This window comes from Pseudomonas allii (assembly GCF_055380095.1).
This window is the reverse complement of record NZ_AP039450.1, coordinates 5297059-5353585: the sequence shown is the minus strand read 5'-3', so window position 1 is coordinate 5353585 and position 56527 is coordinate 5297059. Positions and strand designations below refer to the sequence as shown.

Sequence of the window (56527 nt, the reverse complement as noted above, 5' to 3'; positions counted from 1 at the left end):
AACGAAGGCTACAAAGCCGTCGCTGCCGGCATGAACCCTATGGACCTCAAGCGCGGCATCGACAAGGCGACCATCGCCATCGTCGCTGAGTTGAAAAACCTGTCCAAGCCATGCGCCGACACCAAGGCTATCGCTCAGGTAGGCACCATCTCCGCCAACTCCGACAGCTCCATCGGCGACATCATTGCCGAAGCCATGGAAAAAGTCGGTAAAGAAGGCGTGATCACCGTTGAAGAAGGCACTGGCCTGGAAAACGAACTGTCGGTTGTAGAAGGCATGCAGTTCGACCGTGGCTACCTGTCCCCGTACTTCGTGAACAAGCCGGAAACCATGGTTGCCGAGCTGGACAGCCCGCTGATCCTGCTGGTCGACAAAAAGATCTCGAACATCCGCGAAATGCTGCCAGTGCTGGAAGCCGTTGCCAAAGCCGGCCGCCCACTGCTGATCGTTTCCGAAGACGTTGAAGGCGAAGCCCTGGCGACGCTGGTTGTGAACAACATGCGTGGCATCGTTAAAGTCGCAGCCGTCAAGGCTCCTGGCTTCGGCGACCGTCGCAAGGCCATGCTGCAGGACATCGCCGTTCTGACCGGCGGTACCGTTATCTCCGAAGAAATCGGCCTGAGCCTGGAAAGCGCCACCCTGGAAAACCTGGGTAGCGCCAAGCGCGTGACCATCTCCAAGGAAAACACCATCATCGTTGACGGTGCTGGCGTTGAGCAGGACATCCAGGCGCGTATTACTCAGATCCGTGCCCAGGTTGCCGAAACGTCCTCGGACTACGACCGTGAAAAACTGCAAGAGCGTCTGGCCAAGCTGTCTGGCGGCGTTGCAGTGATCAAGGTTGGCGCCGGTTCCGAAGTTGAAATGAAAGAGAAGAAGGCCCGCGTTGAAGACGCCCTGCATGCAACCCGTGCAGCCGTTGAAGAAGGCGTGGTACCTGGCGGTGGCGTTGCGCTGATCCGTGCTCTGGAAGCCCTGACCAACCTGACCGGCGACAACGCTGACCAGAACGTCGGCATCGCTGTGCTGCGTCGCGCTGTTGAAGCGCCACTGCGCCAGATCGCTGCCAACTCCGGCGACGAGCCAAGCGTTGTGGTCAATGAAGTCAAGAACGGCAAAGGTAACTACGGTTACAACGCTGCGACTGGCGTCTACGGCGACATGATCGAAATGGGCATCCTGGACCCTACCAAGGTGACTCGTTCTGCGCTGCAAGCTGCAGCTTCCATCGGCGGTCTGATCCTGACTACCGAAGCTGCAATTGCCGACAAGCCTAAGCCTGAAGGCGCAGCTGGCGGCGGTATGCCAGACATGGGCGGCATGGGTGGCATGGGCGGCATGATGTAAGCCAGCCTTACCCGGCTCATAAAAAACCCCGCCTGCAGTGATGCAGGCGGGGTTTTTTTATGCTCGGTTGAGCGTTCAGCCCATGCCGCCTCGTCGCAACAACTTCTTGAAGGTCATCCCTCTGGCAAGCGCCGAGGGCACACGTGCAGCGGACCACGGTGCAGACGTGTGGCCGAGCGGGCCTTGGGCAGACAGAGTCGCGGCTTTAGTGCGTGGCCTGGGTATGGGCCGCCGCCAGCGGCTGGACATGGTCACCTCGCCCAGCAGTTTAAGGGTGTGGGCGTCGTAGCCGGGCGACTTGATCGAACCAGTGAAGTCAGGCGCTGCGCGGCTCACGGCAGCCGCTTGGCTGGCCAGCAGCGAGCAGGCGACGATACACAGCGATAGCATCAACGTGGGTAAATGCTGTTTTGAGGGACGCATGAACGGGCTCTCCAACCGGGTCCAGAGGACGGGGCCCAGGGCTCAGGGGCAACCCTGGATCAGGTGGGGAGATTACGGAGAATGCCAGCGGTCCACTGTCACAGGCTGTAACACGAAGGTTACTGCGGGCGCAGTGGCAGGATCAGGGTCAGGCGTGCCCCGCCCAACGGGCTACGCGCCACCGACAACTCACCGCGATGCCATTGGCTGGCGCGTCTGGCCAGTGCCAGCCCGAGGCCGAAGCCGCCGGGCTCATCGCCGCCCATGGCCAGTCGCACAAACGGTTCGAAAATCTTTTCGCGGTTTTCGGCGAGTATGCCGGGGCCGTCGTCGTCCACATGCAGCACCAGGTGTTGGTCATCCTGCTGGGCAGCACTGACGCTCACTTGGTCGCGGGCGTAGGTGATGGCGTTGCTCAACAGGTTGCGCACGATCAGATGCAACAAGGCGCGGTCGCCGATCAGTTGCAGGTCCGCCGGCTCGGTGTCCAGGCTCAGGCGCCGCTGATGCCCGTCGAGCAAGGCAAACTCCTGATGCAGCCAGTCACGGATAGGGATGGGCTCATGCTGCAGGTCCGTGGGCGCGCCGGCCATGCGGGCAAAGGCCAGGCTGGCGCGCACCAGGGCTTCAAGCTCTTCCACATCGGTTTGCAGGCGTTCCTGCAAGCGCGTGCGGGTGGCGGGATCGTCGCTTTTGCCCAGCAGGGTCAAGGCGAAGCGCATGCGGGCCAACGGTGTGCGCAACTCATGGGAGACGGCCTGGGAAACCTCCCGGTGGCGTTCGCTCATGGCGGTGATGTCTTGGGCATGTTGCTGCAAGGTCTGCAGCACGGGCGCCCATTCCTTGCCCATGGCCGGCAGCATCGCGTTGGGCGTGCGGGCCAGGGTGCCCAGGCAGGCATCAAGGGCTTGCAGGTCGGCGCTACGCTGGCGGCGTGCACGCAGACCGAACCACATCCACAGCACCAGCGGTAGGGCGGCCACGCACGCGGTGATCCCATACACCGGGAATTGCAGCAGGTCCTTGACCTCGGCGGTTCCCCACATCGGGCCGAATTGGATCAGCGTTTTGTCGTCGAGCGGGAAGTAGGTGATGTCTTCGTCGCTGCTCTGCGCCGGTTGCTGGTGTTGCAGCATGATCAGCGCTTCGGGCGGCAGTTCGACCTCACCCAGGGTGACGAGGCGGACCGGGTACTGGAAGCGCGCGCGCAGTACCTCCATCCGCGCTTCACGCTGGTCTGCCGGCAAGCCCTTGAGCTGCTCCGCCACCAGGTAGCCTGGCCCGGCCATCAAGCGCAAAAAGCTGTATTCGCCGACAAATACCGAGGCATTGGTGCACAGCCACAGCAAATACAGGGTCAACGCGCCCCAGCCAGTGCCTGCGAGAATCGCCATCCAGGGTCGCACTCTAGAGAACATGCCGGGCCTCTTGCGGTGTTTCGACAAACAGGTAGCCCTGGGCCGTGATGGTCTGGATCGTCACCGGGCACCCCAGGCTCATCAGTTTTTTGCGCAGGCGCGACACACGCATGTCTACCGAGCGATTGAGCCCGTCGTACTCCAGGCCGCGCAGGCTTTGCAGGAGTTTTTCCCGGGTCAGCAACACACCGCAGTGGCGGGCGAAGATCGCAAGCAACTCGAACTCGGCCACCGAGAATTGCAAGGTCATCTCGTCAAGCCAGGCCAAACGGCAGTTGAGGTCCAATCGAAACGTGCCCCACTGGTAATACGCTCGGGGCGCCTGGGGATGGCGACGCAGCAGCGAGCGGATACGCGCCAGCAACAACAGCGGGTCGACCGGCTTGACCACGTAGTCGTCCGCACCAACGTTGAACCCTGTCAGTTGCTCGGCGTTTTCGTCGAGTGCCGTCATCATCAGGATCAGGCCGAGGTACTGCTCGCGGATCTGTCGGCACAGGGTAAAGCCGTCCATGCCCGGCAGCATCACATCCAGGATCAACAGCGCCGGTTTTTCGTCAATAATGCGCTGGGCGGCACGGTCGCCACGGTGCTCAACCGCCACGCTGAAACCTTCGGCGCGCAGGAATTCCGCCGTCAGGGCGGCCAGTGGGCGGTCATCTTCGATCAGCAGCAGGGTGTCGGACATGAAAGGGCGTCGTCGCCGGAGAATGGGCGCAAGTGTTACGCCCTTGCCCCGCAGGAGGCAAGGGCCACGCGTGGCGATCAGCGGGCGCTGACGGCGGGTTCTGCGACCTTCGGCGCTTTCCAGCCCAGCAACTGCTGTTTGAAGCCATAGCTGGCGGCTTGGTAGTAGGTGATGGCGCGCAGGATCAGCGGGTCATCATTGCCCACCCGCAGCTCCTGGCTCTCACCCAGGGCCTGATCGTGGCGACGCAAGCCCTGGCGCGGACTGAGGATCGCCAGGTCTTTGCCGTCAAACAAGCCCAGGTGCTGGTAGTTGCCGACCACCACGCGGGGTGGCAGCGGGTTGTCTTGCAGCAGGTTACGACCGAAGAAGGTCGACTCGTAGCTCAGGTTGAGCAGACCGAGCAAGGTGGGCGCCAGGTCGATCTGGCTGGCCAGTTGCGCGGTTTCCCGGGCGTCGATCAGCTTGGGGGCGTAGATGAACAGCGGAATCTGGTAGTTGCTGATGGGCAGGTCTTCCTTGCCGGCGCTGCCGGCCGTGTGGTCGGCGACGAACACGAAGATCGTGTTATCGAACCACGGCTTCTGGCGTGCCGCCTCCAGGAATTCGCCGATGGCATGGTCGGTGTACTTCACCGCGCCGTCGCGGCCGTTACCGGATTTGATATCGATGCGCCCATCCGGGTAGGTGTAGGGGCGATGGTTGGAGGTGGTCATCAGTTGCAGCAGGAACGGCTGCTGTTTTGCGTAGTCGGCATCGGCCAGCTTCAGGGTTTGTTTGTAGAGGTCTTCGTCGGCCATGCCCCAGGCGTTTTTGAATGAGATTTCCGATTCGGGCACGCTGCTCTGGTCGACGACCCGATAGCCGTTGCCGCTGAAGAAGGCATTCATGTTGTCAAAGTAGCCGCGTCCGCCGTAGACGAACACACTGTCGTAGCCGATGGCGGTGAGCTGCTGGCCCAGGCTGGCGAAGCCACTTTCGCGGCCGATGCGCTTGACGATCGAACGCCCCGGTGTCGGTGGGATCGCCAGGGTGATGGCCTCCAGGCCTCTATCCGTGCGGGTGCCGGTGGCATAGAAGTTATTGAAATACAGGCTTTGCTTGCGCAGCGCATCCAGGTTGGGCGTGAGGTTGCGCTCGTCGCCGTTGCTGCCCATGTATTTGGCGCTGAAGCTTTCGATGGTCACCAGCACGATATTGGGTGTGCGCGGCGTGCCGGGGTTGTCGATGGCGCGGCGGATATCCAACGGGTCCTTGTCGATAAAGCGTGCGTTGGGCTCACTCAGTTCGGCGCGCAACTGTTTGGCGACGACATCCGCGGGCAGGCTTTTGTAGAACTGGGTGTAGTCCAGTTCGTTGTTCCGGAACGCGGCGAAAAACTGATACGGGCCATTGCTTGCCAGCTCGTTCTTGTAGGCGTTGCCGCCTTGGGCGCGCGGGCTGTCCTGACTGATCAGTTGCAGGCTGAGGCCGGCAACGACCAAAAGACCCAGGGCGTTGACCAAGCGACCCCGCATTGCCGGCAGCGGTGCATTCATCGCGGCGTTGAACGGTTTGCGCAGGGCCAGGCTCAACACAATGGCGAGCATTGCCAGCAGGCTGAGCAACTTGCCGATCGGGTAGGACTCCAGCAGGTTGTTCAACACCTCATCGGAGTACACCAGATAATCGACGGCGATAAAGTTGAAGCGCACGCCGAATTCATCCCAGAACAACCATTCGGCGACCGAGGTGAACAGCATGGCGAACAGGCTGACGGTCAGTACCGCCTGCAGGAACCAGCGGTGACCGCGACGGCGCCAGAGGGCGGGTGGACATAGCAGCAGATACAGCCCCAGTGGCAGTGCCGCGTAGGCCAGGAAGCCGAGGTCGTACAGCAGGCCCACGCCAAACACCGGCAGCAGGTTGCCACCGACTTCATCCAGGTGAGTAATGAGCAACACGCTGCGCGTGAGCAGGAACACAACCAGCCAGGCACCGGTGACCAACAGCAAATAGCGCATAGGCGCTGTTTTGAGAAACCCCATGTCCAACTTCCTTATATCGATGGGCGCGATCTTCGCCCTGACACTGTAGTCAGTTTGTGAAGCTATAGTGAAAATCTCGTTCAACTAAAATATCGGTTGAAAACCTTTATCGACGGCCCTTGCGGGTCTATCCCTGAGCCACACTTGGCCTTAAGCTGCGCGAGCCAACACGGCCGTTACCGCGTACGGAGACACTGCCCATGCGAATTCTATTGGTTGAAGACAACCGCGATATTCTGGCCAACCTGGCCGATTACCTGGGGCTCAAGGGCTACACCGTGGACTGTGCGCAGGACGGTTTGTCGGGCCTGCACCTGGCCGCCACCGAGCATTACGACCTGATCGTGCTCGACATCATGCTGCCCGGCATCGATGGCTACACCCTGTGCAAGCGCCTGCGTGAAGATGCCCGCCGCGACACGCCGGTGATCATGCTCACCGCCCGCGACCAACTGGATGACCGGCTGCAGGGTTTCAAGTCCGGCGCTGATGATTACCTGCTCAAGCCGTTTGCCCTGTCGGAATTGGCCGCCCGCATCGAAGCCGTGCTGCGCCGTGCCCAGGGCGGCGGTCGCCGTGCCCTGCAGGTCGGTGACCTGAGCTACGACCTCGATACCCTGGAGGTCACCCGCGAAGGGCGCCTGCTCAAGCTCAACCCGGTCGGCCTGAAACTGCTGGCGGTGCTGATGCAGAAGAGCCCGCACGTGCTGCGCCGCGAAATTCTCGAAGAAGCCCTGTGGGGCGACGATTGCCCCGACAGCGACAGCCTGCGCAGCCACGTTCACCAATTGCGCCAAGTGATCGATAAGCCGTTCGCCAAGCCGTTGCTGCAAACGGTGCACGGTGTGGGTTATCGCCTGGCCGAGGGTCGTGATGGAGTTTAAGCAAAGCCTTGCACAGCGGATCATCATCGCCTTTGCCTTGATGAGTGCGTTGGTGGCGGGGGCCTTCGCCATGGGCATCGTCGCGACGGTGCACCTGGTGGAAGAGAAGTTGATCTCGGCGGGCTTGGGCGGCGACTTGCAACGCCTGCTGCTGATGGACACCGTCGAGGACTGGCGGCACCGGCCGGAGCCGGACCAGCTGTTTTATTTCAGCGGCGGCCCCGGCGACTTCGAGTTGCCCAAGGACCTGCGCCACCTTGAGCCCGGTTTCCATGAAGTATTCCGCGAGGCGCTGTCGTACCACGCCATGGTCGAAGTGGTCGATGGGCGGCGCTACGTGCTGTTGCAGGATCAAAGTGATTTCGAAGAACGCGAGCGCGTGTTGTTCGCCGTGGTGCTGGTGGGCTTTGTGCTCAGCCTGGCGCTGGCGGTGTTCCTGGGTTGGGTGCTGGCCCGCAAGGTGATGGCGCCGGTGGTGCGTCTGGCCCGCCAGGTGCGTCACCGCGACCAATTGCTCGGCCTGGCCCCGCCCTTGGCGCCGGATTACGCGGCGGATGAAGTGGGCGAGTTGGCGGTGGCGTTCGACGCCACGCTGGGACGGCTACGCCAGGCGCTGTCCCGTGAACAGCTGTTCACCAGCGACGTAAGCCATGAACTGCGCACACCCTTGATGGTACTGGCCAGTTCCTGTGAGTTGTTGCTGGAAAACCCGGCTATCGATCAGCGCGGGCGCAACCAGGTCTTGCGCATTGCGCGGGCCTGCGAAGAAATGCGCGAACTGGTGCAGACCTTCCTGATGCTGGCCCGTGCCCAGCACAACGACGCGGCGATGTCGCCCCAGGTCAGCCTGACGCAGGTGGCCGATGATCTGCTCGGCATCTGGCGCGAGCCTATCGAGCACAAAGGCCTGGAGCTGATCTACCAACCCGGCAACCCGCTGGATACACGCTATAACACCACCTTCCTGCATGCCGTGATGGGCAACCTGCTGCGCAACGCCCTGCACTACACCGAGCAGGGTTTTATCCGACTCACCCTGGAGCCGAGCGGATTTATCGTGGAGGACAGCGGTGTCGGTATCCCCGAGGACAAGCGCGAGGCAATGTTCGAGCCGTTCGTACGCGGCAGCGAGAAGCGCGGTGAGGGCCTGGGGCTGGGGCTGTCACTGGTGCAGCGTATCTGCGAGAACCAGGGCTGGAGCGTCAGCCTCAGCACCATGGAGCCCAACGGCTGCCGCTTTCATGTGCAATTGAGTCAGGTCAACGCCTGACTCCACCCCCTGCCGCTATCCTGCCAGAGATCCCGGTAATTCGGCGAAGATGGCCCCATGCTATCGCTTGTGTCTGTAAAGTCTTGAAATGTATGGGATTGGACAGGACAAGTTTTTCACAACGGGTTGACCTGTTGATCACAGTACGGTGCTTAAGGTTGTAGGCATCAGTTACTGGAGATCCGTTGATGTCTGACCCGATCAAGCTCGAATTTTCTGAAAAGTACGACGACGAGCACGCCCAGGAATATTTGCTCAAGCATCAGGACAATCTGGCACGCCGGTTGTCCCACAAACGCGACGAGCAATTGGCCCGGGGTGCGCTGGCGATGGCGGGTGAGCCTGGCCTGGTGCTGGACTTGCCGTGCGGTGCGGGGCGTTTCTGGCCCTTGCTGGCAGAAAAGCCCAACCGCGTGATCATCGGTGCCGACAATTCGGCGTCCATGTTGAAGGTGGCGATGGCCGCCCAGCCCGCCGATGTGGTGAAACGGGTACGGCCCTTGCAGACATCTGCCTTTGATATTGATCTGCAAGATAACGCGGTCGACAGCATTTTCTGTATGCGCCTGTTGCACCACATTGGTGACCCGGCGCATCGCATGGCGCTATTGCGGGAGTTTCAACGCGTTACCCGTGACAGCGTGATTATTTCGTTATGGGTAGACGGCAATTTCAAGGCCTGGAAACGCAAGCGTCTTGAACAGCAACGTCGCGTAAAAGGTGAGCAGGAAGGTTACCAAAACAGGTTTGTGTTACCGGCTGCTACTGTTGAAGCAGAATTTGAGGAAGCCGGTTTTCGTGTTCAGGAATCCCTGGACTTCATACCGCTCTACGCCATGTGGCGAGTGTATGTATTGCGCAAGAGGTAACAGGATGGCAGTTGAGTGCTTAGCAGGCAGTCATGTAGCGCCCGAAGAACGCTTTGATTATTTCTGGCGCCAGCAGGGCGAGTGGGTCGAAGAGCCCAACCTTCGGCGTGGTGGTGAAAGCGGTGTGCAGCGTGTGATCAGCGCCAACGGCCGCTTGCTTTACAGTAAACGCCAGACCGGGCACATCTACCGCAGTTGGCTTCATCCGTTTGGCCGCCCGACGGTGCTGCGCGAGCGCGACGCCATCAAGGGCCTGCGTTTGCTGGACGTTCGCGTGCCGGAAATGGTGTTTTGCGAAGCACGCCGTGACCCCGAGCACCAATGGAAGGCACTGTTGGTCACCGCCGCCCTCGACGGTTTCGACGAAATCGAGAACTGGTACGCCGCCGGTGGCCGCGAACAATACGGCGAGCAGGTGCATGAGCGTGTACTCAAGGAGCTGGCCGGCACCTTGGCGCGCATGCACAAGGGCCGATGGCAGCATGGCTGCCTTTACATCAAGCATATCTTCGTGCGGGTAACGGGCGAGGGTGACTCGGCCAACGTCGAAGTGGCGCTGCTGGATTTCGAGAAATGCCGCCAGCGCCTGACCGCTTATCGGGCCGCCTCCCATGACATGCTGCAATTGCGCCGCCATTCGTCGTGGAACGATACCGACTGGAAGAAACTCAGCTACTTTTACGAGACGGCGTTTGGCAGCGCTATCAAGGGTTTAACCAGATGAAGCTAGAAATAGCACGAGGTCTGTTCCTGGTCGGGGCGCTGGGCATCGCAGCCTTGGCGCTGGCGGCGTGGGAACAGCCTCGCACACAGGTGCTCAGTGCAACGCAGGGTGGCGCGCAATGCCTATTGCCGCGCGTTGCCAAAGCGAGCACGGCGGCCAAACCTGATCATGAGTTGTTGCTGTTCATGTTTGGAATGTCTCAAGGGATGAGGCCACAGAGTTGATGAGTTTAAAACCAAAATGAATAGGCCTCGCGTTGCGAGGCCTTTTTTTTTGGTTGGCATCCGGCTCGTGTCGGGTGAAAAGCGACGCGAACTCAGATCAGATGCAGATGGTTATCCCAGAGCCCTGCCGGCAATTCCAGCGGCTTTGCGACCAACTGTTTCTGGCGACAATCGTAGAACCGGCAACGGCCCTGGCCCGACGTCACGACAAACCCATCCTCGACCGCGCCCACGCCGGCACAGTCGGGCAGCGGTCCATCCAGGCGCAGCTCGCCGCTGTCCATGTCCCAGATAAAGAAGCGATTGCCACGCGGCGCGGTCAACGCCACCAGGCGCAATTCACTGTGTACCGCCACGCTGGCGGTGTAGTGCCCCATCGCCTGCAATTGCTCGTCGGCCACCGGAAACGCCACGAACGGCTGCCCCGGACGCTTGATCGCCAGCAACTCGGAGCGTTCCTGGGACGGTCCCATGAACTGTTGCCCGGTGAGGATGGTGCCATCGCTGGCGATCCCCATATGGCGCACGCTGTTCATCTGCTGGCCGAGGGTTTCCTTGCTGATCAAGCTGCCGTCGCGCTGCATCAGCACCAGGCTCGGTTCCATGGCGTCGAGGTTCATCTCCACGCGGCTTTCGGCTTCGGTACGAATGCCGCCGTTGGCCACCACCAGGGTCTCTCCGTCGGGCATCCACGACACCTGGTGCGGGCCGATGCCGTGGGTGGAGATTTCGCCGCTGTGCACCAGCCGCTCGCCTTCGAACCGGTACACACCGAGCAAGCCACGGCCGGGGTCGGCTGTGTCGTTCTCGGTGGCGTACAGCCAGTCGCCACTCTTGTGGATGACCGCGTGGCCATAGAAGTGGCGGTTGACCTGGGAGGTGATGGTTTGCAGCAGCGCGCCATCGCGCAGGTCGATCAGGTAACTCTCGGTGCCCGGGCGACGGGCGACAAACAGCGCAATCGGCAGCGTCGGGTGGTTGATGATGTCGTGGCAGCGCTGGCCGACCTGGGTGGCAAACACCGGCTTGCCGTCCAGGCGATAGCCCACGGCGTAGTGCTTGCCGTCTGCATCATCCCGCGCCGAGAGCAGCAGCGGGCCCTTGTCTTTGCTTTTGAACAGCGTCCAGCCACCCAGTGTGAGAGCACTGAGCAGCACGCTGCCGATGGCCAAAGCCTGTCGCCTGAGCATCATCAGTCACCGTCGTTGGCGTTAAAGCCCAGTTGGATGCCCAGCGCCTTGGCCAGTTCGCCTTCGTGCAGGCGGTGGACGACGTTGAGGCTGTCGTAGATATCGTTGAGCTGCTGGCGCCCGGCGTCATCGGCCAGCAGTTCATTGAGGGTGCGCTGGTTGCTGGCAAACAGTTTCAGGGACGCGGCATAGGCAGCGTCGATCTTGTCGGCCAATGGCTTCTGCTCGGACGGCAGCAGGCCACGCAGGCCTTTGTTGTCGACGCCGACCCACACGGTCTGGGCTGCCGCGAGGCTGGCTTCGAGGCTTTGCAGGGACGACTGGCTGCGCCATGCGTCGGCTTGGAACGGCTGTGGGATGCCCTTGGTCTGGCGGCCCATCGGTGTGCCGAGTTTTTTCTTCAGGGTGTCCAGTGCGGTGACCTGCACGCGCAGCAGATCGGCAATGGCTTCGTGGGAGTCGGCGTAGCGCTGGTTGGGGAACTTGGTCATCTGCGCCAGCATGCCGTCGGTGCTGTTCCAGCTGGCCAGGATCTCTTCGGCCAGGGCCTTCTGACGGTCACCGATGGCGACCAGCAGCGGGCAGTAACGGGCCTTTTGTGCGTCGTCGGCGATGTCGGTCTTGGCGTCGTAGAGGATGTATTCGTAGGCGGACAGGCCTTGCACCACCACGCTGGACTTGGCCAGGGCGGCGCCGTCGATCTGCGGCTGGCTGGCGACCAGTTGCTCGACCTGACGGCCGACCAGGTTCTTCTTGTCCGGCCAGAACTGCACCTGCCACGAACGGTTGCCCTCGGCCAGCGGCCCGATCAGCAGCGGTTGCAACTCGGCCCAAGCCTTTTGTGCATGCAGGAAATCGGCACGCGCGGTGTCCAGGCTCTCCTTGCCCTGGCAGTAGGCCAGCGCACTGACGGCCAGCTGTCGGTCGGCTTCGACCCAGCGGCTGTAGGTCGGCAGGATCACTTGCTTGGCGATGGCCGCAGAGGTCACTGCTTGCGGGTCTTGCGGCGAGCAGGCGCCAAGGGCGAGGGCGGCCAGGCTGGTGAACAACAACTTGGGACGGAACATGTCGAGCTCCCTTCTATAAGTGGGGCGAAGCTTATAAAGAATTCAGGAACGCCAGCAACGCAGCACGCTGCTCGGCATTGAAGGACAACACATGCTGCTGCGCCGCTTGGGCTTCACCGCCATGCCACAGCACGGCTTCGAGCAGGTTGCGGGCGCGGCCGTCATGCAAGAACTGGGTATGGCCACTCACGGTTTGCGTCAGGCCGATGCCCCACAACGGCGGCGTGCGCCAGTCGCGGCCACCGGCCTTGAATTCTGTGCGGTTGTCGGCGAGGCCCGCTCCCATGTCGTGCAACAGCAGGTCGCTGTAGGGGCGGATCACCTGGTTGGCCAGTTCAGGTTCGGCGGCATTGGCGGCCGTGGTGAACGCTGGTGTGTGGCAACCCTGGCAGCCGGCTTGATAGAACAGGTTTTTACCGGCCAGCACCTGCGGCGTGTTGACGCCACGGCGCGCGGGTACCGCCAGGTTGCGGGTGTAGAACAGCACCAGGCGCAGGATGTTGTCGCTGACTTCCGGCTCGCCATCGGGGCCATTGCCGTTGGGGGCCTGTCGGCAGGCGACTTGGGCATCGGTGCAGTCATCAAAGGGTCTCAGGGACGTGGTGAGACCCATATCACCAGAGAACGCGTGAACATTTTGTTGATTGAGGTTGGGTTGCCCGGCTTTCCAGCCAAAACGCCCGAGCACGGTTTTTTGCTGGGCGTCGTCCCAGACCCAATTGGCACGGCCGACGATGGCGTCCTTGTCGGCGGTCTTCGGGTCGGTGTTGCGCAGGATATCGGCGTCGCTGATGGCCTCGAGCAGGCCCAGGCCGATCATCGGCGGGGCGATGCGCGCAGAAAAGCGCGTGTCGGGATGCATCGGGCCGTAGCCAAGCTGGGTGATCTGCAGGTCGGGCTTGCGCAACTCGACCACCGTACCGTCCTTGAAGGTGACGTTGACCGGCGTGTAGTCGACCCGCACCTTGCCTTCCGGCGGCACGCCCGGCACCGCCATGTCCTGCAATTGCCCGCCGTAGACCGGCTCGGGCACCACGCCAATCTGCTCGATGGCCTTGGCATAGGCGGGCGTATCCGGAATCGACAGGCGTACCAGCATCGACACCGCGTTGGGCGCATCGGGCAGCGGCGGGTGACCACGGCCGTCTTTTATATGGCAGTTCTGGCAGGCATTGGTGTTGAACAGCGGGCCCAGGCCATCACGCGCGGTGGTGGTGGACGGTGCAATCACCCAGGGGCTGCGAAAGAAGCTGTTGCCGACGCTGAAGTCCAGGCGCCGGGTCGGCGACAGGTTGGCCGAGGGCAGGGAAAATGCGTTCTGGTCGCGCTTGTTCACCGTCGCAGCGCCGCCCGCCCGTGATTCACCCGGCTCGGCCTTGGTAAACCTGGGCGCGTCATCGCAGGCGGCCAGGCTCAGGGCCATCAACGCTGCTGACAGGCGAAGTAACGAACGGAACATCGAGTTTCCTGGGCGACGACGAAAAATAAGGTCGCAAAGTCTAACAGGGCAGGGCGCAATGAATAAGAGCAATTATCGTTTGGTGGCAACCCGATTCATTCCCGCTAGAATGACCGCACATTTTTTCTGGAGGTGGCCCATGCAGGCTCTCGACGCTTTGCTCAACCGTGTTTCCGTGCCACGCCTGCTGGAACCGGCACCGACCCAGGAGCAGCGCGACGTGCTGTTCGCCGCCGCCATGCGTGCGCCCGATCACGGCCAACTGCGCCCTTGGCGTTTCCTCACGGTTGAAGGCACTGCCCGCGAGCAGATGGGCAGCTTGTTGGCCGAAGCGGCCCGGCTGCAAGACGCCGATGCACCGCAAGCGGTGATCGACAAGGCCCAGAACGGTCCGCTGCGCGCGCCGTTGGTGGTGGTGGTGATTGCCCGTTTGCAGGAGCACTTCAAGGTGCCTAAGTCTGAGCAACTGTTGGCTGCTGCCTGTGCGGCCCATGGCATTCTGCTGGCCGCTTACGCTCAGGGGATTGGTGCGGTGTGGCGCACCGGTGAACTGTCTTACTCGGCCCACGTCGCCAAAGGCCTGGGGCTGACGGCGGATGAGGAGGTGATTGGCTTCCTGTACCTGGGCACACCGCAGAACCCGCCGCGTACCGCGGCTAAAGAAGACCTGACGCAGTTTGTCAGTGCCTGGACCGGTCTCTAAATCCAAAGTGATCAAACTGTGGGAGGGGGCAAGCCCCCGATGTGGGGGGGCAGCTACAGAAGCGTTGACTGGCACTCTGCTATCGGGGGCAAGCCCCCTCCCACATTGGAACTGTGTTGTTTTTGAGATTGGGTTTACACCCTGAACTGATCCATCAACTTCATCTGCTGGCTGGCCAGTGCATTGAGTTGGCTGCTGATGGCCGCCGATTCGGTGGCCTGGCCGGTGAGGGTTTCGGTCACGGTACGGATCGCCGAGACGTTGCGGTTGACCTCTTCGGCCACGGCGCTCTGCTGTTCGGCGGCGCTGGCGATCTGCAGGTTCATGTCGCTGATCACGGTGACCGCATCGCTGATCTTGCCCAAGGCCTGCACCGCCTGATGGATCTGCCCGGCATTGTTCTGGGCCTGGCTCTGGCTGGAATGCATGGTCGCCACCACGCCACGGGTGCCGCTCTGGATGCGTTCGATCACCAGGCGGATTTCCTCCACCGAATCCTGGGTGCGCTTGGCCAGGTTGCGCACTTCGTCGGCCACCACCGCAAACCCTCGGCCGCTTTCACCGGCGCGTGCCGCTTCGATGGCGGCATTGAGGGCCAGCAGGTTGGTCTGCTCGGCAATGCTGCGGATCACTTCCAGCACTGAACCAATCTGCTCGCTGTTGACCGCCAGGGCTTCGACTTCGCCCACGGCCTTGCTGACTTCCTCGGCCAGGGTGGTGATGTCGCGGGTGCTCTGCTCAATGATCGACATGCCTTCCCGCGCCGACTGGTCGGCACCGCGTGCCGCGCTGGCGGCATTGGAGGCGCTGTTGGCCACGTCGTGGGCGGTGGCGCTCATTTCGTTGGACGCGGTGGCCACCTGGTCGATTTCGCGGAACTGCACCTGCATGCCTTCGCTGGTCTGGCGTGCGATCGCTGAAGACTGGTCTGCGGTGCCGCGGGCTTCGGTGATGCTTTTCTTGATCTGGGCGATGGTCGGTTGCAGCTTGTCGAGGAAGCGGTTGAACCAGTTCACCAGTTCGCCCAGTTCATCTTTCTTCGCGTAGGCCAGGCGTTGGGTGAGGTCGCCGTCACCGCTGGCAATGTCCTTGAGCATGGCGGCCACGCTGTTGATCGGCCGGGTCACGCCGGTGGCGGTCAGCCAGATCAGCAGCAAGCCAAGCAGACCGGCGGCAGCGGCCACCAGCAGTGCCTTGAGGGTGCCGGCCGCCTGGGCTTTATCGAGTACCCCTTGCAACTTGACGTTATCGGCGAGCATCACCGCTTTCGGCAGTTTGATCACTACGCCCCAGGATTTGGCGTCGGCAATCGGCTTGACCGGGTAAACGGCGCGGATGGTGTCGTCCTGTTCGCGGATCATGCGGTTGTCAGTGGCCAGCAGCTGCACGATTTCCTTGCCCTCGGCGCCGAGGGTGTCGACCAGGTTCTTGCCGACTTTGGCGGGTTCGCCGCTGTAGGCCGCGATCAGACCGGTGCTGGAGAGAATTTCCAGGTGTGCGGCGCCGTTGAACAGGTCTTTCTGTGCCGCGTCGGCGGTTGCTTGCAGGGCGGTGAGGGCGATGTCGACACCGACGACGCCGATGAGTTTGCCCTCCACGATCAGCGGCGAGGCGATGGTGGTCATCAGTACCTTTTTGCCCGCCACCGTATCTTCATACGGGTCCAGCAGGCAGGTATTGCGGGTGTCCCGTGGGCAGGTGTACCAGATGTTGTAGGGCGTACCGTTGAGGGTGAGGCTGGTCTTGTTCAGGTCTTCTTCAACCATGATGGTGTTCAAGCCTTCACCGCCGGCACGGCTCCAATAGCTGGAGAAGCGCCCTTTTTCGTTGGAGACGCGTGCCTTGTCATCGACGAATTCGCTGTCTTTGCCGTCGAGGCCGTTGGGTTCGAATGACAGCCAGAAACCCAGCACTTTGCTGTTGCGATCGAAGGTGGTTTTCAGGCTCTGGTTGATTTCTTCGCGCAGCGCGCCGGCTTCCAGGCCACGCTTGCTGGCCATGCTGCGCAAATCCTTGATCTGGTCGGCCAGCGCGGTCAGCGCCATCAGGCTGTCGCCGAAGGTTTTCTGCAACTGGCCCGCTTGCTCGGCGGCCCTGGCTTGCAGCAGTTGTTCCACGCTGGCGGTGAGCATGCGCGAGCTGGAATCGCTGACCAACAGGTCATTCTGGTTGGTGTTGTAGATATTGATGCTGACGACCAGCGCTATCACCCCCAACAGGCAAAGGCCGGACAGCAGCACGATTTTCAGGCGGATGGAGAGGGTATTGAACATAGGCTCACTCGCGAATGGAGTTGTTGGAAGGCACGCAGTGCAGGCCAAGTCCTTTCAGCGCTATGTCTGAAACATCGGCGTAACAAATTTATTCATGAGCAGCAGGCGATGAGCGGTAGGAAAACGCCTACAGCCAGCGTTACACGGGCTGTGCGAGTCGTTCGGGGCGAGACCAGATCCACAGGTTGCCCAGGCTCATCCCGGCAATGGCCAGGTAGATCGGCCAGCCGTGGTCGAGCATCACCAGCATCAGGATGGCGCACAGCAGCATGCTCACGGTGGCGCTGACCTTGGCCCGGCGCGCAATGATCTTGCCGTTGCGCCAGTTGAGCAGGATCGGCCCGAACAGCCGGTGGTTCTCCAGCCAGGCGCTGAGGCGTGGCGAGCTTTTGGTGGCGGCCCAGGCGGCGAGCAGGATGAATTCGGTGGTGGGCAAACCCGGCACCACAATCGCGATCAACCCAATGCCCAGGCTGACATAGGCCAGCAGGCCGAAGAGGAACCGGGCGATTTTCGAGGTGGAAGGGGTTTTGCGGGTCATGGTTTATTTGAAACGTCGCGAAGTGAGCGTCAACTGTGGGAGGGGGCTTGCCCCCGATGGCAGTCGTTCAGTCACTGTAGAGGGTGATTGGTACTCAGCTATCGGGGGCAAGCCCCCTCCCACAGTTGATGGCATTTCAATCTGGATGTCAGGCCAATTCAGGGGCGCTAGCGTACGCCTGTTCCAGCAATACGGTGAAGCGTACAAACGCGTCGATCGCGCCTTTTTCCACGGCGGCTTCTTCTTCGGCGCTGAATTCCAGGGCGTCGAGGGTGCGAGTGAAGCTTTTCCAGCCCTCGGCGCGACCACCGGCCGGCTCACCCAGGTGACGGGCACCGAAGGTTTCGCTCAGGCCCAGGCCCACGGCACGCTTGATCAGGAACGCAGCGCCCAGCTTGGAGCCTTCGGACACGAACAGCCAACCCAGGGCTTCGGCCTTGCTCGGGTTTTTCACCGCGCCGGCGACCGGTGCAGGTACATCGGTGTCCAGGTCGCCCAGGTCCAGTTTGGCGGCTTCGGCGCGGCAACGTGCGGCCAGGTCCGGCACGATCTTGATCAGTTCGGCATCGTTGTACAGGGCCACCAGTTCCGATTGGAACAGGTACTGCGCCACCACGAAACGGGCGAAGTTGGCTTGGGTTTCAAACGGGGCGTGGGCTTTGACCAGTGCGTCCAGCTTGGTGTGCGGCTCGTTGGTGATCTGGTTCAGGCGTTGGGAGCGCAGGCTTGCGCGTTCTGCGGTAGGGGAAGCGGTCATGAAAAAGTCCTTGAGAAGGGATGCGCCTTAGTGCCCGAAAGAGAGCTGTTATCAACTAGACGAACAAGAAGACGCGGCACAGTAAAAAATCCTCACCCCGTCGATGAAATTTCGACGAGGTGAGTAGGGCGGTGCTAGATGTCCCAGATCACGTTGATCGCAAAGTTGCGGCCGGGCTGGGTCAGGCGGTCGAGGTTGGCCGGGCCGGTCACGGCGGCTTCGCCGACGCTGTCGTAGCTGCGCACGTCGTCCCAGTTCCAGTACTTCTTGTCGGTGAGGTTGTAGAGGCCGCCGTTGATGGTCACGTCGTGGGTGACTTTGTAGAAGGCGGTCAGGTCGACCACACCGAAGCCTGGGGTCTTGAAGGGGCCGCTGGTGTCGCCGTCCGGCGCGTGGAAGGTCGTGCTGTCGACGCGATCCTGCTTTTTCACCAGGGTCCAGCTCAACAGGCCACCGTAGTTGTCCTGTTCGTAGCCCAGGCCGAAGACGCCCTTGAGCGGGTTGACGCTGTTCAGCGGCTCGCCGTTATCGTCGTTGCGGCCGTAGGCATAAGACACCGAGCCCTGGGTGTAGAGGCCTTGCGGCGCACCGAAGGCGTCCAGGTTCAGGCGGCCCTTGGCTTCGGCGCCTTTGATGGTGGCGCGCTTGATATTGATGGCCTGGAACTGTTCCAGGCTGCCGCCGACAACGGCGTTGTCTTCGTCAATAAAGTCGCGGTATTTGTTGTAGAACACGGCGATCTCGAAGGAGCCTTCGTCGAACTTGCCGCGAATGCCGGTTTCGACGCCTTTGCTGGTTTCCGGCTTGAGGTCGGGGTTCGGTTCGACGGTGTAGCCCAGGTTCAGGTTTTCAAAGCGGCCGTACAAGGCCTTGGCGGACGGCGTACGGAAACCTTCGGCGTATTGGCCGAACCAGGTGTATTGATCGGTCAGGGCATAAGTCAGGCCAAACTTGGGCGTCACACGGTGCCAGGTTTTTTCCTTGTCGCTCACCGGGTCCGCGCCTGTCGGGTTGACGGTGTTGAGGAACTCCTGGGTCAGCTTGGGTTTGAGCTGGGTGTAGTCGTAGCGTACGGCGGGCAGGAAGGTCCACTTGTCCCAGGTGATCTGGTCCTGTGCGAACAGCGAGTACGTGTTGATGGTCGGATCGGGGAAGTCGCTGGACTTCTTCACGCTGTCGCTGGCAATTGGGCTGGGTGCACCGATGGCGGTGCATCCACTGCCCACGGCCACGCAGGTCGCGCTGCCCTCGCGCGAACCGGTGACTTTTTGCTGCTTGAGGGTGGTGCCGTAGGTCACCTGGTGGTCGGTTTCACCGAGGCTGAATGCTTTGTCCAGCTGGGCGTCGAAAATCCACTGTTTTTCCTGGTAGAGCGTGTCGCGGGTGCGCAGGACACGACGGCCTGACTGATAGATCTCGGCGGTGGTCTGGTCGGTCTTGGCGATCTGGTAGTTGAGGCTGGTCTTGATGCGGTCGGCAATCGGTGACTCGAGGGCAAAGCTGTTTTCCAGGCCGAAACGTTCACGGGTAATGGTGTCGTTGCCACGACGATCACGGTAGAGGTTGAAGCCTCGGCCGCCGATGAACGGGCCGCCTACGGCGTTCTTCAGGTTGACGTCGCGATCATCCTTGTACTTCTCGTAGGTCAGGCCCAGGCGGTTGTCATCGCCATAGTTCCAGCCGAGCTTGGCCAGGATGTTGGTGGTGCGCGCGTCCTCGGGGTTGGCGCCGGTGCGGGCCAGGCCGGTGGCGTTGTTGCCGTTGTAGGACTCGGTCTCGTGGCCACTGCGCTGGCTCAGGTGCAGCAAGCCATCGAAGTCCTGTACGCGGCCGGCGACGGTGCCCGAGGTCAGCCAGCTTTCGTCGGCGGAGCTGTAGCCGGTCTTGAGGCGGGCGCCGACATCCTGGCCGGGCTTGATGATGTCGTCCGGGTCGAGGGTGAAATAACTCACGGCGCCGCCGATGGCGCTGCTGCCATACAGGGCGGAGGCCGGGCCACGCAGGATCTCCACGCGCTTGACGATCTCCGGGTCGACGTAGTTGCGGCGGGTCTTGGCGTAGGGGCCGTTGAAGAAGTTGTCGGGGACTTCCACACCGTCCACCTGGGTGAGGATGCGGTCGCCGTCGATACCGCGGATGTTGAAGCCGGCGTTACCGGAGCGGGTGCCCGCGCCGCCGACCGAGACGCCGGGCTCGTAGCGCACCATTTCGCGGATGGTGTTGACGTTCTGGCGGTCCAGTTCTTCGCGATCCTGCACGCTGACGGTGCTCGGTACGCTGTTTACATCCTGCTCGTTGCGGGTGGCGCTGATGGTCACCTGTTGCAGGTTGAGGGTGCTGCCCGCCGTGCGCTTTTCCAGGACGATGTTGCTGCTGCTCAGCTTGCGGTAGCTCAGGTTGGTCCCCACCAACAGCCGGTCCAGGGCTTTTTCCGGCGGCAACGGGCCGCGTACGCCAGGGGACGACACACCCTGGGCCAGTTCCGCCGGCAGGCCGACCTGCCAGCCTGTCACGGCGGTAAAGGCGTTGAGCGCGGAGACCAGCGATTGCTGCTCGATGCTGAAGTTGTAGTTGCCGTGGCTGCGTGGGGCAGGTTCGGCGGCGGTGGCGGTCATCATTGGCGCACCGGCCAGCAGGATGGCGGCCGTCAGCAAGGACAGGACGGGCGAAGAGGACCGGCGGTTGAAACAAGAGGACATCGAGAGCGCTCCGGGGTACGAATCTTATAGTTGCGAACTGAATCAAATAGGAATCAGTTGCATTGGCTAAGACGAGACGTACCACCGTCGGCTATCGAGTAAAAATAATTCTCATTTAGTTCAGGATCACCAGTGCCGGGTATTCCGACAGCCTGGCCGAGGTGATGTGGGCCAGGGAGCGCACCACGTCCAGCGGCTGGTCGAGGCGGTAATTGCCGGTGACGGCGACGCTGGCGAGTTGGTCGTTGGTGTTGACGATCCAGCCAGGGTAATAGCGGCGCAGTTCGGCCAGAACTTCACTCATCGGGCAGTTTTCGAAGATCAGCCGACCTTGCACCCACGCCAGGTCCTTGTTGGCGTCCAGTTTGGCGGGCGGGCCGAAACCCTTGGGTCCGATGCGGATACTTTCACCGGCCGTCAGGCGCACGCGGGCATCATCGAAGGTATTGCTCAGGTCGACATCGCCACGCTGCACCTGCACCTGTGCTTCGCCATTGAGGTAGCGCACGGCGAAGGCCGTATCGCGCACGCTGGCACGTACGGGGCCGGCGTCGATCTCCAGGGGCAGGCCATGGTTGGGCTTGATGTCGAAAAACGCCTCGCCCTGATACAGGCGGGCGATGCGCTGATGGTCCTTGATACTGCTGGAAAACGCCGAGTTGGTGTTGAGCAGCACCTTCGAACCATCGTCCAGTTGCAGGCGCTGGCGTTCACCCACCACGGTGAGGTGATCGGCTTGCAGGCGCACCGGCAGGTTGCTGAAGCTGAACAGGCCGATCAGCAACACGGCGGCGGTGGCCAAAGGTTTCCAATGGGGCTTGATCCGCCGCCAGGCGCTGGGCTTGCGCGGTGCTGCCAGGGCCACTGCGGCGCTGTGCACTGGCGCGCCACCCCAGGCAGCCTGGGCCTTGGCGAAGGCGTGGACGTGAGCGGGATCGCTGGCCAGCCAGGCTTCGAATTCGGCCTGCTGCCCGGGCTGCGGGCACTGCAAGGCGATCAGCCAGTCAAGGGCTTGGTCCATGGCCGCGTCTTGCAACACCTCATGAGCCAGCTCATGGGGGCGCAGTTTGTTCGGGTCCGTCACGGTGTTCCTCGGGTCTTCGCCACGTTCTATTCAACTTTCCTACAGCTTGGGGCGACGTTTCTGTCGGGTGAAGCTTAAGGCCGATCCAGTCGTTCGGCCACACCTACACAGATGGCCATGATCAACTTCAGTTCCTTTTGCACGGTGCTCAAGGACACTTCCAGCTGATCGGCAATCTCCTGGTAACTGCAACCGTGCAGGCGGCTGAGGATGAAGATCTGCTGCTGGCGGGCGCTCAACTGGCCCAGGCTGACGCTCAGGGCCTCCAGCATTTGCTCGGCCTGGGTGGCATCTTCGGGCGTGCTGATGGGGGCGGCGACGCTTTGCAGGACATCCAGCGGGACATCTTCCTGCAACGTACGGGCCTGGATCCTGCGCGCGCGCAGATGATCCAGCGCCAGGTTGCGCGCGGTTTGATAGACGAAGGGTTCAAGGTGATCGATCGGCCGCTCGCTGAGGGCCCGGGTGACGCGCAGGTAGGTTTCCTGCAACAGGTCCTCGGCGGTGCTGTGGTTATTCACCATCCGCTGCAAGGTGCGAAGCAGAATCACCCGTTGGGTGAGAAAGACGTGGTTGAAGCGAGATTGGCTCACAGTGCTACCAGACCGATTTGCAGTTAATGATAATGCTTATCATCAACTCAAATGGCAAGTGGCTATTTTTCTTACTGCGCGACACAAACCAATGTGGGAGGGGGCTTGGCCCCGATGGCAGTGGATCAGTCACAACATAAGTTGACTGGCCCGCCGCTATCGGGGGCAAGCCCCCTCCCACACAAGCCCCTTCACAAGGCCCGCACAACTCACATTACTCGGCGTTGCACAGTGCCAGGCAGTTATCCAGCATACGGTTGGAGAAGCCCCACTCGTTATCGTACCAGGCCAGCACTTTCAGCAATTTACCGCTGACTTTGGTGTGATTGGCATCGAAGATCGACGACAGCGGGTTGTGGTTGAAGTCACTGGAAACCAGCGGCAAGGTGTTGTAGCCGAGGATCTTCGAGTGCTGGCTGGCTTCTTTGAGCAGCGCGTTGACTTCTTGCGCCGTGGCTTCTTTCTTCAGTTGTACGGTGAGGTCCACCAGCGACACGTTGATCACCGGCACCCGTACCGCCATGCCGGTCAGCTTACCCGCCAGCTCCGGCAGCACCAGGCCTACCGCTTCGGCGGCGCCGGTCTTGCTCGGGATCATGTTCTGGGTGGCCGAACGCGCGCGGTACGGGTCGGTGTGGTAGACATCGGTCAGGTTCTGGTCATTGGTGTAGGCGTGGATGGTGGTCATCAGGCCGCTTTCGATACCCAGCTCGCGGTGCAGCACTTGAGCCACAGGCGCCAGGCAGTTGGTGGTGCACGAGGCGTTGGAGATGATCTGGTGGGATTGACGCAGAATGTCATGGTTGACGCCGTAGACCACGGTGGCGTCCGCGCCCTTGGCCGGTGCCGAGATGATCACCTTGCGCGCGCCGGCGGTAATATGGGCGGCAGCCTTGTCACGTTCGGTGAACAGGCCGGTGCATTCGAACACCACGTCGATCTTGTGCGCGGCCCAGGGCAGGTCGGCCGGGTTGCGAATGGCACTGACGGCAATCCGGTCGCCATTGACGGTCAGGCTTTCCTGATCGTGGGCGACCTCTGCTTCGAAAGTGCCATGTACGGTGTCGTATTTGAGCAGGTGGGCATTGATCGAACTGTCGCCCAGATCGTTGATGGCGACGATCTGCAAATCCTGGCGGTAGCCTTGGGTATACAGTGCGCGCAGGACATTACGGCCGATACGGCCAAAACCATTGATTGCGATACGAAGAGTCATTGGAAAGTGCCTGTCGTCGATTTGTTGTAAGAATTACAAGATTATTCGCATAAAAATAGAAAACAAGCCTTTTTAGTGGCAATATTTTGTTCAATCTACAACGAGTGACCTGAATCAACTGGTCCGATGATCCAAACGACTCCCTGCCATCCCATGCGCTGCGGGCGTTTGATCAGCATAGACACTCAGGTCGCCACATCCGTTAGCCTGGAGTTCTACACATGCATCCCCGCGTCCTTGAGGTCACCGAACGGCTTATCGCCCGCAGCCGCGCCACCCGCGAGGCTTACCTTGCGCTCATTCGCGGCGCAGCCAGCGACGGTCCGATGCGCGGCAAGCTGCAATGCGCCAACTTTGCCCACGGCGTGGCCGGTTGCGGCACTGAAGATAAAAATAGCCTGCGCATGATGAATGCCGCCAACGTGGCAATTGTTTCGTCATATAACGACATGCTCTCGGCGCACCAGCCGTACGAACATTTCCCTGAACAGATCAAGAAAGCCCTGCGCGAAGTCGGCTCGGTCGGCCAGTTCGCCGGCGGCACTCCCGCGATGTGCGACGGCGTGACCCAGGGCGAGCCCGGTATGGAGCTGAGCCTGCTCAGCCGTGAAGTCATCGCCATGTCCACGGCGGTAGCGCTGTCCCACAACATGTTCGACGCGGCCTTGATGCTGGGCATCTGCGACAAGATCGTCCCCGGCCTGATGATGGGCGCGCTGCGCTACGGTCACCTGCCGATGATCTTCGTACCGGGCGGGCCGATGCCGTCGGGCATTTCCAACAAGCAGAAGGCCGATGTGCGCCAGCGCTACGCTGAAGGCAAGGCCACCCGCGAAGAGCTGCTGGAGTCGGAGATGAAGTCCTACCACAGCCCCGGCACCTGCACCTTCTACGGCACCGCCAACACCAACCAGTTGCTGATGGAAGTCATGGGCCTGCACCTGCCGGGCGCCTCGTTCGTCAACCCGTACACGCCGCTGCGTGATGCGCTGACCCGCGAAGCCGCGCACCAGGTCACGCGCCTGACCAAGGCCAACGGCAACTTCACGCCAATCGGCGAGATCGTCGACGAGAAATCCATCGTCAACTCCATCATCGCGCTCAATGCCACCGGCGGCTCGACCAACCACACCCTGCACATGCCGGCCATCGCCATGTCGGCGGGCATCATCCTCACGTGGGACGACATGGCCGACCTTTCCGAGGTGGTGCCGACCCTGTCCCACGTGTATCCGAACGGCAAGGCCGACATCAACCACTTCCAGGCGGCGGGCGGCATGTCGTTCCTGATCCGTGAACTGCTCGAAGCCGGCCTGCTCCACGAAGACGTCAACACCGTGGCCGGCAAGGGCCTGAGCCGCTACACCCAGGAACCGTTCCTGGTCGACGGTGAGCTGATCTGGCGCGACGGCCCCATCGAGAGCCTCGACGAAAGCATCCTGCGCCCCGTGGCCCGTGCGTTCTCGCCCGAGGGCGGCTTGCGCGTGATGGAAGGCAACCTGGGGCGTGGCGTGATGAAAGTCTCGGCCGTGGCCCTCGAGCACCAGATTGTCGAAGCACCTGCCGTGGTGTTCCAAGACCAGCAGGACCTGGCCGACGCGTTCAAGGCCGGCCAGTTGGAAAAAGACTTCGTCGCGGTGATGCGCTTCCAGGGCCCGCGCTCCAATGGCATGCCCGAATTGCACAAGATGACCCCGTTCCTCGGTGTGTTGCAGGACCGTGGCTTCAAGGTCGCGCTGGTAACAGATGGGCGTATGTCGGGCGCGTCGGGTAAGATCCCCGCCGCGATTCACGTCAACCCCGAAGCCCAGAGCGGCGGGCCACTGGCGCGGGTGCGCGATGGCGATATCATTCGCGTGGATGGCGTGAAGGGCACCCTGGAGCTTAAGGTGGACGCCGAAGAATTTGCAGCGCGCGCGCCTGCCACGGGCCTGTTGGGCAATAACGTGGGGGCCGGTCGCGAGCTGTTTGCATTTATGCGCTTGGCCGCAAGCTCCGCAGAGCAGGGCGCCAGCGCCTTTACCTCTGCCTTGGAGACGCTTAAGTGAAGTTAGCGCTGGTCGGTGACATCGGGGGCACCAATGCCCGTTTTGCGTTGTGGCGGGATCAGGAACTGCATTCGATCCGCGTGCATGCCACGGCGGATCATTCCAGCCCTGAGGCCGCTATCAAGGTTTACCTCAAGGAGGAAGGCCTGGAAATCGGGGACATCGGCGCGGTGTGTCTTTCCGTCGCTGGTCCGGTGAGCGGAGATGAATTTAAATTCACCAACAACCACTGGCGCCTGAGCAAGACTGCGTTTTGCAAGACATTGCAGGTGGATGATCTGCTGTTGGTCAATGATTTCTCGGCCATGGCCCTGGGCATGACCCGCCTCAAGCCCGACGAATTCCGCGTGGTCTGCGAAGGCACGCCGGAGCCGTTGCGGCCTGCGGTTGTGATCGGTCCGGGCACTGGCCTGGGGGTCGGTACATTGCTGGACTTGGGCGGTGGCCGCTTTGCGGCGCTGCCGGGGGAAGGCGGGCATGTCGACCTGCCGCTGAGCAGCCCTCGGGAAACCCAACTGTGGCAGCATATCTACACCGAGATCGGGCATGTCAGCGCTGAAACCGCTTTGAGCGGTGGTGGGTTGCCGCGTCTGTACCGGGCGATTTGTGCAGTCGACGGCCATGCGCCGGTACTGGAAACGCCCGAAGCCATCACGGCCGCCGGCCTGGCCGGTGACACGGTGGCGATGGAGGTGTTGGACCAGTTCAGCATCTGGCTGGGCCGCGTAGCCGGTAACAATGTGCTGACCACCGGAGGACGCGGTGGTGTGTACATCGTGGGCGGGGTGATACCGAGGTTTGCCGACTTCTTTATCCACAGCGGTTTTGCCAAGAGCTTTGCCGACAAAGGCTGCATGAGCGACTACTTCAAGGGCATTCCGGTGTGGTTGGTGACGGCGCCGTATTCCGGGTTGACCGGGGCTGGCGTCGCGTTGGAACAGGCTTTTGCATAGGGAATGATGGCCTCATCGGGGGGCAAGCCCCCTCCCACATTTGGAACGCATTCCAATGTGGGAGGGGGCTTGCCCCCCGATGAGGCCATCAATAACACCCCATAACAACAAGGAGGACCCCGTGAGCGTAATCAGTAAATCGATCCTCCTGGTCGACGACGACCAGGAAATCCGCGAATTGCTGCAGACCTACCTCAGTCGTGCCGGTTTCCAGGTGCGTGGCGTGCCGGATGGCGCGGGGTTCCGCCAGGCGATGAACGAGGCGCCGTGCGACCTGGTCATCCTCGATGTGATGTTGCCGGACGAAGACGGTTTCAGCCTTTGCCGCTGGATCCGCCAGCACCCGCGCCAGGCGCAGGTGCCGATCATCATGCTCACCGCCAGTTCGGACGAGGCCGACCGTGTGATCGGCCTGGAGCTGGGCGCCGACGACTACATCGGCAAACCCTTCAGCCCTCGCGAGTTGCAAGCGCGGATCAAGGCCTTGTTGCGCCGTTGCCAGTTCGGCCAGGAGCGCAGCAGCGGCGGCGAAGTGCTGGTATTCGATGAGTGGCGGCTGGATATGATCAGCCACCGCCTGTTCCATGTGGACGGCGAAGAAGTGATCCTCTCCGGCGCCGACTTTGCCTTGCTCAAATTGTTTCTCGACCATCCGCAGCAGATCCTCGACCGCGACACCATCGGCAACGCCACCCGGGGTCGCGACCTGATGCCGCTGGATCGCATCGTCGACATGGCCGTCAGCCGCCTGCGCCAACGCCTGCGCGACACCGAAAAGCCCCCTCGTCTGATCCGCACCGTGCGGGGCAGTGGTTATCAACTGGCAGCCAGCGTGGTTGCCGGCAATGTCCACTGAGCATTTGACCGAACACCGCCGGCGTTTCCCGGTGCCGCGTTCGCTGCTGGGGCGCATGCTGCTGCTGACGCTGCTGGCGGTGCTGTTCGCCCAGGCGCTGTCCAGCGTGATCTGGGTCTCGCAATTGCGCGCCACCCAGCTCGAAGGCCTGGTCACCAGCGCCCGCAGCCTGGCGCATTCGATGACCGCCAGCGTGAGTTATTTCCGTTCGTTGCCGGTGGCCTACCGCCCGCTGGTGCTCGATCAACTGCGTAGCATGGGCGGCACGCGTTTCGTGGTGACCCTCAATGACCGGCCGCTGGACATGGCCATCCTGCCGCAGACCCCGCGCAAACAGGCGGTGCTTGAAGCGGTGGATGAGGTGCTGAAGCAGACCCTGGGCGCCGATGTGCATATGTCGGTGGAGTTCGTCAGCGCCGAAGACCTGCGCATCTTCAATGCCGGCCTGAAACTCGATGAGCTGCCGCGTTCCTGGGCCCACTACGCGCTAACCCTGGAACCGGTGAACCCGCCGGTGCTGGTCACCCAGATCCAACTGGCCCAGGGCGAATGGCTGTACATCGCCTCGCTGTTGCCCGAGCCCTACACCAGCCTTGAAGAGCAAGGCCTGCCGTCCCAGCAGGTGTGGTTCATCGTGTTGACCAGCGGCTTTTTGCTGTTGTTCATCGGCCTGCTGGTGCACTGGCAAAGTCGACCGCTCAAGCGTTTGGCGCGGGCGGCGCGGGATATGTCCCTGGGGGCCGACGTGGAACCGGTGGCCGAAGGCGGTGGCAGCGAAGTGGTGGAAGTGGGCCGTGCCTTCAATGCCATGCGTGAGCGTATCAGCCGCTACCTGACCGAGCGCAGCCAGTTGTTCAGTGCGATTTCCCACGACTTGCGCACACCGATCACCCGCCTGCGCCTGCGCGTGGAACTGCTGGAAGACGAAAACCTGCAAACCAAGTTCGGCCGCGACCTGGATGAACTGGAGTTGCTGGTGAAGGGCGCGCTGCAATGCGTGAAGGACACGGATATCCACGAGAACATCGAGCCGGTGGACCTCAATCATGTTCTCGAATGCCTGGTGGAGCCTTACGTGGCACCCAACGGCAACGGCCGGGTCACGCTGGACGGTGCTGCCCTGGCGGCGTATCCGGGCAAGCCGCTGGCGCTCAAGCGCTGCATCGGCAACCTGATCGACAATGCCTTGAAGTATGGGCAGAACGCCCATCTGCACATCGAGGACGATGGCGCGGAGTTCGTCCTGCATGTGGACGACGAGGGGCCCGGCGTGCCGGAGCAGCGCCTGGAGCAAGTCTTCGAGCCACACTTCCGCCTCGCCGGGCAGCAACAGGGTTACGGCTTGGGCCTGGGGATTGCGCGCAACATTGCGCACAGCCATGGCGGTGAAGTGAGTTTGCAGAATTTGCGTGAGGGTGGCTTGCGCGTGACCCTGCAGCTGCCGCGCGGATTAGACTGAACACAAGCGGTCCCAGTGTGGGAGGAGGCAAGCCCCTCCCACATGTTGATCGTCATTGGCTCAGATGCTCTGGCGCAACCGGGCCAGGTCGCGCAACGGCGGTGCGCCAAACAATCGGCTGTACTCCCGGCTGAATTGCGATGGGCTTTCATACCCCACGCGATACCCGGCTGCCGACGCTTCCAAGCCTTCGGCAATCATCAAGCGCCGCGCCTCCTGCAAGCGCAACTGCTTCTGGTATTGCAACGGGCTCATGGCGGTGATCGCCTTGAAACGGTGGTGCAGGGTCGAGACGCTCAGGTTCACTTCCTTGGCCAGGTCATCGATGCGCAGCGGTTGTTCGTAGTTGCCGTTCAACCACTTGATCGCCTGGCTGACCCGATGGCTCTGACTGTTGGCCACGGCGATTTCATACAGCCGATAGCCCTGCGGCCCACGCAATAATCGGTAAAGAATTTCGCGGTTGATCAACGGCGCGAGCATGGTGATGTCTTTCGGCGTATCCAACAGGCGGGCCAGTCGCAGTACGGCGTCCAGCAGTTGGCTATCAATGCGGTCGACGTACATGCCGCGAGAAGTCGGGCGCGATGGCACGCCCATCGGGCCGGCCTCGGCAATCAGCGCCGTGAGCTGCGCCGGGTCGATGTTGATGCGCACCGACAGGTTCGGGTCCTCCGGCGTAGCATCGATGATCCGCCCGGCCACCGGCATCGCCACCGAGAACACCAGGTAGTTGAGCGGGTCGTAGGCAAAGATCTCGTCGGCCAGGCGCACTTCCTTGCTGCCACTGGCGAGGATGCACAGGGCCGGTTCCACCAGCACCGGCATGAAGTCGCGCGGGGTGTTGTGGCGGTTCAGAAACAGGGTGGTGATGGCCGTACCGTAGGAACCGTCCTCCCAGGTATGCCGGTGCACGATGCTGGCCAGTTCGGCGCGCTGTTTTTCCATCTCGGCGTCGAGGGGGATGGCTTTATGTTCGGGCGACGACATGGAACGTCCTCTACGGGCTACTTCGATGGGTTCAGCTTAGCGGCGGCTTTTCAAACAGTGTTACGTCGATTCTGCACAATCCTTGCCTGATCCTGCGATACATCGTGAATCAGGCAATCACGGCACCTGTCATCTCCCTGAAACAAGGGGTTGGGCCCTGGAATAAAACCGCTGTGCCAGACGTCCTCCCTACGCTTCTCGCAGGATTGTGCAATAAGCCGACAGGAATTGACTAACCGCGCGACTACCCGCGCCGTTATCTTTGATCCTGTGGCAACACGCCCTCACAGTGCTTGCCGAGCATCACTTCTCAACGGGAGAGTCGAACATGTCCACCCCCATTCCCGCGAGCCATATGGCCTTTATCCGCGCCCGCAGCGGGTGCAGCACCGAACTCGGTGCACGCTTGAGCAGTTTGATCGAACCGGGCGGCCAGGCTCAGGGTTGCCTGCAATTCTCGTTGCAGCATTCCCAGGTCGATCCCGATGTATGGTTGATCTCCGGTTTCTGGAGCAGTGAACAGGCCATGAGCGCCTACTTCAATTCTCCAGCGCTGATGATCTTTACCGAGCTGTTGAACGACATGGTCGTGCGCAGCATGGACTTCCAGACCTTTACCGATGCATCCGCCGCACACGCCTACGGCGAGTACCTGCAACTCGCCAGCTGAAGGTCTAGAATGGCCGACTTTCCATTGGCCAGGACCTGCAACATGGCACGTAAACAATTTGCCCACCACGAAGCCGTATCCGCCGTAGTACCGGGTGAAGGGGGCTACAGCGCCGCCGTCGCCGTCAAGGCACTCGATGGCATGGGCGCCCCGCAGTTTCACAAGATCCTTGACGGACAGACGTTCAAGACGGCCTCCGATGCTGACGATGCAGCCACTGTGCAGCTTGAACGGCTGATCGGTGTGGATGAAGAGGGTCAGCTGACCTGGGCGAGCGCCGCCAACTGAGCAACACCGACAGTCCAATGTGGGAGGGGGCTTGAACCCGATAGCAGTGTGTCAGTCAACAAAGATGTTGAATGTGCCATTGCCATCGGGGGCAAGCCCCCTCCCACGTTTTATTGTATTTCAGTCAAGGTTTGCCGGCGCCTGGGCGATACATCTTGAACAGGGCCTCTGGGCCCAACTGGAAGTAATCCGCCGGTCCGCCACCGCGCAAAATCGGCTCGGCGGCGGCGGTGTCGTAGATGCCATCCTTGAGCAGCCACTTGGCGATATGCACCGCGACTACCTCGCCAAGCACCAGCCAGCTCGGCACCAACTCTTTGTCGGCACGTTGCAGCTGGATGATCTGTGTCACCTTGCATTCGAACGACACCGGGCTCTCGCCCACCCGTGGTACGCCAACGATTTTCGAAGCCACCGGCGTCAGGCCGGACAATTCGAATTCATTCACGTCCGGTGATACCGGAGCACAACTCTGGTTCATCTGCTCGGCCAACGGGCGGGTGGCCAGGTTCCACACAAACTCGCCGGTCTGCTCGATGTTGTTCAGGCTGTCTTTGCGCCCGACGCTGGAGAATCCAATGATCGGCGGAATGTAGTTGAACGCATTGAAAAAACTGTAGGGCGCCAGATTCAGGCGACCTTCGTTGTCATGGGACGAGATCCAGCCGATCGGCCGTGGACCGACGATAGCATTGAACGGGTCATGGGGCAGGCCGTGGCCGTTGGCGGGTTCGTAGAAATGGATATCGTCGGGCATGGCCGGGGTTCCTGCAGTGGTCGTCGATGAAGTGGCCATACTATGGAATTTTCATTCGTCGCCCACCTATTTTTCACAGCTCCACCGTCAGTCTGCGCCCACTGTCGACAACCCAATAAGTCGGCCTATTGAGAGACTGAGCTTTGGAGCCTTCCCCCTTATGAACAAACTTCCTCAGATCACCCTGGCGTTCTGGGTCATGAAAATCTGCGCGACCACCCTGGGCGAAACCGCCGGGGATTTGCTGTCGATGACCCTTAATGTCGGGTATGCCATCAGTTCGATGATGCTGATCAGCGTGTTCCTGATCACCTTGGTGACGCAGCTGCGGTCGAGAACCTACAACCCGGTGCTGTACTGGATCGTGATTCTGTCCACCAGCACCGCAGGCACCACGATGTCGGACTTCATGGACCGCACCTTGGGGCTGGGTTATGCCGCGGGCTCCATGATCCTGGTCGCGATCCTGATGATCATCTTCGCGTTGTGGCACCTCAGCGGCGATTCGCTGAACGTGAACAAGGTGCAGACCTTCCGGGGTGAGTTGTTCTACTGGATGGCCATCCTGTTCTCCAACACCTTGGGCACCGCGTTGGGCGATTTCCTGGCAGATGACTCAGGGCTGGGTTTTGCCGGCGGCGCGTTGTTGATCGGCTCGGCGATTGCGGCGGTGGTGGCACTCAAATACTTCACCAGGATTTCTTCAGTGCTGTTGTTCTGGGTGGCGTTTGTACTGACCCGGCCGTTCGGCGCGACCTTGGGTGACTTCCTTACCAAGCCCCATGAAAAGGGCGGGTTGGATTTCGGCACCATCGGTTCGTCGGCAGTTTTGGCGGCGGTGTTGGTGGTGATGATTGCGGGGGCGTCGTACGCGCAGCGGCGGTACGGACGCAAGACGATCGCCGAGTTGTCCTGATTCAACCTGTGGGAGGGGCTTGCCCCCTCCCACAGGTTGACTGCAACTGACGTTTAGTCGGTGGTAATGCGCGAGTGTTTGCGGGTGTCCTTCATGGTCACGTAGACCACCAGCGACACCGCGATGCACGCGGTCACGTACCAGTAGTAACCGGTTTCCATGCCGATGCTCTTGAACCAAAGCGCGATGTATTCAGCGGTGCCGCCGAAGATCGACACTGTCAGCGCATACGGCAGGCCCACGCCCAGGGCGCGGATTTCGGTGGGGAACAGCTCGGCCTTCACCACGGCGTTGATCGAGGTATAGCCGCTGACGATGATCAGCGCCGCCATGATCAGGAAGAACGCACCCCACCAGGTCTGGATGGTGTGCAGGGTGGTGAGGATCGGCACGGTGAACAGGGTGCCGAGGATGCCGAAGGCGATCAGGATCGGCCGCCGGCCGATCTTATCCGACAGCCCGCCGACAATGGGTTGCAGGCACATGAACAGGAACAGCGTCGCCGCCGAGATGGTGGTGGAGTCGGAAATGCTCATGCCGACGGTGTTCACCAGGTACTTCTGCATGTAGGTGGTGTAGGTGTAGAACGCCAGCGTACCGCCCATGGTCAGGCCGACCACGGTCAGCAGTTCCTTGGGGTGGCGCATCAAGGTGCGCATCGCGCTTTCCTTGGCTTTTTCCTTCTTGGTGAACGACTCGGTTTCTTCCATTCCGCGACGCAGGTACAGCGCAACCACTGCGCACAGGGCACCGATGGCGAACGGGATACGCCAGCCCCAGGCATACAGTTGCTCGGTGGTCAGCAGTTGTTGCAACACGATCAGCACCGCCAGGGCGATGAGCTGGCCGGAGATCAGGGTCACGTACTGGAAGCTGGAGTAGAAGCCGCGACGTTCCTTGGTCGCCATCTCGCTGAGGTAAGTGGCGGAGGTGCCGTATTCGCCGCCGACCGACAGTCCCTGCAGCAAGCGGGCAAAGACCAGCAGGATCGGCGCACCGATACCAATGATTTCATAGCCCGGGCTCAGGGCAATCAGCAGCGAGCCGAAGCACATCAGGTAGACCGAGGCCATCAAGGCTTTTTTACGGCCGACCTTGTCGGCGTACAGGCCCATCAGCCAGCCACCGATCGGGCGCATCAAAAAGCCCACGGCGAAGATCGCGGCGGTGTTGAGCAACTGGGCGGTGGTGTCGCCTTTGGGGAAGAAGGTCTTGGCGAAGTACAGCGAGAAAGCGGCGTAGACGTACCAGTCGTACCACTCGACCATGTTGCCGACGGAACCACTGAAAATCGATTTGATGCGGCTGGAGGTAGTGCGCTCTTTCGTCGGCGCGGCCGCCGACCCCAGAGGCAGGGCGTTGGAGTTATCCATTGAAGGATCCTTCATCTAGTTGTTTTTATGGAGCGGCGCGTGCGCAGCCTGGCTCGAGCTATAGCAGGAGCTGTGCCAGGTGGATGAAGGCCCGGTCTAGAAGGGTTTGGTGGATTTTTTGAGCGGAAAGTCGCTGATGATTTTCAGGGTGTGAGCGGAAATCCGCTTATGGCTGCTGGCCTCATCGGGGGCAAGCACCCTCCCACATTTTGATTTGTGAACACGCTCAAGTGTGGGAGGGGGCTTGCCCCCGATAGCGGCCTGCCAGTCAACACAAGGATTCGCCTAGAGGAACATCTCCCGCACCAACCCATGCCGCTGCATCTTCTCATTGAAGGTACGCCGCGGCAGTTGCAGCTCGGCCAGTACTGCCTTGATATCGCCCTTGTGTCGAGTCAGCGCAGCTTTCAGGCAATGCGCTTCGAAGGCTTCCTGCTGCGCCGCCAGGGATTGTCCTGCCTCGATGCCTTCCGGTTCCGGGTCGCCAAGGCCCAGCACCTGGCGTTCGGCGACGTTCGCCAACTCGCGCACGTTGCCCGGCCAGTCATGGCTGAGCAAGCGTCCCAACTGCGCGCCGCTCAATGGCTCGACGCTGCGGCCCAGGCGTTCGGCGGCACTCTGTGCGAAGTGATCGAACAGCAACGGGATATCTTCGCGACGCTCACGCAGGGGCGGCAAGCGCAATTGCGCGACGTTCAATCGATACGCCAGGTCTTCGCGAAAGCGCCCGGCGCGGGCTTCTTCCAGCAGGTCCGGCTTGGTGGCGGCGATGATGCGCAGGTCCACGTGGATGCTCTGGTTGGAGCCCAGCCGTTCCAGCTTCTGCTCCTGCAGCACACGCAGCAGTTTTACCTGCTGGGCCAGCGGCATGCTTTCGATTTCATCGAGGAACAACGTGCCGCCGTGGGCGTATTCCAGTTTACCGATGCGCTTACCCTGGGCGCCGGTAAACGCGCCGCTTTCGTGACCAAACAGCTCGGCCTCGAATAACTGTTCCGGGATCGCCGCGCAATTGAGCGCTACAAAAGGCTTCTTTGACCGTGGGCCGAAATCATGCAGGCAACGCGCAACCATTTCCTTGCCGCTGCCGGTCTCGCCACGGATCAGTACGTTGACCGGCAGGCTCGCCAGGTCCAGCACCTGGCGGCGCAAGGTCTGCAAGCTTCGGGACACGCCCAGCAGTGTCGATTCCAACTGCGCCCGATGATCGGCCTGCTGATGCAGGCGACGGTTTTCCAGGATCAGCCCGCGCTTGTCCAAAGCACGGCGCAGGCTGTTGAGCAGGGCATCCGGGCTGAAGGGTTTTTCCAGAAAGTCGTAGGCGCCATCGCGCATGGCTTCGACCGCCATCGGTACATCGCCATGGCCGGTGAGCAGGATCACCGGCAAATCGGCATCCCGGCGCTGCACTTCGGCCAGCAGTTCCAGGCCGCTGAGACCCGGCATGCGCACGTCGCTGAGGATCACGCCGGGGAAATCCCTGGGCAGTTGCGCCAGGCATTCTTCGGCGCGACTGAATAGTTGCACCTCAAAGCCTGACAGGCTTAACCATTGCTCGATAGCCGTGCGAATGCTGGCTTCGTCATCGACCACAATCACCGCGTTCAACATAGGTCGGGCGTCTCCAGCGCGATGGGCAGGGTCAGGGTAAAGACTGCACCGTCGCCGCGGTTGCCGGCGATCAGGCGACCACCCAATTCGTGCACGATAGCGTAGGACACCGCCAGCCCCAAACCGAGGCCGTCACCCACCGGCTTGGTGGTAAAGAACGGGTCGAACACACTGTTCAGGTGCTCCTCGGCAATCCCGCCGCCGCTGTCGCTCACCGTCAATTGCCAGAGTTGCTGATCGGCGTGCAGGCGGATTTCCAGGCGTTTGCGCGGTTTGTCGGCCATGGCGTCGAGGGCGTTGCGCAGCAGGTTGATCAGCACCTGCTCCAGGCGGATGGCGTCGCCGCGCACCCAGGCGGGTCGGGTCAGGTCCAGCACCACACCGATGGCCTCTTCGCGCAGGCGTGCGTCGAGCAGGTGCAGGGACTGGTCGACCACGGTGGCCAGGTCCAGGCGTTCACGCAGGCCGCTCGGGCTTTTGCGCGCGAAGGTCTTGAGGTGGCCGGTGAGCGCGGCCATGCGCGTGAGCATATCGTCGAGCGGCGTGAGGGCTTTGTAGGCGTCGTCAACACGGCCGTGGTCCAGCAGCAGGCGCAAGGTCGCCAACTGCATGCGTTGAGCGGTAAGCGGTTGATTGATTTCATGGGCAAGGGCGGCGGACATCTGCCCCAGCGCCGCCAGCTTGGCCGATTGCACCAGGCCATCCTGCGCGGTGCGCAACGCCTGTGTGCGCTCTTCCACCAGTTGTTCAAGCTCTTCGCGGCTGCGTTGGCGCAAGCGTGCCAGGCGCCAGCGTTGGGTCAGGAACAGTACCAGGAATACCAACGCCAGCCAGGAACCGGCGGCCGCCAGGCCGGCGTTGCGTTGATCTTCAAAGGCGAACTGAGGCTTGCGCAGCAGGTGCAGGGTCCAGCCTTCGGCTTTCAGCGGCAAGGACTCCCAGATGTAATTCGCATTGCCGTCCGGGCCGTTGACGCGCATCAGGTGGCTGTTTTCGTCAAAGCGCTGCAGCGTCTGGGTCTCCAGCGCCTGCAGTTGTTTTTTGTCGTATTGGCGGGTGGCTTTCAGCTCGGCGAGGTCGTTGGCCGACAACGGACGCAGGTTGCGATAACGCCAGCCGGGCTGGTTGGCGATAAACACGATGCCCCGCGCATCGCTGACCAGCAGCAAGTCATTGCCCTGGGCCCATTCACGCTCAAGCTCGGGGAACTCCAGCTTGACCACCATGGCGCCGAGGAACTGCTCGTGTTCATCCAGCACCGCGCTGGAGAGGAAATACCCTGGGATGCCGGTCGTCACACCCACCGCATAAAAACGCCCGGTGCCCTGGCTCAAGGTCTGGCTGAAGTAAGGCCGGAACGCATAGTTATGCCCTACATAACTGCTCGGCAGGTTCCAGTTGCTGGCGGCCACCGCCAGGCCGGTGCGATCCATCAATTCCAGGGTGGAGGACTGCGCGGCGCCATTGATGCGTTCGAGCTTGCGGTTAAGCACGTCCTGGGTGGCGGCGTCCAGCGGGCCTTTCAACGCGCTGATCATTTCCGAGTCCAGCGCCAGCACGGCGGGTAACGCGCGGTAGCGTTCAATCAGGGTGTGCAACGAGTTGGCATAGAGTGCAAGTTGCTGATTGGCACGGGCGGCATCGTCCACCAGGGCCTGGCGTTCGGCGTGGCGAGTGGCCAGGGCTGCGGCCAGTAGTGCGCCGGCGATGATCAGCAGGGAGTAGAAGGTCAGGCGCAGGGGACGAGGGATCGCGATCATACGGTGATGGGCAGGCACGGTAAGGGGAGTGCACCATAGCATGCACGACGTTTATGTTGGGGAGCGGCCTTCCTGTCGCGATCGGTGCTGTTGTGGCGAGCGGGCTTGTCCCGCGTTGGGCTGCGCAGCAGCCCCAATAAGGCCACCGCAGTGTGTCAGGCATATCTCGGTGGCAGGTTTCAGGGCGGCTTCGCCACCCAACGCGGGACAAGCCCGCTCGCCACAACAAGCCCAGTGGTCACACAGAAAGCCCAGAGGTCACAACCGCCGCGTTTTCCACAGGCCATAAAAAAGGCGACTGGGCCATGGGCCGCAGTCGCCTTTATGTTTGGAGGGGAAGCGCTTACTGCACTTCTACCGCCAGGCTTTCACTGATCTTTTTCTGCCAGATGGCAGGACCGGTGATGTGCACGGATTCGCCCTTGCTGTCGACAGCAACGGTCACCGGCATGTCCTTCACGTCGAACTCGTAGATCGCTTCCATGCCCAGTTCGGCAAACGCGACTACGCGCGACTTCTTGATGGCTTGCGCCACCAGGTAAGCAGCGCCGCCGACGGCCATCAGGTACACGGCCTTGTGGTCCTTGATCGCTTCGATCGCAGTCGGGCCGCGTTCGGATTTGCCGATCATGCCCAGCAGGCCAGTTTGCTCAAGGATCTGACGGGTGAACTTGTCCATCCGCGTCGCAGTGGTCGGGCCTGCCGGGCCAACCACTTCTTCGCGCACCGGATCAACCGGGCCGACGTAGTAGATGAAGCGACCTTTCAGGTCCACCGGCAGGCTTTCGCCTTTGTTCAGCATCTCGACCATGCGTTTGTGCGCGGCGTCGCGGCCGGTGAGCATCTTGCCGTTGAGCAACACGGTCTCGCCCGGCTTCCAGCTCTGTACTTCTTCCGGGGTCAGGGTGTCGAGGTTGACGCGACGGGCCGACGGGCCGGCTTCCCAGACGATTTCCGGGTAGGCGTCCAACGGTGGCGCTTCCAGCGACGCCGGGCCAGAACCGTCGAGCACAAAGTGCGCGTGACGGGTGGCGGCGCAGTTGGGGATCATGCACACCGGCAGGGAGGCGGCGTGGGTCGGGTAGTCCATGATCTTCACATCGAGCACGGTGGTCAGGCCACCCAGGCCCTGGGCGCCGATGCCCAGTTGGTTGACCTTCTCGAACAGCTCCAGGCGCATTTCTTCGATACGGTTCTGCGGGCCGCGCTTTTTCAGCTCATGAATGTCGATGGATTCCATCAACACTTCCTTGGCCATCACTGCGGCTTTCTCGGCGGTGCCGCCGATGCCGATGCCCAGCATGCCCGGTGGGCACCAGCCGGCGCCCATGGTCGGAACGGTCTTGAGCACCCAGTCGACGATCGAGTCAGACGGGTTGAGCATGGCCATTTTCGACTTGTTCTCGGAACCGCCGCCCTTGGCCGCCACGTCCACTTCCACGGTGTTACCCGGGACGATGGAGTAGTGGATGACCGCCGGGGTGTTGTCCTTGGTGTTCTTACGTGCACCTGCCGGGTCGGCGAGGATGGATGCACGCAGGACGTTTTCCGGCAGGTTGTAGGCGCGACGCACGCCTTCGTTGATCATGTCGTCCAGGCCCATGGTGGCGCCGTCCCAACGCACGTCCATGCCCACGCGCACGAACACGGTGACGATACCGGTGTCCTGGCAGATCGGGCGATGGCCGGTGGCACACATGCGCGAGTTGATCAGGATCTGGGCAATGGAGTCACGGGCTGCTGGCGATTCTTCGCGCAGGTAGGCTTCGTGCATGGCCTGGATGAAATCAACGGGGTGGTAGTAGGAAATGAATTGCAGGGCGTCGGCAACGCTCTGAATCAGGTCGTCTTGCTTGATTACGGTCATGAGTCGCGCTCCTCTATAAGGGAACATTCAATAAAGGTGGGCCCAGTGTTGCATCGGTCGGCTGGGTCCACCTTTCCAAGGCACGCCAAAGTGGTGCAGGCGCGACGCTAAAAAGGCGCGGCAGTATAACCCGCCGCGGTGGCCGATACACCCGACTATGGTCAAACTGTCGCAGGCATGATTCCCTGTGCGCGCCCCTTGTGACTGAGTCCTTATATGCCTGAACTGTACGTCGGCGAACGCCATTGGTCGGTAACCACCGGCAGCAACCTGCTGGATGCCTTGAACCAGGCGGGTGTTGCCGTGCCTTACAGTTGCCGCGCCGGCAGTTGCCATGCCTGCCTGGTGCGTTGCCAGGGCGAAGTCGAAGACAAGCAGCCCGAAGCCTTGAGCCCGGCGCAGCGCCAGGACGGCTGGCGGTTGGCCTGCCAGTGTCAGGTCGTTGGCGACCTGCGCGTTGAAGCGTTTGACCCGACGCGTGATGGCTTGCCGGCCCAGGTGGTGGGTGTCGATTGGCTGAGCCCGAACGTGCTGCGCCTGCGCCTGCTACCGGAGCGAGGTTTGCGTTACCGGGCTGGGCAGCACCTGGTGTTGTGGGCCGGGCAGGTGGCGCGGCCGTATTCCCTGGCGAGCTTGCCCCAGGAAGATCCATTCCTGGAGTTTCATCTCGATTGTCGTCTGCCGGGTGAATTCAGCGATCTTGCCCGGCAGTTGCAGGTGGGTGATCGGCTGCGCCTGGGTGATTTGCGCGGCGGTGCGCTGCAATATGATCCGGACTGGCAAACAAGGCCGCTGTGGCTGCTGGCGTCCGGCACTGGGTTGGGGCCGTTGTGGGGCGTGTTGCGTGAGGCGCTGCGTCAGGATCACCAGGGCGCCATCCGCGTGATTCACCTGGCCCATGATGCCGAAGGCCATTATCTGGCCGAACCCTTGGCGCAGTTGGCTGTACAGCATCCAAACGTGTCAGTGGAACTGTGGACGGCGGCGCAGGTGACCCAGGCATTGGCGCAACTGCGGCTTGTTTCGCGGCAAACGCTGGCCTTACTCTGCGGACACCCGGCCAGCGTCGAGGTGTTTTCCAAGCGCCTGTTCCTGGCGGGGTTGCCGCGTAATCAACTGCTGGCCGATGTGTTTCTGCCTCGTGGTTGAGCGCTGATTTTTCCAGCCGCGAGAATCGCCATGACCGATGCCATCCAACAGGTGCGCGAGCGCGGGCTGCTGATCCTGCAGCTCAATCGCCCCGACAAGAAGAACGCTCTGACCCGCGCCATGTACACGCAATTGGCCGAGGCACTGGAGCACGCCGATGCGGACGCGGATATCTGTTGCGTGCTGATCCAGGGCAGCAATGAGTGCTTCACGGCCGGCAACGACATCAGCGACTTTCTCGAACAGCCGCCCAGCGACCTCGACAGCCCACCGTTTCACTTCATGAAAAGCCTGCTCAATTGCAGAAAGCCAGTGATTGCTGCGGTGGCGGGGGCTGCGGTGGGGATTGGCACAACCCTGCTGCTGCATTGTGACCTGGTGTATATCAGCCGCGATGCGCGGCTGCGCATGCCGTTCGTCAACCTGGGGCTGTGTCCGGAGTTCGGGTCCAGCCTGATTTTGCCGAGGTTGCTGGGGCACGCGAAAGCCGCCGAATTGCTGCTGCTGGGCGAGGGATTTAGCGGCGAACAGGCCGCGGCGTGGGGGCTTGCCACCGAAGCGCTGGGCAGCGGTGATGCGGCGTTGGCCAAGGCGCGTGAAGTGGCCGAGCGTTTTGAGACCCTGGCACCGGGGGCGGTGCAGGTCACCAAGCAGTTGATGAAGAGTGTGGATCGTGAGCAGTTGCGCCAGGTGATCGAGGAGGAGGGCGCTTTGTTCACCCAGCGGTTGAAGTCGCCGGAGGCGATTGCGGCGCTGTCAGCGTTTATCACCCGGCGATGAACGTGTGGTGGTTGATCGGGCTTCATCGGGGGCAAGCCCCCTCCCACTTTTGATCGGCGGCGCGGTCAAACGGTGGGAGGGGGCTTGCCCCCGATGAGGTCCTTTGGCATCACACAACCGCTTCCCTGAAATGCAAAAAGCCCCGCCATTTTCATGGCGGGGCTTTTGTTTTTCAGCGTGTCACTCAGACCTGCGGGTCGCCCACGTGCAGGATCTTCATGCCATTGGTGCCACCGGTGGTGTGGTAGCTGTCGCCCTTGGTCAGGATGACCCAGTCGCCTTGCTCCACGACGCCGCGTTTGACCAACTCGTCGATCGCCTTCTGGCTGACTTCGTTCGGTGCCAGCGAAGCCGGATCGAACGGAATGGTGTACACGCCACGGAACAGCGCTGCGCGGGCCTGGGCTTCGCGGTGCGGGGTGAACGCGTAGATCGGCACGGAGGAACGGATGCGCGACATGATCAACGGCGTGTAGCCACTTTCGGTCAAGGCGATGATCGCTTTAACGCCCGGGAAGTGGTTGGCGGTGTACATGGCGGCCAGGGCGATGCTCTGGTCGCAGCTTTCGAACACCTTGCCGATACGGTGGCTGGAGGTCTTGCTGGTCGGGTGCTTTTCGGCGCCGACGCAGATACGCGCCATGGCCTGCACGGCTTCCAGTGGGTACGGGCCTGCGGCGCTTTCAGCCGAGAGCATCACGGCGTCGGTGTAGTCGAGCACGGCGTTGGCCACGTCGGACACTTCGGCGCGGGTCGGCATCGGGTTCTGGATCATCGACTCCATCATCTGGGTCGCCACGATCACCGCTTTGTTGTGGCGGCGTGCGTGCAGGATGATCTTTTTCTGGATACCGATCAGCTCGGCGTCACCGATTTCCACGCCCAGGTCGCCACGGGCAACCATCACCGCATCGGAAGCCTTGATCAGGCCGTCGAGGGTTTCGTCGTCGGCCACGGCTTCGGCGCGTTCGATCTTCGCTACCAGCCAGGCGGTACCGCCGGCTTCGTCGCGCAGTTTGCGAGCGTATTCCATGTCGGCGGCGTCGCGTGGGAAGGACACGGCGAGGTAGTCCACTTCCATTTCGGCGGCGAGCTTGATGTCAGCCTTGTCTTTTTCAGTCAGGGCCGGTGCCGTCAAGCCACCGCCACGACGGTTGATGCCTTTGTGGTCGGACAGCGGGCCGCCGATGGTTACGGTGCAGATCAGCTCGGTGCCGGTGGCGGTATCGACGCGCATGACCACGCGGCCATCGTCCAGCAGCAGTTCGTCACCGACGCCGCAGTCCTTGACCAGGTCCGGGTAGTCGATACCCACGACTTGTTGGTTGCCTTCGGTCAGCGGGTGGCTGGTGGAGAAGGTGAAGGTGTCACCGATCTTCAACTCGATCCGCTTGTTGGCGAATTTGGCGATACGGATTTTCGGGCCTTGCAGGTCACCCAGCAGTGCCACGAAGCGGCCGTGCTTGGCAGCCAGGTCACGCACCAGCTTGGCGCGAGCCTTGTGCTCGTCCGGGGTGCCGTGGGAGAAGTTCAGACGGGCAACGTCCAAACCAGCCAGAATCAGCTGTTCGAGGACTTCCGGCGAGTTACTGGCCGGGCCAAGGGTGGCGACGATTTTGGTACGACGGACGGACATGCACAGACTCCTGAGTTCAAGCGCTGAGGAAGGCTACTATGCTCTTTCGTTGTAGTCATTGTTCGTTTGCACTACTTATCGATGATTGACTTGTTTTCGCTGCGGCTGAATACGAACATCCTTGAAGATTTTTGGCGAGGGGTCGATACACTGCACAAGACAGGAGAACCTTCATGCGAATTTTGCTCATTGCTGCCCTGGCCGTCAGTGTTGTCGGCTGCACCCGTTGGTCGATGGATCACCATTTGAACAATGCCTATCGTGCCTACAAGGTCGGTGATTGCGAACGCGTCACCCTGGAATTGTCCCAGGTCGACCGTGAAAGCCGCACGCGCCGCTATGTGCAGCCGGAGGTCTCGATGTTGCGCGGGCAGTGCCTGGAACGGCAAAAACTGTTCGTCGATGCGGTGCAGACCTATCAATTCATTATCAATCAGTACCCGTCGAGTGAGTACGCCTATCGCGCGCGCGCAAGGCTCGACACCCTGCAACAATTGGGGCATTACCCCGGTGCAAGTGTCGCTCAGCCGCGTCCAGCGTCTTTGTGATGATAATCGCCATTTCATAACTGGCCTGTTGCCAGTCTTGGGCTATCCTTTGAATGTTCGTTTGTACAAGTTTCTATGCAAACGAATGTGGGGCCCGGACTCGGTAGCTGTTCTGGCGGCGGAACATTGCCTGTTGTCGCACCGAGATCCATGGAGAGCGAGTGTTATTTGCTCGTTCCGAATCACTGGCACGGCCGCAGTTATGGCCACTGGATGGCGATCTCACCATGTTTACCGACCGACGGATCGAGCGGCATCAGCTACCTTATTTCCTGCAAGTGTTTAATCGTCTAACCGACAAGCCCATCGGTTTTTTGGGCAATGTATCGGAAGACGGGCTGATGTTGATCAGCCAATTGCCCATGATGGTCGACGTGGATTTCGAGCTGCGCTTGAAGATTCCGGAGGCTGACGGCACCTTCCATCCAGTCGATCTCACGGCGACCTGCCTGTGGAGCCACGAAGATGTCAACCCGCAACATTACGACTCCGGGTTCAGTGTGCTCCAGGCCCCTGAGGAATACCGGCAATTGATCAGCGTGTTGTTGCAGTACTTCAGTTTTGATCCTTTGCAGGCTTCGGCTTAGCAGCAACCTGCTCTCGACCCGGTTCAGGGGCTTTATGCCCCTGCCTTGGTCGAGTGTTTCTTTTCAGAACCTTCTCCTCAGAGGGTCCCGGCTTTTTTCCAACCCAGGTAGCGTGTCACCAATGCGGGGCCCAGCTCAGAGGGCAAGGTGTCCAGCACGGACAAACCGTGCGCGCTCAGGCGGTCATGCAACTCATCCCGTGTGTTGAGGTAGTCGATGGTGCCGCTGTAGGCCAGGGCTTCGGGCAAGGTTTGCACAGGGGCCTGGCGCAGTTGGTCGAGTACCTCCTCGCGCAAGCTGGCCACCAGCACCTTATGTTGGCGACTGATGCGTTTGACGGCAGTCAGCAGCGCTTCATCGTCCTCGTCCCGCAGGTTACTCACCACAATGACCAACGCTCGACGCTTCTGCCGGGCCAGCAGTTGGCTTGCCGCAGCTTGGTAATCGGCAGTGCGTCGGGTGGTGTCCAGGTCGTACACCGCATTGAGCAACAGGTTCAGCTGGCTACTGCCCTTGACCGGCGCCAGGTAGCGTGACTGGTCACCGGCAAAGGTGCACAGCCCCACGGCATCGCCTTGGCGCAAGGCAACGTAGCTGAGCAGCAGGCATGCATTGAGGGCATGGTCAAAGTGAGACAGTTCGTCATCCTGGCTGCGCATGCGCCGGCCGCAGTCAAGCATGAACACGATTTGTTGGTCGCGCTCATCCTGGTATTCACGAGCGATGGGGGTGCGTTGCCGGGCAGTAGCCTTCCAGTCGATCTGGCGCAGGCTGTCGCCTTCGCGAAACTCGCGCAACTGATGAAACTCCAGCCCCAACCCACGTCGTTGGCGTTGACGAACGCCCAATTGGCTCAACCAGTTGTCTACGCCCAGCAGTTGGGCGCCGTACAGCCGGGCGAAGTCCGGGTAGACGCGGGTGGTGTCGTTCACCTCGATATAGCGTCGTGCAGACCATAGCCCCATAGGGCTGGGCAGATGAACTTCGCAGCGGCTGAAACTGAAATGCCCGCGCCGCAGAGGGCGAAGACGGTAGCCCAGCTCGCTGCGTTCACCGGGATACAAGGTGATGGACTGAGGCATGTTCTCCACGCTCAGCCCGTCGGGGGCATGATCGAATACCTGCACCGTCAGCCGCTGTGGGAAGTCGTGATGTAGGGCCAGGCGGATTTCGCCCCAACGCCCCAGCGCCAGGCTGCTGGGCATCTGCCGTTGTACACGCGGAGAAGGGCGGCGATGCACTCGTACGGCGTCTAGCATGGCCAACAGTAACAACGCCAGGAGTAATCCCCAGACGAGTGAGTGCAAGGTGTCCGATACTGTGAGCTGCAACGCTGCCGCAGTGCCCAGCAGGATGCCCAGGCCCAGCAATGCGCCGAGCCAGTTCAACAGCAGACGAGTCGGTTTCATGGGCGAGTCATTGCCGAGGTGCCGGAATCTGATCGAGCAATTGCCTGAGCACCTGGTCGACCTCCAGCCCGTCTATATCCAGCTCTGGCGCGATACGTACGCGGTGACGGAGTACTGCCAGGGCGCATTCCTTGACGTCATCCGGCGTGACGAACTCACCACCGCGCAACAAGGCGCGGGCGCGGGCGCCGCGTACCAGGTCAATGGACGCCCGTGGGCCAGCACCGATCGCCAGGCCCGGCCAGTTACGGGTGGCGCGCGCCAGGCGCACGGCATAGTCGAGGACCTGTTCGTCCAGGGCAAGGTCACTGGCAACCTGCTGCAGTTGCAGTACATCTTCGGCCTGCAACACCGTGCGCAGTGGGTGTACATCCAGCATGTCGGCCCGCGACGAACGTGTTACTTCGCGCACCATGTCCAGTTCCTGCTGCGCGTCGGGGTAATCCATGCGCACCTTTAGCATGAAGCGATCCAGTTCCGCCTCTGGCAGGGGGTAGGTGCCTTCCTGTTCGATGGGGTTCTGGGTTGCCAGCACCATGAACGGTTGGCCGATGGGCATCGCCTCGCCTTCGAGGGTCACCTGCCGCTCCTGCATGGCCTCAAGCAAGGCCGCCTGGGTCTTGGCCGGGGCACGGTTGATTTCGTCGGCCAGTAACAGATGAGTGAACACCGGCCCCTTGCGCAGCTTGAACTGTTCGGTGTGCAGGTCGTACACGGCGTGGCCGGTGACATCGCTGGGCATCAGGTCCGGGGTGAACTGGATGCGTGCGAAATCGCCCTCGAAGCAGCGTGCCAAGGCACGTACCAGCAAGGTTTTACCCAGCCCCGGCACACCTTCGAGCAGCACATGGCCGCCAGCGATGAGTGCGGTCAGGACATCGTCGATCACCGCGTCCTGGCCAATCACGGCCTTGCGCAACTCGGCTCGCAGGGCTTGAGCTTGCACAGTGACGCGTTGCAGGGATTCGCTGGTCAAGGCAGTGGCGCTTGGGAAATCACTCATAAGGCATTCCTGAGGGTTTGCAGGCATGCCACCTGCCGGCTGAAATCGGCGCTGGAAAGCCGTTTTGCCGAGAGTGGGCCAAGGGCCTGGTTGATCACGTGAGAGGGTTGGCGCGTCAGGTGTTCAAGCACCCGGCACTGTTCTGCGTTGTCGAGGTGTTCAAAGCCGGGGTGACGGCGTCGGGCCGCACGCAGGATATCGCGCTGCAAAGTCTGCAGCAGTGTGTACTGGCCGCCGCGCCGCAGCAGGAAGTCGGCACTGGCTTTCAGATGTTCCTGCAGTTGGCGACGAGCAGGGGAAGCGGGGGGCTGGATCGGGCCCTGACGCACGCCGGCACGCCAAAGTCCCAAGGCGACGAGGGCAACGAGTGCGACCAGGGCTTGGGGGTAATACCGCATCAGCAAGCTAAGCAGGTCGTCGAAATCGCTGTTGAACAGCAAGGTCACGGCGGTGCCCTGGTTCAGGTACCAGAGCAGCCAGGCATTGTCGTGCTTTCCGATGTTCGGGGTTTTCCACAGGTCGCTGTCCGTGATCACTGTGACGCGGCCTTCCCCGAGGTCAAGCTGCATCAGGTGGCTGGCCCTTGCGCTGTTGGCGGAAAATTGAGCCAGGTGCCGGGGGTCGGTGAGGTTGAAATCTGTGTCGAAACTGAAGTAAGCCGATGCGGTTTCATTGTCGACATAGAGCTTGGTCAGGTCCGGCGCTTTCTTCTTCGAGGGCTTCTTGACGGAAGTGGCAGGTTCTTCAGGCTCGTCACTCAAGGTCTGGTGAATATGCAGGCGATCGAGCAGCAGGTCGCCGCTTTTGCCTGTCTCTTCATCCCACAGCGCCTCGGCGACCACCAGCAAATGACCGCCGGATCTGGCCCACGCCAGCAACTGTTCTACCTGGCGTGGTGACAGGTTATTGCGTTCGCCAAGCAGCAGCAGGCTGTTGCCTTTGGAAGGCAGGGTGCCCAGCCGTTTCAGGCTATTGGCGTGGTCCACGGTGAGGCCTTGTTGACGCAGAAAGTGTTCGGCTGCCAGATAGGGATTGGCCAGTGCTTCCGGAGAAGGACCACGATCCACCACTTCGTCGTAGGGAGTCGCCTTGCTCCACACGTAGTAACCGCCCGCTCCAAGCAGGCATGCCAGCAATAACCCCACCCACAGTAATGGACGATTCATCGGTTGCTCCCTGGACTGAACAGGGCGCGCCAATCACTGCATAATTTCTGCTGGGCAGGGAGCGCAGGGAGGTGGTGACCATAGGCGAGGTTTTGCCAATGCCGGGTCAGCTCATCACTGAAGGCCAGCAGTTGGGGATGTTCCAACTGGTGTACACGTGCCAGGACCTGGCCTTCGGTATCAGCGCCTTTCAACGGCAGGTTGAAATCATGCAACAACCGGCTGAGCAGGCCTCGGTACAGCAGGCCGAGGGCTTCCCTGGGGTGGGTGGCCCATAGGCGTTCGGCGGCGCCGGCAACGTCGTCGGGCAAGGTTTCGGTGCCCAGTTCAAGGCCGAACAACTGCGTGGGCAGCGGTTTGACAACCTCTGTCTTGCGCGGCCCGCGCCTGCTGACAAAGGTGCGCAACCACTCGCGATAGCGCCACACAAGCATGATCAGGCTACCAATGAACACGCTCCACAGCAGAATTTCCAGGCCTTGGGCGATGTGCTTGAAGGTATTGCTGTTGAGGTTGTCCAGCAGGGCCTTCAGCCAATCCGGAAGTCTGCCGTTATAGGGGGGGGTGTTTTTACCGGCTGGCTTTTCTCCGCCAAACCGATAACGGGTCACGGTTTCCGGGTTTTTGAAGGGCGGCTTGTCCAGCAGCGATTTGATGGACTGGCTCGCGCTCGGAGTGCTCAGTGGTTTGGAGGGGCTGGAAGCATCGGCCATGACGGGAAGGCTGAGAGGCAGCAGCATCAGTCCGATCATCAGTAACAACATCGGTGCCACATTGCTCAGGCGTTGACGCAGGCGTCGGAATACCAGCTCCAGGTCCCAGGCTTCCAATACGGTGCGACGATTAAGGTAGAGGCTGAAGCCGCAGGCGACATAGATGGGTTCCCAAAATATCAGGAGCAAGGCATAGAGCGCGTTGCCCAGGTGCTCCAGCCACAACCCTTCCGAGCTTGTCGCCAACAACAGGCGCTGCCAGTCCCACTCCATCTCGAGGTTTTGCGGGATGAACAGATAGAACAGTGCCATGCAACCAAACCACAGGCCGATTTCAAGGTGCATCCCGATGATGGTGAGCCAGCGGGCGGCTCCGGCATTACGTTGCTGCAACACGCCCAGGCGTTTCTGGCGTGCTGGGCCGTCCAGGCCTTCGAGTTGGCTAACCGGCATTACAAAGCTGCGGCTCAGGCTGAGCCGTCGCCAGGTCAGGCTGGCCAGCAGTTGACCCTTGAGGAGGCGCGGCCACTGGCGCACAGCGTGCTTGATAGTGGGCGTTTCACCAAACAGGGCCTTGGACAGAATGTACAGCGGCAAGCGGTCGAAGACCGGCTTGAACCACCAGAACAGTAATATGGCGGTGGACGGATAATGCCACAGCAGGGCTGTAAGCAAGGCGAACACAGGTAGGGTGACCAATGCCCAACTGCCCATCAATAGCACGCGATGCTCCCGTGCCATCAAGGCGCCAAGATCCATGGCTTCCCAGGCGGTACGCGGCCGGATGACCACACTGGCGTCAGTCAGGCGCATGGCGATTCCTTCCGGCAAAGCCCAGGTAAGTGCCCACCAGGAGCCACAGAACAGCGCCCACCAGGTATTTGATCCACGGGGTTATCACGGTGGTGGATGACCAATATGCCTCGATGAAAGCTGCGATCAGCAGAAACAGCATGACACCGCAGAGCATTCGCACGCTCTTGCGTGCAGCCAGCCGCAATGATTCACCACGGGTCAGTTGTCCAGGGGCGATCAGTGCCCAACCCAACTGCAAGCCTGCGGCCCCGGCGAGGACGATCGCGGTCAGTTCGAATGCGCCATGGCCGATGACGAATGACCAGAAGGTCTGACCATAGCCGATCTCGGTCAGGTGCCCGGAAACCGCACCGATGACCAGGCCGTTGAAAATCAGAAAGAACACGCTGCCCAGGCCGAACAATAAACCGGCGGCAAACGTCTGGAACGCGATACCGATGTTGTGCATCACGTAGTAGCCGAACATCATCCAGTCTTCGCTTGATGCACGCTCGGCGGCGCGGCCCAGGCGGCTGGCATCAGGGTCGTACATGCCCTGCATCTCGGCTACCTGTTGCGGGCTGACGATGCTGTAGATCAGGTCGGGAAACAGGTAGACCAGCAGGGCAATACCCACCAGGCTGCCAAAGAACAGCAGGCTGGCGATCATCACGAAACGCCACTGTTCCCTTACCAACCGAGGAAAATCGGCGAGTACAAAGCTCAGCGCATTCGCCGCCAGTTGGCTGCGATGACGGTAGAGTTGTTGGTGGCCGCGCAGGGCCAGTTGTTGCAATGGGTCTACCAGGTAGCTGCTGTAGCCGCGTTCCTGGGCCAGGGCCAGATGCTGGCACAGGCGTCGATATTGATGAGGGAAATCGGCCACGTCAGCGGCCTTGGCCTGGCCTTGCTCCAACTGTGTGAGCTGCGCGGCGAAGGCTTGCCATTGGCGCTGGTGACAGTTTTCGAAAAGGCTCTGTTTCATGTCGGCCCCAGCAGGCCACGGGCCACGCCATTGAGTTGTTCCGCGGCGCGGGCAGGGGATACCTGCAAGGGCGCGGCGAGAATCGAGGCCAATTCGTGAACGCGCTCGGTGGACAGTTCCCCCTGGCGTTCCGCAAAACCAAGGATCGCCCGTTGTTCACTCAAATCCAGGGCGAAGGGCAAGCGCAGGGCTGTTGCTTGAGGAATCTGGGGCCGTACAAGTGGCTGTTCCCGGTAGATCACCAGTGTGCCGGCGGCCAGGTCGCCCAGGCGCTTGAAGTGGGGGTGTTGCAGGCAACTGATCGCGCCCAGGCAGTAGCCGAACGGCAGCATGTCGACAAACCGCAGCAGGTTACGAATCAGTGAAGCGGACCAGCCAATCGGAGTGCCGTCATCTTGTACGACACGCAACCCCATGACCTGCTTGCCGGGTGAGCAACCCTGGTTGAGCACCTCGAACAGCACCATGTACCACCAACTGATCAGGAACAGCAGCAGCGCTCCCAGGCCGATCCCGACGTTGCCAAGCAAGGCCAATGGCACCAGCAGAACGCCCATGATCACCCCGCGTACACCCAGGTCGAAGGCAAAGGCGAGCACGCGCGGCACCAGGCCGGCCGGACGCAGGGGCAGGTCGATGCCCTCCGGGGTCTCGATCTGGTAGCGGGTGTCCAATGGGGCTGACGGCATCGCGATCCTTGGCAGTGCAGAGTGGCTGGAAGACACGGATGCTAGCAGTGTCGGGGATGGAAGCAACCACTCAAGATTTTGCTGGATGTTTGTACAGTGCATTTGGTGCTGGTCGCGGAAGCCTTTCAGCGCCTAGACTTTGTCGATCTTCAGTACAGGAACAGCCCGTGACCTCCATTTTCTGGTACGACTATGAAACCACCGGCATTAATCCGCGCAACGATCGCCCGCTTCAGGTAGCCGGCATTCGTACCGACCTCGAACTTAACGAGATCGGCGCGCCGGTCAATCTCTATTGCCATCCCGGCGACGATATTCTGCCTCACCCCATCGCGTGTGCGATCACCGGAATCACACCCGCAATACTTGCGGAAAAAGGCTTGTCTGAGGCTGACTTCATGACTCGGGTGCACACTGAACTGGCCGCCCCCGGTACGTGCGGTGCTGGTTACAACACGCTGCGGTTTGATGACGAGATGACGCGCTACAGCCTGTATCGCAATTTTTTTGACCCCTACGCACGAGAATGGCAGGGGGGTAACAGTCGCTGGGATTTGATCGACGTGGTTCGCACGGCCTACGCCCTGCGCCCGGAGGGCATTGAATGGCCGCAGCAGGATGGGCGTGTCACGCTCAAGCTGGAGCGTCTGACCGAAGCCAATGGGATCGACCATGGTCAGGCGCACGATGCGTTGTCCGATGTGCGTGCCACGATTGCGTTGGCTCGGCTGGTACGTGAGAAACAGCCCAAGTTGTATGAATGGCTGTTTCAGCTGCGCAGCAAGCAACGGGTAATGGACCAGGTGCGTCTACTGCAGCCGATGGTGCATATTTCCGGGCGTTTTTCTGCCGAACGTCATTACCTGGGTGTTGTGCTGCCGCTCGCATGGCATCCGCGTAATCGCAATGCATTGATCGTCTGTGACCTCGGACTCGATCCGCAGGGGCTGCTGGACCTTGATGCCGAGGCCTTGCGCCAGCGCCTCTACACCCGTCGTGACGATCTCGCCGACGGTGAGTTGCCGGTCCCCCTCAAATTGGTGCATATCAATCGCTGCCCCGTGGTGGCACCCTTGAGTGTGCTGCGCGCAGAGGATCGTGAACGTCTGCACTTGGACATGAATATTTATCAGGAGAGGGCGCTGCGACTAACTGACGCACAGGAACTTTGGCGCGATAAGTTGGCGGCCATTTACGCGCACGAAGACTTCACGCCGAGTTCGGATCCTGAGCAACAGCTTTACGACGGTTTTATCGGAGACCGTGACCGGCGTTTATGTGAACAAGTTCGGACGGCCGAGCCTGCGCAATTAGCGCGCCAGCAGTGGCCTTTTGATGACGAGCGTTTGCCTGAATTATTGTTCCGCTACCGAGCGCGCAACTTCCCCGATACGTTGAACAGCGAGGAGCAACTGCGCTGGAAACTTTTCTGTCAGCAACGTTTGTCGAGCCCGGAATGGGGCGCGCCGAATACCCTTGATGCGTTTAAACAGGCTCGGCTTGAGTTTGCCGTTAGTGCTACACCTTTCCAGTCTCAGGTGCTGGACCAATGGCAGGAGTATGCGGACTCTCTAGCGACCAGAGTGAATCTGTAGTCGGTTTTCGCAGACTATGCGGACAATAAAAAACGCCAGCAAGCTGGCGTTTTTAATGTGTCACGGGTCAGGCGCAAACCTGGTTAAGCTTAGCCCAGCAGGGTAGCCCAGCCTTCAACCACGTCACCGCCCCACTTGGCTTTCCACTCTTTCAGCGTTTTGTGGTTGCCACCTTTGGTTTCAATCACTTCGCCGTTGTGCGGGTTTTTGTACTGTTTGACTTTGCGGGCACGCTTGGTACCGGTAGTTTTTACGGCGCCGCGTGGAGCTTTAACTTTCGACTCTGGATCCAGCAGCGCGATGATGTCACGCAGGGATTTGGAGTATTCACCCATCAGGGCACGCAATTTACCTTCGAATTCCAGCTCGGTTTGCAGTTTGTCGTCTTGGGACAGGTTCTTCAAACGGGCTTGCAGCTCTTTGATAGCTTCTTCGGTGGCACGGTATTCGTTGATCAGAGACATGTGGACTACCTTATGTAGAGCGCTGATTGACAGGGATAGTGGCCCAATAATAGTCAGGCAGTTTCCCCAAGTAAACATTTAAGCTCGCATTTATGTGAATTACTTTGAATGTTTGTAGCAATGCTATGCATTCGAGTTAATTACTAGGGCGTAGACCCAAAGATAATCTGCTTGGAAAAGCGGGAGCAGCCGTGGCATGCCGCACAGATTCATATAAGGGTGGTAAAACCATAGGCTATTAAGGGACAAGGCTGGGGCCGGCGATCAGAATAAACGTTAACGAATACTGCAGTTTTCCTGCGCAATCGCTAGAATGGCGGCCTTTGCGAAGTTTTGGAGTTTCCCCCTAATGCGCACTTTTCGGCTGGTGATTGCTTGCCCGGACCGGGTCGGCATCGTTGCCAAAGTCAGTAACTTTCTGGCCTCCCACAACGGCTGGATCACCGAGGCGAGTCATCACTCGGACAATCTCAGCGGTTGGTTCTTCATGCGTCACGAGATTCGTGCCGATTCGCTGCCTTTTGGTCTTGATGCCTTCCGTGACGCGTTTGCGCCGATCGCCGAAGAGTTTTCAATGACCTGGCACATCACCGACACCGAGCAGAAAAAACGCGTGGTGTTGATGGCCAGCCGCGAATCCCACTGCCTGGCCGATTTGCTGCACCGCTGGCACAGCGATGAGCTGGACTGCGAGATCGCTTGCGTGATTTCCAACCATGACGACCTGCGCAGCATGGTCGAGTGGCATGGCATCCCGTATTACCATGTGCCGGTCAACCCACAGGACAAGGAACCGGCGTTCGCCGAGGTCTCCCGCCTGGTCAAGCAGCACGAAGCAGACGTCGTGGTGCTGGCGCGCTACATGCAAATCCTGCCACCTGAGTTGTGCCGCGAATACGCCGGCAAGGTGATCAACATTCACCACAGCTTCCTGCCGTCCTTCGTGGGCGCCAAGCCGTATCACCAGGCTTCCCTGCGGGGTGTGAAGTTGATCGGCGCGACTTGCCACTACGTCACCGAGGAACTGGACGCCGGCCCGATCATCGAGCAGGACGTGGTGCGTGTCAGCCACAGCGACAGCATTGAAGACATGGTGCGTTTCGGCCGGGACGTCGAGAAGATGGTCCTGGCTCGTGGCCTGCGCTACCACCTGGAAGACCGCGTGCTGGTGCACGGCAATAAGACGGTGGTGTTCTGATCGACCTGTTGTGATTGAAGAATGAAGGGCCTGGGCGTTAAATCGTTCCAGGCCCTTTTTCTTTGCGCGCCCTTGAGGATTGAGCGATGAGTGATCCGTTGGACAAAGCCACGTCAAAAGCCCCGGCTACGTTGGGGGAGGGGTGTTTGAGCCGATATGACCCTGATGACCTGAGCAGCGAGGACGGCACCGAATTTCCCGGTGCCGCCGAGTTGTGGGAGCAAGAGCAGGCCAAGTCCGAGCCTCAGGACTCCTGATCAGATCCGGAAACTACCCACCAGTTGCTTCAACCGTGCCGCTTGTTGCTCAAGGTCGGCACACGCTCGCAGCGTGGACTGCAGGTTTTCCACCCCTTCCTGATTGAGGGTGTTGATCTCGGTAATGTCCATGTTGATCGACTCCACCACTGAAGTCTGTTCTTCAGTCGCGGTGGCGACCGACTGGTTCATGCCGTCGATCTCGCCGATGCGCTGGGTCACGCTATTCAAACGCTCGCCGGCCAGGTTGGCGATGTCCACGCTGTCGAGGCTGTGGCGCTGGCTTTCACTCATGGTGCTGACCGAATCCCGGGCGCCGACTTGCAGCTCCTCGATCATCTTCTGCACTTGCTGCGCGGACTCCTGTGTGCGATGCGCCAAGTTGCGCACTTCATCGGCAACCACCGCAAACCCACGGCCCGCTTCCCCGGCGCGCGCTGCTTCAATGGCGGCGTTCAGTGCCAGCAGGTTGGTTTGCTGGGAAATGCTGGTGATTACTTCGAGAATCTGGCCGATATTCACCGTCTTGCTGTTAAGCGCTTCGATATTGCTACTGGACGCGCTGATCATCGCTGATAACTGATTCATCGCCTTGATATTGCGTTCGACCACTTGCTGGCCGTCCTCAGCCAGGTGCCGGGCATCGCTGGCCTGATGGGAGGCTTGCGCGGCATTGCGCGCAATTTCCTGGGCGGCGGCCCCCAATTCATTGATGGCGGCGGCGACACTGTTGGTACGGTTGGCCTGCTCGTCGGAGTTGACCATCGACGAATTGGACGCGCTGACCACCCGCAGTGCTACCTCATTCACCTGTTCGGTGGCTGAGGACACTTCGCGGATCGACGTGTGAATGCGCTCCACGAAGCGGTTGAAGGCGTTACCCAGCGTGCCGAATTCATCGTGATTCTGGATGGTCAGGCGGCGCGTTAGGTCCCCCTCGCCATCGGCGATGTCTTGCATGGCGCGGGTCATTACGTGCAGAGGTTGCATCAATACGCGGATCAGCATGCCCAGCAGGGCGATGATGATCACCACCGCAATCACCGTGGCGATGACCGCCGAGGTGCGGAATTCGCTGAGCATGGCGAAGGATTTGTCTTTATCCACTGAAATACCGAGGTACCAGTTCACCGAAGGCAGGCCCTTGATCGGTATGAAGGTCACGATGTTGGCCTTACCGTTGGCCTCGACTTCGCTGAAGTCTGCGCTGATCTTTGGCGTATTTTTCGGATACACATCGGCCAGGGTCTTCATCACCAGGTTTTTGTCCGGGTGTACCAGTACTTTGCCATCGGCGCTGACCAGAAACGCGTAGCCCATGCCGCCGAAGTTCAGCGCGCCAATGTTATCCACCAGGGTTTGCAGGCTCAGGTCGCCACCCACCACACCGATGCTCTGAGTGCCTCGAGTGCTGGGGGTGGCCACTGAAATGATCAACTTGCCGGTGGCGGCATCGATATAGGGTTCGGTCAGGGTTGAACCGTTGCTGTTTTGGGCGCCCTTGTACCAGGGCCGTACACGCGGGTCGAAGCCGTCCGGCATCTTGGTGTCGGGGCGGATGGTAAAGGCGCCCTGGCTGTCACCGACGTAGGTGGCCATGAATGAGGACGTCAGGGTTTTCTGTTCCAGCAGGCTGGCAACTGCGGAAGGCTCGGGGTTGATGGCGATGTTTTGTGCAGCGTTTTCCACCAGAGCAATACGCCCGGTGAGCCAGGTTTGAATATTGCTGGCGGTGACGTCGCCCATTTCATGCAGGTAATTGTTGAGGTCGTCGCGAATGGCGTTGCGTTGCAGGTAGTCGTTGTAGAGGGTAAACAGCGCGAAAGCCGCAATGACGATAAGGGAGGCTGCAAGCAGGATTTTGTGGCTGAAGCGCAGATTTTTATTCATGGCTTGTAGGGTCCGCTAAGGTCTTAATATCCAAAGCGCGTCCTTGTGGGATGCGCAAAATGACAGCGTCAAAAAAGGTGTGATACTGCTTGTGATAGCTCCGGTGGTCCATGTAGGAACTATCTGACCTATTTTTAGACTTTGTGGGTCTTACATCTGCCTGTATCGACTTGGCGACACTAAAGATTAACCATGGGTGACGAAATGCCTGACTCCTCGCAACTGCTTATCGGTGCCGACCTTTCCGGCCAGCCCATCGCCCAGGCCATGCGGTTGGCCAATCGCCACGGGTTGATCGCCGGTGCCACCGGCACGGGCAAGACCGTTACATTGCAACGCCTGGCGGAAGCCTTCAGTGACGCCGGCGTGGCGGTGTTTGCCGCGGACATCAAGGGGGACCTATGCGGCCTGGGCGCTGCGGCGAATCCGCAAGGCAAGGTCGCCGAGCGCATCGCCGGCATGCCTTTCCTTAATTACACGGCCAAGGCTTATCCGGTCACGCTGTGGGATATCCACGGGCAGTCCGGTCATCCATTGCGCACCACCATCAGCGAAATGGGCCCGTTGTTGCTCGGTAGCCTGTTGGAACTTACTGACAGCCAACAGTCGGCGCTTTACGCGGCGTTCAAGGTGGCGGATCGCGAAGGCTTGCTGCTGCT

General features: G+C 61.0%; 51 protein-coding genes and 1 pseudogene (2 of these 52 running past the window's edge). 22 read left to right on the top strand and 30 right to left on the bottom strand.

Features of this window, described 5'->3' with window-relative positions:
* Window positions 1-1347, top strand: partial view of a chaperonin GroEL gene (gene groL / locus ACZ445_RS24505; RefSeq protein WP_179028694.1) — the 3' portion only. It extends 300 nt beyond the left edge of the window; the window shows 1347 of its 1647 coding nt (coding positions 301-1647); its start codon lies off the left edge, out of view; the stop codon is at window positions 1345-1347.
* 75 nt (window positions 1348-1422) lie between these two features.
* On the opposite strand, the gene ACZ445_RS24500 is transcribed toward groL, so the two are convergent.
* The 4 genes from ACZ445_RS24500 to ACZ445_RS24485 form a co-directional block, all read right to left on the bottom strand.
* Complete coding sequence (locus ACZ445_RS24500) at window positions 1423-1770, bottom strand: hypothetical protein (RefSeq protein ID WP_179028695.1); 348 nt, start codon at window positions 1768-1770, stop codon at window positions 1423-1425.
* A gap of 119 nt (window positions 1771-1889) precedes the next feature.
* On the bottom strand, window positions 1890-3188 hold the full coding sequence (locus ACZ445_RS24495) for a sensor histidine kinase (protein ID WP_179028696.1): 1299 nt from the start codon (window positions 3186-3188) through the stop codon (window positions 1890-1892).
* Window positions 3178-3876: a response regulator gene (locus tag ACZ445_RS24490; protein ID WP_179028697.1), complete on the bottom strand. Its 699-nt coding sequence runs from the start codon at window positions 3874-3876 to the stop codon at window positions 3178-3180. The genes ACZ445_RS24495 and ACZ445_RS24490 overlap by 11 nt, the downstream gene beginning before the upstream one ends.
* Before the next feature lie 77 nt (window positions 3877-3953).
* Window positions 3954-5903: an LTA synthase family protein gene (locus ACZ445_RS24485; protein ID WP_179028698.1), complete on the bottom strand. Its 1950-nt coding sequence runs from the start codon at window positions 5901-5903 to the stop codon at window positions 3954-3956.
* Between the two features lie 200 nt (window positions 5904-6103).
* Between ACZ445_RS24485 and colR the strand changes: the two genes are divergently transcribed.
* The 5 genes from colR to ACZ445_RS24460 all read left to right on the top strand — a co-directional run bounded on the left by colR (window position 6104) and on the right by ACZ445_RS24460 (window position 9874).
* Window positions 6104-6787, top strand: coding sequence for a two-component system response regulator ColR (gene colR, locus ACZ445_RS24480; RefSeq protein ID WP_003175870.1), 684 nt, complete (start codon window positions 6104-6106; stop codon window positions 6785-6787).
* The gene (locus tag ACZ445_RS24475) at window positions 6777-8057 is read left to right on the top strand and encodes a sensor histidine kinase (protein ID WP_179028699.1); all 1281 of its coding nucleotides are present in this window, start codon (window positions 6777-6779) and stop codon (window positions 8055-8057) included. Before colR ends, ACZ445_RS24475 begins: the two co-directional genes overlap by 11 nt.
* Window positions 8058-8245: 188 nt before the next feature.
* A complete protein-coding gene (locus ACZ445_RS24470) occupies window positions 8246-8926 on the top strand; it encodes a class I SAM-dependent methyltransferase (RefSeq protein ID WP_058426799.1) in 681 nt (226 codons plus the stop codon).
* A 4-nt stretch (window positions 8927-8930) separates the two neighbouring features.
* The gene (locus tag ACZ445_RS24465; protein ID WP_058426798.1) at window positions 8931-9650 is read left to right on the top strand and encodes a lipopolysaccharide kinase InaA family protein; all 720 of its coding nucleotides are present in this window, start codon (window positions 8931-8933) and stop codon (window positions 9648-9650) included.
* The gene (locus ACZ445_RS24460; RefSeq protein WP_058426797.1) at window positions 9647-9874 is read left to right on the top strand and encodes a hypothetical protein; all 228 of its coding nucleotides are present in this window, start codon (window positions 9647-9649) and stop codon (window positions 9872-9874) included. Before ACZ445_RS24465 ends, ACZ445_RS24460 begins: the two co-directional genes overlap by 4 nt.
* 92 nt (window positions 9875-9966) lie before the next feature.
* On the opposite strand, the gene ACZ445_RS24455 is transcribed toward ACZ445_RS24460, so the two are convergent.
* From ACZ445_RS24455 to ACZ445_RS24445, 3 genes are read right to left on the bottom strand one after another with little or no spacing between them, the layout of a single operon-like run.
* On the bottom strand, window positions 9967-11064 hold the full coding sequence (locus ACZ445_RS24455; RefSeq protein WP_058426809.1) for a DUF1513 domain-containing protein: 1098 nt from the start codon (window positions 11062-11064) through the stop codon (window positions 9967-9969).
* A 2-nt stretch (window positions 11065-11066) separates the two neighbouring features.
* The gene (locus ACZ445_RS24450) at window positions 11067-12131 is read right to left on the bottom strand and encodes an imelysin family protein (RefSeq protein ID WP_016975505.1); all 1065 of its coding nucleotides are present in this window, start codon (window positions 12129-12131) and stop codon (window positions 11067-11069) included.
* A 31-nt stretch (window positions 12132-12162) separates the two neighbouring features.
* The gene (locus ACZ445_RS24445) at window positions 12163-13590 is read right to left on the bottom strand and encodes a di-heme oxidoreductase family protein (protein WP_464707670.1); all 1428 of its coding nucleotides are present in this window, start codon (window positions 13588-13590) and stop codon (window positions 12163-12165) included.
* Window positions 13591-13729: 139 nt separating this feature from the next.
* On the opposite strand from ACZ445_RS24445, the gene ACZ445_RS24440 reads away from it, so the two are divergent.
* Complete coding sequence (locus tag ACZ445_RS24440) at window positions 13730-14293, top strand: NAD(P)H nitroreductase (RefSeq protein ID WP_058426795.1); 564 nt, start codon at window positions 13730-13732, stop codon at window positions 14291-14293.
* 134 nt (window positions 14294-14427) lie between these two features.
* Here the strand turns inward: ACZ445_RS24440 and ACZ445_RS24435 are convergent, their stop codons facing one another.
* The 7 genes from ACZ445_RS24435 to gap all read right to left on the bottom strand — a co-directional run bounded on the left by ACZ445_RS24435 (window position 14428) and on the right by gap (window position 23456).
* Window positions 14428-16566 carry a methyl-accepting chemotaxis protein gene (locus ACZ445_RS24435; RefSeq protein ID WP_464707669.1) on the bottom strand — a complete coding sequence of 713 codons (2139 nt, stop codon included), beginning with the start codon at window positions 16564-16566 and terminating at the stop codon, window positions 14428-14430.
* A gap of 139 nt (window positions 16567-16705) precedes the next feature.
* Window positions 16706-17107: a YbaN family protein gene (locus tag ACZ445_RS24430; protein WP_058426794.1), complete on the bottom strand. Its 402-nt coding sequence runs from the start codon at window positions 17105-17107 to the stop codon at window positions 16706-16708.
* A gap of 148 nt (window positions 17108-17255) precedes the next feature.
* Window positions 17256-17864 carry a biliverdin-producing heme oxygenase gene (locus tag ACZ445_RS24425; RefSeq protein WP_058426793.1) on the bottom strand — a complete coding sequence of 203 codons (609 nt, stop codon included), beginning with the start codon at window positions 17862-17864 and terminating at the stop codon, window positions 17256-17258.
* Between the two features lie 134 nt (window positions 17865-17998).
* Entirely contained in the window at window positions 17999-20563 is a 2565-nt protein-coding gene (locus ACZ445_RS24420) for a TonB-dependent receptor (protein WP_058426792.1), read from the bottom strand.
* A gap of 115 nt (window positions 20564-20678) precedes the next feature.
* Window positions 20679-21647: a FecR family protein gene (locus ACZ445_RS24415; RefSeq protein ID WP_464707668.1), complete on the bottom strand. Its 969-nt coding sequence runs from the start codon at window positions 21645-21647 to the stop codon at window positions 20679-20681.
* Between the two features lie 74 nt (window positions 21648-21721).
* Window positions 21722-22240: an RNA polymerase sigma factor gene (locus ACZ445_RS24410; protein ID WP_016975497.1), complete on the bottom strand. Its 519-nt coding sequence runs from the start codon at window positions 22238-22240 to the stop codon at window positions 21722-21724.
* A gap of 214 nt (window positions 22241-22454) precedes the next feature.
* On the bottom strand, window positions 22455-23456 hold the full coding sequence (gap, locus tag ACZ445_RS24405; RefSeq protein ID WP_464707667.1) for a type I glyceraldehyde-3-phosphate dehydrogenase: 1002 nt from the start codon (window positions 23454-23456) through the stop codon (window positions 22455-22457).
* 221 nt (window positions 23457-23677) lie between these two features.
* Here gap and edd point away from each other — a divergent pair, with 221 nt between their 5' ends.
* The 4 genes from edd to ACZ445_RS24385 all read left to right on the top strand — a co-directional run bounded on the left by edd (window position 23678) and on the right by ACZ445_RS24385 (window position 28772).
* Window positions 23678-25504 carry a phosphogluconate dehydratase gene (gene edd, locus ACZ445_RS24400; RefSeq protein WP_058426788.1) on the top strand — a complete coding sequence of 609 codons (1827 nt, stop codon included), beginning with the start codon at window positions 23678-23680 and terminating at the stop codon, window positions 25502-25504.
* On the top strand, window positions 25501-26457 hold the full coding sequence (locus tag ACZ445_RS24395) for a glucokinase (RefSeq protein WP_464707665.1): 957 nt from the start codon (window positions 25501-25503) through the stop codon (window positions 26455-26457). Before edd ends, ACZ445_RS24395 begins: the two co-directional genes overlap by 4 nt.
* 121 nt (window positions 26458-26578) lie before the next feature.
* The gene (locus ACZ445_RS24390; protein ID WP_464707664.1) at window positions 26579-27313 is read left to right on the top strand and encodes a response regulator; all 735 of its coding nucleotides are present in this window, start codon (window positions 26579-26581) and stop codon (window positions 27311-27313) included.
* Between the two features lie 31 nt (window positions 27314-27344).
* Entirely contained in the window at window positions 27345-28772 is a 1428-nt protein-coding gene (locus tag ACZ445_RS24385; protein ID WP_201026011.1) for an ATP-binding protein, read from the top strand.
* 60 nt (window positions 28773-28832) lie between these two features.
* Here ACZ445_RS24385 and ACZ445_RS24380 read toward each other — a convergent pair whose 3' ends face one another.
* Window positions 28833-29762 (bottom strand): AraC family transcriptional regulator, encoded by a 930-nt coding sequence (locus tag ACZ445_RS24380; protein WP_310863627.1) that lies wholly within the window; start codon window positions 29760-29762, stop codon window positions 28833-28835.
* A 328-nt stretch (window positions 29763-30090) separates the two neighbouring features.
* Between ACZ445_RS24380 and ACZ445_RS24375 the strand changes: the two genes are divergently transcribed.
* Both ACZ445_RS24375 and ACZ445_RS24370 read left to right on the top strand, forming a co-directional pair.
* Window positions 30091-30432: an antibiotic biosynthesis monooxygenase family protein gene (locus ACZ445_RS24375; protein ID WP_464707662.1), complete on the top strand. Its 342-nt coding sequence runs from the start codon at window positions 30091-30093 to the stop codon at window positions 30430-30432.
* A gap of 42 nt (window positions 30433-30474) precedes the next feature.
* Window positions 30475-30720, top strand: coding sequence for a hypothetical protein (locus ACZ445_RS24370; RefSeq protein ID WP_058423298.1), 246 nt, complete (start codon window positions 30475-30477; stop codon window positions 30718-30720).
* A gap of 124 nt (window positions 30721-30844) precedes the next feature.
* Here the strand turns inward: ACZ445_RS24370 and ACZ445_RS24365 are convergent, their stop codons facing one another.
* On the bottom strand, window positions 30845-31477 hold the full coding sequence (locus ACZ445_RS24365) for a flavin reductase family protein (protein WP_179029225.1): 633 nt from the start codon (window positions 31475-31477) through the stop codon (window positions 30845-30847).
* A gap of 160 nt (window positions 31478-31637) precedes the next feature.
* Between ACZ445_RS24365 and ACZ445_RS24360 the strand changes: the two genes are divergently transcribed.
* A complete protein-coding gene (locus ACZ445_RS24360; protein ID WP_058423296.1) occupies window positions 31638-32393 on the top strand; it encodes a COG4705 family protein in 756 nt (251 codons plus the stop codon).
* A gap of 53 nt (window positions 32394-32446) precedes the next feature.
* On the opposite strand, the gene ACZ445_RS24355 is transcribed toward ACZ445_RS24360, so the two are convergent.
* The 4 genes from ACZ445_RS24355 to ACZ445_RS24340 form a co-directional block, all read right to left on the bottom strand.
* Window positions 32447-33766, bottom strand: a complete 1320-nt coding sequence (locus ACZ445_RS24355; RefSeq protein WP_058423295.1) for an MFS transporter — start codon at window positions 33764-33766, stop codon at window positions 32447-32449.
* Window positions 33767-34051: 285 nt separating this feature from the next.
* Window positions 34052-35377, bottom strand: coding sequence for a sigma-54-dependent transcriptional regulator (locus ACZ445_RS24350; protein ID WP_058423294.1), 1326 nt, complete (start codon window positions 35375-35377; stop codon window positions 34052-34054).
* Window positions 35371-37137 carry a sensor histidine kinase gene (locus tag ACZ445_RS24345; protein WP_058423293.1) on the bottom strand — a complete coding sequence of 589 codons (1767 nt, stop codon included), beginning with the start codon at window positions 37135-37137 and terminating at the stop codon, window positions 35371-35373. The genes ACZ445_RS24350 and ACZ445_RS24345 overlap by 7 nt, the downstream gene beginning before the upstream one ends.
* A 343-nt stretch (window positions 37138-37480) precedes the next feature.
* Entirely contained in the window at window positions 37481-39004 is a 1524-nt protein-coding gene (locus tag ACZ445_RS24340) for a fumarate hydratase (protein WP_027605509.1), read from the bottom strand.
* 216 nt (window positions 39005-39220) lie between these two features.
* On the opposite strand from ACZ445_RS24340, the gene ACZ445_RS24335 reads away from it, so the two are divergent.
* Together ACZ445_RS24335 and ACZ445_RS24330 are read left to right on the top strand one after the other, a co-directional pair.
* Window positions 39221-40153: an iron-sulfur-binding ferredoxin reductase gene (locus ACZ445_RS24335; protein ID WP_058423292.1), complete on the top strand. Its 933-nt coding sequence runs from the start codon at window positions 39221-39223 to the stop codon at window positions 40151-40153.
* 30 nt (window positions 40154-40183) lie between these two features.
* Window positions 40184-40933 (top strand): enoyl-CoA hydratase-related protein, encoded by a 750-nt coding sequence (locus tag ACZ445_RS24330; protein WP_310863624.1) that lies wholly within the window; start codon window positions 40184-40186, stop codon window positions 40931-40933.
* Between the two features lie 184 nt (window positions 40934-41117).
* On the opposite strand, the gene pyk is transcribed toward ACZ445_RS24330, so the two are convergent.
* Entirely contained in the window at window positions 41118-42569 is a 1452-nt protein-coding gene (pyk, locus tag ACZ445_RS24325) for a pyruvate kinase (protein WP_058423290.1), read from the bottom strand.
* A gap of 173 nt (window positions 42570-42742) precedes the next feature.
* Here pyk and ACZ445_RS24320 point away from each other — a divergent pair, with 173 nt between their 5' ends.
* Together ACZ445_RS24320 and ACZ445_RS24315 are read left to right on the top strand one after the other, a co-directional pair.
* Complete coding sequence (locus ACZ445_RS24320) at window positions 42743-43117, top strand: tol-pal system YbgF family protein (RefSeq protein ID WP_025854787.1); 375 nt, start codon at window positions 42743-42745, stop codon at window positions 43115-43117.
* A 227-nt stretch (window positions 43118-43344) separates the two neighbouring features.
* Window positions 43345-43704: a PilZ domain-containing protein gene (locus ACZ445_RS24315; RefSeq protein ID WP_058423306.1), complete on the top strand. Its 360-nt coding sequence runs from the start codon at window positions 43345-43347 to the stop codon at window positions 43702-43704.
* A 77-nt stretch (window positions 43705-43781) separates the two neighbouring features.
* On the opposite strand, the gene ACZ445_RS24310 is transcribed toward ACZ445_RS24315, so the two are convergent.
* The 6 genes from ACZ445_RS24310 to ACZ445_RS24285 are packed head-to-tail and all read right to left on the bottom strand — an operon-like array spanning window position 43782 to window position 50464.
* Window positions 43782-45113 carry a DUF58 domain-containing protein gene (locus tag ACZ445_RS24310; protein WP_058423289.1) on the bottom strand — a complete coding sequence of 444 codons (1332 nt, stop codon included), beginning with the start codon at window positions 45111-45113 and terminating at the stop codon, window positions 43782-43784.
* A gap of 7 nt (window positions 45114-45120) precedes the next feature.
* Window positions 45121-46116: an AAA family ATPase gene (locus ACZ445_RS24305; protein WP_058423288.1), complete on the bottom strand. Its 996-nt coding sequence runs from the start codon at window positions 46114-46116 to the stop codon at window positions 45121-45123.
* Complete coding sequence (locus ACZ445_RS24300) at window positions 46113-47282, bottom strand: DUF4350 domain-containing protein (protein ID WP_310863623.1); 1170 nt, start codon at window positions 47280-47282, stop codon at window positions 46113-46115. The genes ACZ445_RS24305 and ACZ445_RS24300 overlap by 4 nt, the downstream gene beginning before the upstream one ends.
* Window positions 47279-48808, bottom strand: a complete 1530-nt coding sequence (locus ACZ445_RS24295; RefSeq protein ID WP_464707661.1) for a DUF4129 domain-containing protein — start codon at window positions 48806-48808, stop codon at window positions 47279-47281. Before ACZ445_RS24295 ends, ACZ445_RS24300 begins: the two co-directional genes overlap by 4 nt.
* Window positions 48795-49775 (bottom strand): stage II sporulation protein M, encoded by a 981-nt coding sequence (locus ACZ445_RS24290; protein ID WP_058423286.1) that lies wholly within the window; start codon window positions 49773-49775, stop codon window positions 48795-48797. Before ACZ445_RS24290 ends, ACZ445_RS24295 begins: the two co-directional genes overlap by 14 nt.
* Window positions 49772-50464 (bottom strand): RDD family protein, encoded by a 693-nt coding sequence (locus ACZ445_RS24285; protein ID WP_058423285.1) that lies wholly within the window; start codon window positions 50462-50464, stop codon window positions 49772-49774. Before ACZ445_RS24285 ends, ACZ445_RS24290 begins: the two co-directional genes overlap by 4 nt.
* A gap of 167 nt (window positions 50465-50631) precedes the next feature.
* Here ACZ445_RS24285 and sbcB point away from each other — a divergent pair, with 167 nt between their 5' ends.
* A complete protein-coding gene (gene sbcB, locus ACZ445_RS24280; protein WP_310863621.1) occupies window positions 50632-52059 on the top strand; it encodes an exodeoxyribonuclease I in 1428 nt (475 codons plus the stop codon).
* Between the two features lie 89 nt (window positions 52060-52148).
* Here sbcB and mvaT read toward each other — a convergent pair whose 3' ends face one another.
* Window positions 52149-52523 (bottom strand): histone-like nucleoid-structuring protein MvaT, encoded by a 375-nt coding sequence (mvaT, locus tag ACZ445_RS24275; RefSeq protein WP_016970296.1) that lies wholly within the window; start codon window positions 52521-52523, stop codon window positions 52149-52151.
* Between the two features lie 349 nt (window positions 52524-52872).
* Between mvaT and purU the strand changes: the two genes are divergently transcribed.
* A complete protein-coding gene (gene purU / locus ACZ445_RS24270) occupies window positions 52873-53721 on the top strand; it encodes a formyltetrahydrofolate deformylase (protein WP_010208067.1) in 849 nt (282 codons plus the stop codon).
* An 86-nt stretch (window positions 53722-53807) separates the two neighbouring features.
* Complete coding sequence (locus ACZ445_RS24265) at window positions 53808-53978, top strand: hypothetical protein (RefSeq protein WP_183133333.1); 171 nt, start codon at window positions 53808-53810, stop codon at window positions 53976-53978.
* On the opposite strand, the gene ACZ445_RS24260 is transcribed toward ACZ445_RS24265, so the two are convergent.
* Together ACZ445_RS24260 and ACZ445_RS24255 are read right to left on the bottom strand one after the other, a co-directional pair.
* Window positions 53979-54743, bottom strand: a complete 765-nt coding sequence (locus ACZ445_RS24260) for a methyl-accepting chemotaxis protein (protein WP_375166131.1) — start codon at window positions 54741-54743, stop codon at window positions 53979-53981.
* 93 nt (window positions 54744-54836) lie between these two features.
* Window positions 54837-55868: pseudogene (locus ACZ445_RS24255) on the bottom strand (HAMP domain-containing protein); the annotation flags it as partial.
* Window positions 55869-56072: 204 nt separating this feature from the next.
* On the opposite strand from ACZ445_RS24255, the gene ACZ445_RS24250 reads away from it, so the two are divergent.
* On the top strand, window positions 56073-56527 hold the 5' portion of the coding sequence (locus tag ACZ445_RS24250; protein WP_179040764.1) for a helicase HerA-like domain-containing protein. 1024 nt of this gene lie beyond the right edge of the window; the window shows 455 of its 1479 coding nt (coding positions 1-455); its start codon is at window positions 56073-56075; the stop codon falls past the right edge of the window.

What these genes read in the sequence shown, in the direction of transcription:
- ACZ445_RS24500 (WP_179028695.1), bottom strand. Translation starts at nt 1,770, where the DNA reads ATGCGTCCCTCAAAACAGCATTTACCCACGTTGATGCTATCGCTGTGT.
- ACZ445_RS24495 (WP_179028696.1), bottom strand. Translation starts at nt 3,188, where the DNA reads ATGTTCTCTAGAGTGCGACCCTGGATGGCGATTCTCGCAGGCACTGGC.
- ACZ445_RS24490 (WP_179028697.1), bottom strand. Translation starts at nt 3,876, where the DNA reads ATGTCCGACACCCTGCTGCTGATCGAAGATGACCGCCCACTGGCCGCC.
- ACZ445_RS24485 (WP_179028698.1), bottom strand. Translation starts at nt 5,903, where the DNA reads ATGGGGTTTCTCAAAACAGCGCCTATGCGCTATTTGCTGTTGGTCACC.
- colR (WP_003175870.1), top strand. Translation starts at nt 6,104, where the DNA reads ATGCGAATTCTATTGGTTGAAGACAACCGCGATATTCTGGCCAACCTG.
- ACZ445_RS24475 (WP_179028699.1), top strand. Translation starts at nt 6,777, where the DNA reads ATGGAGTTTAAGCAAAGCCTTGCACAGCGGATCATCATCGCCTTTGCC.
- ACZ445_RS24470 (WP_058426799.1), top strand. Translation starts at nt 8,246, where the DNA reads ATGTCTGACCCGATCAAGCTCGAATTTTCTGAAAAGTACGACGACGAG.
- ACZ445_RS24465 (WP_058426798.1), top strand. Translation starts at nt 8,931, where the DNA reads ATGGCAGTTGAGTGCTTAGCAGGCAGTCATGTAGCGCCCGAAGAACGC.
- ACZ445_RS24460 (WP_058426797.1), top strand. Translation starts at nt 9,647, where the DNA reads ATGAAGCTAGAAATAGCACGAGGTCTGTTCCTGGTCGGGGCGCTGGGC.
- ACZ445_RS24455 (WP_058426809.1), bottom strand. Translation starts at nt 11,064, where the DNA reads ATGCTCAGGCGACAGGCTTTGGCCATCGGCAGCGTGCTGCTCAGTGCT.
- ACZ445_RS24450 (WP_016975505.1), bottom strand. Translation starts at nt 12,131, where the DNA reads ATGTTCCGTCCCAAGTTGTTGTTCACCAGCCTGGCCGCCCTCGCCCTT.
- ACZ445_RS24445 (WP_464707670.1), bottom strand. Translation starts at nt 13,590, where the DNA reads ATGTTCCGTTCGTTACTTCGCCTGTCAGCAGCGTTGATGGCCCTGAGC.
- ACZ445_RS24440 (WP_058426795.1), top strand. Translation starts at nt 13,730, where the DNA reads ATGCAGGCTCTCGACGCTTTGCTCAACCGTGTTTCCGTGCCACGCCTG.
- ACZ445_RS24435 (WP_464707669.1), bottom strand. Translation starts at nt 16,566, where the DNA reads ATGTTCAATACCCTCTCCATCCGCCTGAAAATCGTGCTGCTGTCCGGC.
- ACZ445_RS24430 (WP_058426794.1), bottom strand. Translation starts at nt 17,107, where the DNA reads ATGACCCGCAAAACCCCTTCCACCTCGAAAATCGCCCGGTTCCTCTTC.
- ACZ445_RS24425 (WP_058426793.1), bottom strand. Translation starts at nt 17,864, where the DNA reads ATGACCGCTTCCCCTACCGCAGAACGCGCAAGCCTGCGCTCCCAACGC.
- ACZ445_RS24420 (WP_058426792.1), bottom strand. Translation starts at nt 20,563, where the DNA reads ATGTCCTCTTGTTTCAACCGCCGGTCCTCTTCGCCCGTCCTGTCCTTG.
- gap (WP_464707667.1), bottom strand. Translation starts at nt 23,456, where the DNA reads ATGACTCTTCGTATCGCAATCAATGGTTTTGGCCGTATCGGCCGTAAT.
- edd (WP_058426788.1), top strand. Translation starts at nt 23,678, where the DNA reads ATGCATCCCCGCGTCCTTGAGGTCACCGAACGGCTTATCGCCCGCAGC.
- ACZ445_RS24380 (WP_310863627.1), bottom strand. Translation starts at nt 29,762, where the DNA reads ATGTCGTCGCCCGAACATAAAGCCATCCCCCTCGACGCCGAGATGGAA.
- ACZ445_RS24375 (WP_464707662.1), top strand. Translation starts at nt 30,091, where the DNA reads ATGTCCACCCCCATTCCCGCGAGCCATATGGCCTTTATCCGCGCCCGC.
- ACZ445_RS24370 (WP_058423298.1), top strand. Translation starts at nt 30,475, where the DNA reads ATGGCACGTAAACAATTTGCCCACCACGAAGCCGTATCCGCCGTAGTA.
- ACZ445_RS24365 (WP_179029225.1), bottom strand. Translation starts at nt 31,477, where the DNA reads ATGCCCGACGATATCCATTTCTACGAACCCGCCAACGGCCACGGCCTG.
- ACZ445_RS24360 (WP_058423296.1), top strand. Translation starts at nt 31,638, where the DNA reads ATGAACAAACTTCCTCAGATCACCCTGGCGTTCTGGGTCATGAAAATC.
- ACZ445_RS24355 (WP_058423295.1), bottom strand. Translation starts at nt 33,766, where the DNA reads ATGGATAACTCCAACGCCCTGCCTCTGGGGTCGGCGGCCGCGCCGACG.
- ACZ445_RS24350 (WP_058423294.1), bottom strand. Translation starts at nt 35,377, where the DNA reads ATGTTGAACGCGGTGATTGTGGTCGATGACGAAGCCAGCATTCGCACG.
- ACZ445_RS24345 (WP_058423293.1), bottom strand. Translation starts at nt 37,137, where the DNA reads ATGATCGCGATCCCTCGTCCCCTGCGCCTGACCTTCTACTCCCTGCTG.
- ACZ445_RS24340 (WP_027605509.1), bottom strand. Translation starts at nt 39,004, where the DNA reads ATGACCGTAATCAAGCAAGACGACCTGATTCAGAGCGTTGCCGACGCC.
- ACZ445_RS24335 (WP_058423292.1), top strand. Translation starts at nt 39,221, where the DNA reads ATGCCTGAACTGTACGTCGGCGAACGCCATTGGTCGGTAACCACCGGC.
- ACZ445_RS24330 (WP_310863624.1), top strand. Translation starts at nt 40,184, where the DNA reads ATGACCGATGCCATCCAACAGGTGCGCGAGCGCGGGCTGCTGATCCTG.
- pyk (WP_058423290.1), bottom strand. Translation starts at nt 42,569, where the DNA reads ATGTCCGTCCGTCGTACCAAAATCGTCGCCACCCTTGGCCCGGCCAGT.
- ACZ445_RS24320 (WP_025854787.1), top strand. Translation starts at nt 42,743, where the DNA reads ATGCGAATTTTGCTCATTGCTGCCCTGGCCGTCAGTGTTGTCGGCTGC.
- ACZ445_RS24315 (WP_058423306.1), top strand. Translation starts at nt 43,345, where the DNA reads ATGTTTACCGACCGACGGATCGAGCGGCATCAGCTACCTTATTTCCTG.
- ACZ445_RS24310 (WP_058423289.1), bottom strand. Translation starts at nt 45,113, where the DNA reads ATGAAACCGACTCGTCTGCTGTTGAACTGGCTCGGCGCATTGCTGGGC.
- ACZ445_RS24305 (WP_058423288.1), bottom strand. Translation starts at nt 46,116, where the DNA reads ATGAGTGATTTCCCAAGCGCCACTGCCTTGACCAGCGAATCCCTGCAA.
- ACZ445_RS24300 (WP_310863623.1), bottom strand. Translation starts at nt 47,282, where the DNA reads ATGAATCGTCCATTACTGTGGGTGGGGTTATTGCTGGCATGCCTGCTT.
- ACZ445_RS24295 (WP_464707661.1), bottom strand. Translation starts at nt 48,808, where the DNA reads ATGCGCCTGACTGACGCCAGTGTGGTCATCCGGCCGCGTACCGCCTGG.
- ACZ445_RS24290 (WP_058423286.1), bottom strand. Translation starts at nt 49,775, where the DNA reads ATGAAACAGAGCCTTTTCGAAAACTGTCACCAGCGCCAATGGCAAGCC.
- ACZ445_RS24285 (WP_058423285.1), bottom strand. Translation starts at nt 50,464, where the DNA reads ATGCCGTCAGCCCCATTGGACACCCGCTACCAGATCGAGACCCCGGAG.
- mvaT (WP_016970296.1), bottom strand. Translation starts at nt 52,523, where the DNA reads ATGTCTCTGATCAACGAATACCGTGCCACCGAAGAAGCTATCAAAGAG.
- purU (WP_010208067.1), top strand. Translation starts at nt 52,873, where the DNA reads ATGCGCACTTTTCGGCTGGTGATTGCTTGCCCGGACCGGGTCGGCATC.
- ACZ445_RS24265 (WP_183133333.1), top strand. Translation starts at nt 53,808, where the DNA reads ATGAGTGATCCGTTGGACAAAGCCACGTCAAAAGCCCCGGCTACGTTG.
- ACZ445_RS24260 (WP_375166131.1), bottom strand. Translation starts at nt 54,743, where the DNA reads ATGGTCAACTCCGACGAGCAGGCCAACCGTACCAACAGTGTCGCCGCC.